Annotated in this window: 44 protein-coding genes, 1 tRNA gene and 4 pseudogenes (1 of these 49 cut by a window edge); 17 read left to right on the forward strand and 32 right to left on the reverse strand. The window is 60.5% G+C overall.

All coding sequences use genetic code 11. The features are described 5' to 3' along the window. Positions 1 to 267: 267 nt before the first annotated feature. From atpE to DDIC_RS00990, 5 genes are all read right to left on the reverse strand, one after another. Positions 268 to 591, reverse strand: a complete 324-nt coding sequence (atpE, locus tag DDIC_RS00970; RefSeq protein WP_136398720.1) for an ATP synthase F0 subunit C — start codon at positions 589 to 591, stop codon at positions 268 to 270. A gap of 121 nt (positions 592 to 712) precedes the next feature. Beyond that, positions 713 to 1417 carry a F0F1 ATP synthase subunit A gene (gene atpB, locus DDIC_RS00975; protein WP_136398721.1) on the reverse strand — a complete coding sequence of 235 codons (705 nt, stop codon included), beginning with the start codon at positions 1415 to 1417 and terminating at the stop codon, positions 713 to 715. 134 nt (positions 1418 to 1551) lie between these two features. Next, on the reverse strand, positions 1552 to 1992 hold the full coding sequence (locus DDIC_RS00980; RefSeq protein WP_247647508.1) for a hypothetical protein: 441 nt from the start codon (positions 1990 to 1992) through the stop codon (positions 1552 to 1554). Beyond that, a complete protein-coding gene (locus DDIC_RS00985; RefSeq protein WP_136398722.1) occupies positions 1958 to 2311 on the reverse strand; it encodes an AtpZ/AtpI family protein in 354 nt (117 codons plus the stop codon). Before DDIC_RS00985 ends, DDIC_RS00980 begins: the two co-directional genes overlap by 35 nt. A gap of 213 nt (positions 2312 to 2524) precedes the next feature. Beyond that, positions 2525 to 4243 carry a class I SAM-dependent RNA methyltransferase gene (locus DDIC_RS00990; protein WP_136398723.1) on the reverse strand — a complete coding sequence of 573 codons (1719 nt, stop codon included), beginning with the start codon at positions 4241 to 4243 and terminating at the stop codon, positions 2525 to 2527. A gap of 209 nt (positions 4244 to 4452) precedes the next feature. On the opposite strand from DDIC_RS00990, the gene rplU reads away from it, so the two are divergent. The 4 genes from rplU to proB all read left to right on the forward strand — a co-directional run bounded on the left by rplU (position 4453) and on the right by proB (position 7768). Beyond that, positions 4453 to 4761 carry a 50S ribosomal protein L21 gene (rplU, locus tag DDIC_RS00995; RefSeq protein WP_136398724.1) on the forward strand — a complete coding sequence of 103 codons (309 nt, stop codon included), beginning with the start codon at positions 4453 to 4455 and terminating at the stop codon, positions 4759 to 4761. Between the two features lie 137 nt (positions 4762 to 4898). Then, the gene (gene rpmA, locus DDIC_RS01000) at positions 4899 to 5168 is read left to right on the forward strand and encodes a 50S ribosomal protein L27 (protein ID WP_136398725.1); all 270 of its coding nucleotides are present in this window, start codon (positions 4899 to 4901) and stop codon (positions 5166 to 5168) included. Between the two features lie 252 nt (positions 5169 to 5420). Next, positions 5421 to 6521, forward strand: coding sequence for a GTPase ObgE (gene obgE, locus DDIC_RS01005; protein WP_136398726.1), 1101 nt, complete (start codon positions 5421 to 5423; stop codon positions 6519 to 6521). 17 nt (positions 6522 to 6538) lie between these two features. Next, on the forward strand, positions 6539 to 7768 hold the full coding sequence (gene proB / locus DDIC_RS01010) for a glutamate 5-kinase (RefSeq protein ID WP_136398727.1): 1230 nt from the start codon (positions 6539 to 6541) through the stop codon (positions 7766 to 7768). 368 nt (positions 7769 to 8136) lie between these two features. On the opposite strand, the gene DDIC_RS01015 is transcribed toward proB, so the two are convergent. After that, the gene (locus DDIC_RS01015; RefSeq protein ID WP_136398728.1) at positions 8137 to 8619 is read right to left on the reverse strand and encodes a GlcG/HbpS family heme-binding protein; all 483 of its coding nucleotides are present in this window, start codon (positions 8617 to 8619) and stop codon (positions 8137 to 8139) included. A 424-nt stretch (positions 8620 to 9043) separates the two neighbouring features. Then, positions 9044 to 10591, reverse strand: coding sequence for a lipopolysaccharide biosynthesis protein (locus tag DDIC_RS01020; RefSeq protein WP_136398729.1), 1548 nt, complete (start codon positions 10589 to 10591; stop codon positions 9044 to 9046). Between the two features lie 196 nt (positions 10592 to 10787). On the opposite strand from DDIC_RS01020, the gene ilvD reads away from it, so the two are divergent. Further along, the gene (gene ilvD, locus DDIC_RS01025) at positions 10788 to 12473 is read left to right on the forward strand and encodes a dihydroxy-acid dehydratase (protein WP_136398730.1); all 1686 of its coding nucleotides are present in this window, start codon (positions 10788 to 10790) and stop codon (positions 12471 to 12473) included. A 97-nt stretch (positions 12474 to 12570) separates the two neighbouring features. Continuing rightward, positions 12571 to 13506: an AEC family transporter gene (locus DDIC_RS01030; protein WP_136398731.1), complete on the forward strand. Its 936-nt coding sequence runs from the start codon at positions 12571 to 12573 to the stop codon at positions 13504 to 13506. Positions 13507 to 13596: 90 nt separating this feature from the next. Here DDIC_RS01030 and DDIC_RS01035 read toward each other — a convergent pair whose 3' ends face one another. The 12 genes and pseudogenes from DDIC_RS01035 to DDIC_RS01090 form a co-directional block, all read right to left on the reverse strand. Then, positions 13597 to 14136, reverse strand: coding sequence for an HdeA/HdeB family chaperone (locus DDIC_RS01035; RefSeq protein WP_136398732.1), 540 nt, complete (start codon positions 14134 to 14136; stop codon positions 13597 to 13599). 254 nt (positions 14137 to 14390) lie between these two features. Beyond that, positions 14391 to 15251 carry an FAD/NAD(P)-binding protein gene (locus DDIC_RS01040; RefSeq protein WP_136400968.1) on the reverse strand — a complete coding sequence of 287 codons (861 nt, stop codon included), beginning with the start codon at positions 15249 to 15251 and terminating at the stop codon, positions 14391 to 14393. A 173-nt stretch (positions 15252 to 15424) separates the two neighbouring features. Further along, positions 15425 to 16510: a 4Fe-4S dicluster domain-containing protein gene (locus DDIC_RS01045; protein ID WP_136398733.1), complete on the reverse strand. Its 1086-nt coding sequence runs from the start codon at positions 16508 to 16510 to the stop codon at positions 15425 to 15427. Further along, on the reverse strand, positions 16507 to 17955 hold the full coding sequence (locus tag DDIC_RS01050) for a hydrogenase iron-sulfur subunit (protein ID WP_136398734.1): 1449 nt from the start codon (positions 17953 to 17955) through the stop codon (positions 16507 to 16509). The genes DDIC_RS01045 and DDIC_RS01050 overlap by 4 nt, the downstream gene beginning before the upstream one ends. Beyond that, complete coding sequence (locus DDIC_RS01055; protein ID WP_136398735.1) at positions 17943 to 19904, reverse strand: CoB--CoM heterodisulfide reductase iron-sulfur subunit A family protein; 1962 nt, start codon at positions 19902 to 19904, stop codon at positions 17943 to 17945. Before DDIC_RS01055 ends, DDIC_RS01050 begins: the two co-directional genes overlap by 13 nt. Beyond that, positions 19904 to 20836 carry a CoB--CoM heterodisulfide reductase iron-sulfur subunit B family protein gene (locus tag DDIC_RS01060; protein ID WP_136398736.1) on the reverse strand — a complete coding sequence of 311 codons (933 nt, stop codon included), beginning with the start codon at positions 20834 to 20836 and terminating at the stop codon, positions 19904 to 19906. Before DDIC_RS01060 ends, DDIC_RS01055 begins: the two co-directional genes overlap by 1 nt. Further along, a pseudogene (locus DDIC_RS01065) lies at positions 20833 to 21456 on the reverse strand (4Fe-4S dicluster domain-containing protein); the annotation flags it as partial. The gene DDIC_RS01060 and the pseudogene DDIC_RS01065, both read right to left, overlap by 4 nt. A 74-nt stretch (positions 21457 to 21530) precedes the next feature. Next, positions 21531 to 21986 (reverse strand): type II 3-dehydroquinate dehydratase, encoded by a 456-nt coding sequence (gene aroQ / locus DDIC_RS01070; RefSeq protein ID WP_136398738.1) that lies wholly within the window; start codon positions 21984 to 21986, stop codon positions 21531 to 21533. Between the two features lie 24 nt (positions 21987 to 22010). Continuing rightward, a complete protein-coding gene (locus DDIC_RS01075; RefSeq protein WP_136398739.1) occupies positions 22011 to 22892 on the reverse strand; it encodes a shikimate dehydrogenase family protein in 882 nt (293 codons plus the stop codon). A gap of 289 nt (positions 22893 to 23181) precedes the next feature. After that, positions 23182 to 24672, reverse strand: a complete 1491-nt coding sequence (locus DDIC_RS01080; protein ID WP_136398740.1) for a flagellar hook protein FlgE — start codon at positions 24670 to 24672, stop codon at positions 23182 to 23184. 227 nt (positions 24673 to 24899) lie between these two features. Beyond that, positions 24900 to 25319 (reverse strand): rhodanese-like domain-containing protein, encoded by a 420-nt coding sequence (locus DDIC_RS01085; protein WP_136398741.1) that lies wholly within the window; start codon positions 25317 to 25319, stop codon positions 24900 to 24902. A 54-nt stretch (positions 25320 to 25373) separates the two neighbouring features. Then, a complete protein-coding gene (locus DDIC_RS01090; RefSeq protein WP_136398742.1) occupies positions 25374 to 26564 on the reverse strand; it encodes a pyridoxal phosphate-dependent aminotransferase in 1191 nt (396 codons plus the stop codon). Positions 26565 to 26652: 88 nt separating this feature from the next. On the opposite strand from DDIC_RS01090, the gene DDIC_RS01095 reads away from it, so the two are divergent. Continuing rightward, positions 26653 to 27090, forward strand: a complete 438-nt coding sequence (locus tag DDIC_RS01095; protein ID WP_136398743.1) for an MbtF — start codon at positions 26653 to 26655, stop codon at positions 27088 to 27090. 352 nt (positions 27091 to 27442) lie between these two features. Here DDIC_RS01095 and DDIC_RS01100 read toward each other — a convergent pair whose 3' ends face one another. Beyond that, entirely contained in the window at positions 27443 to 29233 is a 1791-nt protein-coding gene (locus DDIC_RS01100; RefSeq protein ID WP_136398744.1) for a 3-phosphoshikimate 1-carboxyvinyltransferase, read from the reverse strand. A 489-nt stretch (positions 29234 to 29722) separates the two neighbouring features. Between DDIC_RS01100 and aprB the strand changes: the two genes are divergently transcribed. The 6 genes from aprB to DDIC_RS01130 all read left to right on the forward strand — a co-directional run bounded on the left by aprB (position 29723) and on the right by DDIC_RS01130 (position 38129). Further along, positions 29723 to 30211 (forward strand): adenylyl-sulfate reductase subunit beta, encoded by a 489-nt coding sequence (aprB, locus tag DDIC_RS01105; RefSeq protein WP_136398745.1) that lies wholly within the window; start codon positions 29723 to 29725, stop codon positions 30209 to 30211. A gap of 37 nt (positions 30212 to 30248) precedes the next feature. Beyond that, on the forward strand, positions 30249 to 32237 hold the full coding sequence (gene aprA / locus DDIC_RS01110; protein ID WP_136398746.1) for an adenylyl-sulfate reductase subunit alpha: 1989 nt from the start codon (positions 30249 to 30251) through the stop codon (positions 32235 to 32237). Between the two features lie 369 nt (positions 32238 to 32606). Further along, positions 32607 to 33842 (forward strand): CoB--CoM heterodisulfide reductase iron-sulfur subunit A family protein, encoded by a 1236-nt coding sequence (locus DDIC_RS01115; RefSeq protein ID WP_136398747.1) that lies wholly within the window; start codon positions 32607 to 32609, stop codon positions 33840 to 33842. Positions 33843 to 33847: 5 nt separating this feature from the next. Further along, a complete protein-coding gene (locus DDIC_RS01120) occupies positions 33848 to 36106 on the forward strand; it encodes an FAD-dependent oxidoreductase (protein ID WP_136398748.1) in 2259 nt (752 codons plus the stop codon). 13 nt (positions 36107 to 36119) lie between these two features. Beyond that, positions 36120 to 37301: a quinone-interacting membrane-bound oxidoreductase complex subunit QmoC gene (qmoC, locus tag DDIC_RS01125; protein WP_136398749.1), complete on the forward strand. Its 1182-nt coding sequence runs from the start codon at positions 36120 to 36122 to the stop codon at positions 37299 to 37301. Between the two features lie 102 nt (positions 37302 to 37403). Beyond that, positions 37404 to 38129 carry a hypothetical protein gene (locus tag DDIC_RS01130; protein WP_136398750.1) on the forward strand — a complete coding sequence of 242 codons (726 nt, stop codon included), beginning with the start codon at positions 37404 to 37406 and terminating at the stop codon, positions 38127 to 38129. A 158-nt stretch (positions 38130 to 38287) separates the two neighbouring features. On the opposite strand, the gene DDIC_RS01135 is transcribed toward DDIC_RS01130, so the two are convergent. From DDIC_RS01135 to DDIC_RS01150, 4 genes are all read right to left on the reverse strand, one after another. Beyond that, on the reverse strand, positions 38288 to 38521 hold the full coding sequence (locus DDIC_RS01135; protein ID WP_136398751.1) for a SlyX family protein: 234 nt from the start codon (positions 38519 to 38521) through the stop codon (positions 38288 to 38290). Between the two features lie 32 nt (positions 38522 to 38553). Further along, positions 38554 to 40581 (reverse strand): YgiQ family radical SAM protein, encoded by a 2028-nt coding sequence (locus tag DDIC_RS01140; RefSeq protein WP_136400969.1) that lies wholly within the window; start codon positions 40579 to 40581, stop codon positions 38554 to 38556. A 397-nt stretch (positions 40582 to 40978) separates the two neighbouring features. Continuing rightward, positions 40979 to 41362, reverse strand: coding sequence for an EF-hand domain-containing protein (locus DDIC_RS01145; RefSeq protein ID WP_136398752.1), 384 nt, complete (start codon positions 41360 to 41362; stop codon positions 40979 to 40981). A gap of 109 nt (positions 41363 to 41471) precedes the next feature. After that, entirely contained in the window at positions 41472 to 41873 is a 402-nt protein-coding gene (locus DDIC_RS01150; protein ID WP_136398753.1) for a hypothetical protein, read from the reverse strand. Between the two features lie 195 nt (positions 41874 to 42068). Between DDIC_RS01150 and DDIC_RS01155 the strand changes: the two genes are divergently transcribed. Then, the gene (locus DDIC_RS01155; RefSeq protein ID WP_136398754.1) at positions 42069 to 43847 is read left to right on the forward strand and encodes a methyl-accepting chemotaxis protein; all 1779 of its coding nucleotides are present in this window, start codon (positions 42069 to 42071) and stop codon (positions 43845 to 43847) included. Between the two features lie 178 nt (positions 43848 to 44025). Here the strand turns inward: DDIC_RS01155 and DDIC_RS01160 are convergent, their stop codons facing one another. Together DDIC_RS01160 and DDIC_RS01165 are read right to left on the reverse strand one after the other, a co-directional pair. Further along, positions 44026 to 45291, reverse strand: a complete 1266-nt coding sequence (locus DDIC_RS01160) for a phenylacetate--CoA ligase family protein (protein ID WP_022659670.1) — start codon at positions 45289 to 45291, stop codon at positions 44026 to 44028. 148 nt (positions 45292 to 45439) lie between these two features. Continuing rightward, entirely contained in the window at positions 45440 to 46834 is a 1395-nt protein-coding gene (locus tag DDIC_RS01165) for a chloride channel protein (RefSeq protein ID WP_136398755.1), read from the reverse strand. Between the two features lie 171 nt (positions 46835 to 47005). Between DDIC_RS01165 and DDIC_RS01170 the strand changes: the two genes are divergently transcribed. Next, a tRNA-Phe gene (locus tag DDIC_RS01170) sits at positions 47006 to 47081 on the forward strand. 213 nt (positions 47082 to 47294) lie between these two features. On the opposite strand, the pseudogene DDIC_RS14110 reads toward DDIC_RS01170, so the two are convergent. The 4 genes and pseudogenes from DDIC_RS14110 to DDIC_RS13905 all read right to left on the reverse strand — a co-directional run. Further along, positions 47295 to 47414 (reverse strand): annotated as a pseudogene (locus tag DDIC_RS14110) (transposase); the annotation flags it as partial. Positions 47415 to 47518: 104 nt separating this feature from the next. Next, positions 47519 to 47635: pseudogene (locus tag DDIC_RS01180) on the reverse strand (transposase); the annotation flags it as partial. A gap of 72 nt (positions 47636 to 47707) precedes the next feature. Continuing rightward, a complete protein-coding gene (locus tag DDIC_RS01185; protein ID WP_136398756.1) occupies positions 47708 to 48736 on the reverse strand; it encodes an acyltransferase in 1029 nt (342 codons plus the stop codon). A gap of 197 nt (positions 48737 to 48933) precedes the next feature. Continuing rightward, positions 48934 to 49454: pseudogene (locus DDIC_RS13905) on the reverse strand (integrase core domain-containing protein); the annotation flags it as partial. 409 nt (positions 49455 to 49863) lie between these two features. Between DDIC_RS13905 and DDIC_RS01195 the strand changes: the two are divergent. After that, complete coding sequence (locus DDIC_RS01195; RefSeq protein WP_136398757.1) at positions 49864 to 51435, forward strand: alkaline phosphatase; 1572 nt, start codon at positions 49864 to 49866, stop codon at positions 51433 to 51435. A gap of 172 nt (positions 51436 to 51607) precedes the next feature. Further along, the gene (locus DDIC_RS01200; protein ID WP_247647509.1) at positions 51608 to 52885 is read left to right on the forward strand and encodes a YibE/F family protein; all 1278 of its coding nucleotides are present in this window, start codon (positions 51608 to 51610) and stop codon (positions 52883 to 52885) included. Between the two features lie 20 nt (positions 52886 to 52905). Here the strand turns inward: DDIC_RS01200 and DDIC_RS01205 are convergent, their stop codons facing one another. Beyond that, entirely contained in the window at positions 52906 to 56907 is a 4002-nt protein-coding gene (locus DDIC_RS01205; RefSeq protein ID WP_136398758.1) for a response regulator, read from the reverse strand. Between the two features lie 194 nt (positions 56908 to 57101). Next, on the reverse strand, positions 57102 to 57291 hold the final stretch of the coding sequence (locus DDIC_RS01210) for a methyl-accepting chemotaxis protein (RefSeq protein ID WP_348769732.1). 1937 nt of this gene lie beyond the right edge of the window; only the last 190 of its 2127 coding nucleotides appear in the window; its start codon lies beyond the right edge, outside the window; the stop codon is at positions 57102 to 57104.

Genomic DNA, 57291 nt, shown 5'->3' on the forward strand with positions numbered 1-57291 from the left:
TATCGCGAGGGTGTGGCGTGCGTCTGCAGGCTTTGCCCGTGTTGGTTGTGTATCTTGCGCTGCGCCTGGGGCCGTGCCCGGAGTTGCTTCGAGAGGCAGCGGCGGATTAAGGTTCCCTCTGACTTTGGCGCTTGGGCAGGTTGGGACACGGCTTTGCTGTCTGGCGGAAACCCTGGCGGGCCATGAACAGCCCGCAGTTGCTCCTGCGGAACAAAACAAAAAGGGCGACCCGAGGGCCGCCCTTTTTGCAAATCAGACGATTCGAACTTACGCGTAGGGGTTGGCGTACAGCAGGATGAAGCTGATAACCAGGGCGTAAATGGCCAGCGATTCGATGAAGGCGAAGGCCAGAATCATGGTACCGGTGATCTTGCCGCTCACGTCAGGGTTGCGGGCAACGCCTTCGCAGGCGCCCTTCAGACCAAGACCCATGCCGATGCCGCAACCAAAAGCGGCAATGCCGATGCCAAGGGCGGCGGCCAGGCAGGTGTAACCCAGAGCCGAGGCGTCGAGCTGATTGGCGGCGAAGGCCATGCTGGCCATGCCGAGAAGGGCCACGGTGTTCAGGGCGATCATCAGAAACTTACGCATGAGACACTCCTTGCACTGTTGTATTGTTGGGTCGTTATCGACCATTCCCCACTATGTGTCGTGTGTAACGTCCCGCATTCGCCGCTAGTCGGCCGGCTGCAGGCAGCCCAGGCCTATCGGCCTAATGCTCGGGTGCTTCAAGCGCGCCCTTGATGTAAAACATGGTCAGCATGAAGAACACGAAGGCCTGCATGGTCTTGCCCAAGAGGAACAGGGCGTAGATGGGCAGGGTTCCGAGTATGGGAGCCATCACGAAGAACAGCACCATAACGATTTCTTCACCGCGGATGTTGCCGAAAAGACGGAGCGAGAGAGAAACCGGGCGCGACAGGTGCGAAACCACTTCAAGCGGAAGCATAAGTGGAATAAGCACCTTGGAAGGGCCGGTAAAGTGATGGATGTAGTGCGCCTTCCAGCGGATCAGACCTATGGCGTTGTAGAACACCAGCACGAACAGAGCCATGCACACGGTGGTGTTAAGGTTGGCCGTGGGGGCGTCAAGGCCGGGTACCAGACCCATGAGGTTCATGCCAAAAATGTAGATGAACATGCCAGTCAGCAGGCCGACGAACTTACGCCCGTTTTCGCCCATGGTGGCTAGGATGAAGTTCTCGATGGTATCCACCAAGGCTTCGAAAAAGTTTTGCAGGCCTCCGGGAACCATAGTCAGCCGACGGCGCATAATCAACGCGACGGTGAACAAAATGGCCATACAGACCCAGGAGTAGAACACATGCTTGAATTCCACCATCTGTCCACCGATGGTGATCTCGTCCATGCCCATAAATGTGGAGAGCAATACCGGATGCGGCAAACCACCTGCCATGAGCCATGCCTCCTGGTGAATACGCGCCAAAGCGCTGCGTTGATGTTGGACCCCTGCGGGCCGTTCCCCAAAATTTGCGGCCTTGGACTCACGCCCTGCCGGTGTACGACCGGGTTGTTCCAGCCGGTTCTGCTTTAGTCAGCACGGCGTCGCGGGCTGCGCGCTGCCAGTGCGTAACTTGCCAGAGCGCATGCTCCGGCTGCGGCCATGCCGCCCACTATGGCAAAAACAGGAGCTCTGCAGGTGATCAGCGATACATAAAGAACTGCGCCAACCAAAACAAGCCTGCCTATCCAGCGCACCAGTACGATGCGCAAAAAGGCCGTACTGTAATCGCCCAGGCCCTTGCGCAAAAAAAAGCGCGCCAGCCCCCAAAACGTCCAGGCCATTATGGTCAGGCCCACTCCAAACCAAAAAATCCAGGTCGTGGCCGTAAAGGCCAACCCGCCGACCAGCAAAGTGAATGCGGCGAGCAAAATTTCGTTGCGCAGCAGCACGCGGATAGCCGGGTGGTCTATGCCGCGCCGCCAAAGCCAGGCGTCAAGGCTGTGTATCATCTGTTTCAGTCTGCGCACGGCTGTTTGTCTTGCCTTGCCCCGCTGGGGGCGTTGCGTTTTGCTGTTCCGGCACAAGGCCTTTTCGGCGGGCGTCCTGCGCGGCAATTTTGCGCAGCAGGGCCTGGGTATCGCGGTAGACGTTCAAAAAACCTGCCGCAATGCCGATGAACAGAAAAACCAGCTTGCCCCAAGGTGTGGTGCCAAACCAGTGGTCGATGCCGTAACCAATGGCAAACCCGACTGCGGGGCCGCTAACCAGATGCAATCCGATGACCCCAGTATTGGCCATGGCTTCCATGCCGGTTTGCTGCTGTTTAAGAAAATCCTTGAACGACATGAGGCCTCCGCGCGCATGGCTCTCGGAACCTGTAGCGTCATGGTCCCCTTAACGCTGTTCAAATTATCACAGCCGACCTGACGCGTCAATGACTTTGGGCGGAAACTTGTGATTACGCTGCATTCCTTGCAGCCCACAGAGCCAGAAAGGCGGCTGTTGATACCAAAAGCGGGATCAAAAAAATATGAAAAGCCGTACCACCGACAGGCGGTTTTATGTTTTGAGCCAGAGACTCAGCGTCTCAAGATGCGGCGTGTGCGGAAAAAGATCCACCACTGCGAGCCGCTCCAGCCTGTAACGGCAGCGCAACTGGGCCGCGTCGCGCGCCAGAGTTGACGGGTTGCACGATATATAGAGGATGCGCTCTGGCGCTATGCGCAGCAGTGCGTCAAGAGCGCGCGGCGAAAGCCCCGCCCTCGGGGGGTCAACCAGTGCGTCTGTGACGCTTGGCAGCGTCGTGCCTGCGTGGGTGTTGGGTTTGGCTGCATCTGCCGGCGCGTCAGCTGCCTCGTTATCCCCCTGTGTGGTTTGACTGCGCGTTGCAGCCCACATGTTTTGTGCGCCGCACGCTGCAAGACGTTCCAGCCGCTGGGCCGCGTCGCCTGCCTTGTATTGGCAGTGGTGCTGACCGTTGTTTGCCGCATTGATCGTTGCCAGTTTCACGGCCCTGGCGTCCTGCTCCAGCCCAAGCAGGGCTGCGTAATCCGACGCCAGCAACAGGCCCGGAGCGCCAACGCCGCAGTAGAGATCAAGCAGGCCTCGGCTCTCTGGGGCGGCTTCGGCCTGGGGCGTCAGCATGCTCTGGGCGGTGCGGGCCAGCACCTGCGCCGCAGCGGTGTTGACCTGAAAGAACGAGGTCGCATCCAGGGCAAAATAAGCACCATTTAGTGGCTGAAATAGCCGGGCCGCTGCGGGATTGTCCATTCCCGTTGCATCCAGAGTCTGCACGCGCTTTTCGCCAAAGGCAAAGGCGTCTGCCGTGCTGCGTTCCTCATGGATAAAAGCGTATAGTTGCGGAAAAGCCGCCAGCACTTCGCGCCCAAGGGCGCGCACGGCGGCCCTTTGCTGTGCATCGCCGGGGCTTGTGATGCACAATGCCCACCAGCGCGGCGTACGCAGGTCTGCGGCCAGCCCCCGGCGCAAAACAAAAAAACGCCAGAAGCCAGGATCGGCCGTGTCTTGCTGCACTGTATAATAATGAGTGGGTACTCGGCGGGCCGGTTCATGGCGGTTGCCGCGAGCCGTTTGTTTGCACTGGTTGGTTTTGCGGCGGGAAGCTGTCATTGCGACTGAACGGGAGTCTGGCCGGGAGTCTGGCCGCGCATCTGGCGGAACATAGGCGGCAAGGCCGCTCTTGGCTGCCAGATTGCCAACCATGTCGACCATGCGCAGGGCCTCTGCGGGCATGAGAGCGCACTCTGGCACGGCCACCACATCGCGCCCGTTGCGCCTGCGCAGGCCGAGCATGAGCCCGCATTCGCGCGATGCGTCTGGGCCAAAGGCAAATTCCATCTTGTTGCGAAAGCGGATGGCGGCAGGAGAAGGCGCAACCGGCCCGAGCAGGGTTTCAAGTGTGGAGCGGTTCAGCCCGCCTATGCGGCTGAGCGCGTCCAGCGCTATGGTGCGCTTCCAGAAAAGCTGCTGTTCATACGGCATGGTTTGCAGCGGGCAACCGCCGCAGTCGGCATGGTGCGGGCAGATGGGCCGGGCCGCGTCCGGGGCCTCGCGCAGCAGCTGCAGCGCCTCGGCCTCTATAAAGGAAGACTTGCGGCGCGTGATGCGCGCCAGCACCTTTTGCCCCGGTAGGGCGTTGGTCACAAAGACCACAGCGCCGCGCCCCTGCCCGTCGGCAGACGCAAGGCGAGCGATGCCGCGCCCGTCGTGCGACAGGGCGGTGATGTCAACAGTGATAGCGTCGGTAGGGGCATTCATGGTGCTCCACAGATAGCAGCAGGCAGGCGGGGGCGCAAGGGCGCAGGCCTGGTGGACAAAAGGGATTGCACCCCGACGGCAAGTAATGTATTATCATCGTTCGCGCAAGTCGCGGACTGTTCGGCGGGTTTTGCAAAAAAAAGGGCAAAACGCGCTTGACATTTGTCGACCTGTGGGGCAAATATGCCTTTCTCTTTTTGGAGGTTGATATGTACGCGATTATCGAGACCGGCGGAAAACAGTACCGCGTCGAAGAAGGTTCCAAAGTAGTTGTGGAAAAGCTTGCGGTGCAGACCGGAAGCGAAATTTCCCTGGACAAGGTGCTGATGGTCGGCGGCGCAGAATGCAAAGTCGGCGCTCCCTATCTTGCCGGGGCCGCCGTCACGGCGGAAGTGGTGGATCACGGGCGTGGACCCAAGATCAAGGTGTTCAAGCGCTGGCGTCGTAACGACTCGCGCAAGATGCGCGGTCATCGCCAGGATTACACCACCATTCGCGTTAAGAGCATCAACGCCTAGAACCCGGTTCTGTCGAGGTTCGGGCAAGCTGCGGGCAAGGCTTGCCATAGCGGCTCCGCATTCGTGCAGGGGCGCGTTGAGCGATATTTATATTATGCCCCGCCGGTCCATAGGGTCGGCGCCCCAGGGAGGCTACCATGGCACATAAGAAAGCAGGCGGCTCTTCGCGCAACGGCCGCGATAGTGAAGGCCAACGCCGCGGCGTAAAGCGTTTTGGCGGTCAGAAGGTTCTGGCTGGCAATATTCTGGTGCGTCAGCTCGGCACCACCGTTTACCCTGGTGTAAACGTGGGCATGGGCAGGGATTTTACCCTGTTCGCCAAAGTGGCCGGCGTCGTGCGTTTTGAAAAGTATATCCGCAAGCGCCGCGTTCACACGCGCGTGCATGTGGAAGCGGCCGCCGACTAAGCGCGGCCGCGTGGAATTTGCCGATGAGGGAAGGGGCCGCGAGGCTTCTTCCCTTTCGGTGTTTGTGCTGGGGTATGCGTGGCCAGAATGCGCCACTGCCAAATATGCGGCCAAATCGGAGCGGGCATAAGCCCACGTCGGCCTTTGCCGCGCAGCTGCTTGTGCAAGCGGCTTTTTGGAACGGCAGCCCCATAAAAAAACGGTGAATGCCGCACTGCGGCGCACCGCGCGGACTGACCGCAAGGATACCCCATGCGATTTGTAGATGAAGCTCGAATTCAGGTGCGCGCCGGTAAGGGCGGGCACGGTTGCCTTTCGTTCCGGCGCGAAAAGTTCGTGCCGCGCGGCGGGCCGGACGGCGGCAACGGCGGCGACGGCGGTTCTGTACTGTTAAAGGCCGACGGTCGTCTGCTGTCGTTGTACGACTTTCGCCTCAAGCGTCTGTACGAGGCCCGCAATGGCCGTCCCGGCGAGGGCAGCCAGTGCGACGGCAAGAAGGGCGAAGATATGGTGCTGCACCTGCCGGTGGGCACGCTGGTGTTTGCCGAAGGCCCCGACGGCGAGGAACTGCTGGCCGACCTCAGCGACCCCGATACCGAGGTGCTGGTGGCCCGTGGCGGGCGCGGCGGCAAGGGCAACGAGCACTTCAAGTCTGCGACCATGCGCGCCCCGCGCTTTTGCCAGCCCGGCGAACCCGGCGAGGAAAAGAGTCTGCGCCTCGAGCTGAAAATTTTGGCGGACGCCGGTCTGCTGGGTCTGCCCAATGCGGGCAAATCCACGTTTATTTCGCAGGTGTCGGCGGCGCGCCCAAAAATTGCGGCCTATCCCTTCACCACGCTCACGCCCAACCTCGGCGTCATGATTGACGAGGTGGACCCTGACAGGCGCATGGTCATTGCCGACATCCCCGGTCTCATCGAAGGCGCGCACGAGGGGCAGGGCCTTGGCCTGCGCTTTCTCAAACACGTAGAACGCACGCGGTTTCTGGTGCACATCCTCAGTGTCGAGGATGTGGGCGATGAAGACCCGTGGGCGGGCTTTGACCTTATCAACGAAGAGCTGCGCCGTTTTGACGCAGAACTTGGCGAACGTCACCAGATCGAGGTGGTCAACAAGATCGATCTGCTCACGCCCGAGCGGCTGGCGGACCTCAAGGCCCGCGCCAGGGCAGACGGCCGCGACATCTTCTTTATTTCCGCGCGCGACGGTATTGACCTCGAACCGCTGGTGGAAGAACTGTGGCGTATGCGCGATCAGACCGCCAGCCACGCGCCCATCCTGCACTTTGCGGAAATAGACGGGGACGAAGATGAGGAGTTCCCCGAAATTGAAGTGATCTATACCCGCGAATAGCGGTCTGTGGAGCATATATGGCAGCCCCCAACGAAGACTGGCGGCAGGAACGCGCGCGCGTGCTCACGCAGGCGCGGGTTGTGGTCGTTAAGGTCGGCAGCGCTGTATTGACCGACGCCAACGGACTGTGCGCCCCCGTGCTGGATAATCTGGCCGGGCAGTTGGCGTGGCTGCGCAATCTGTTGCCGGGCGGCGATGCCGTCGATGCGCACCCCCGCAGGCTGGTGCTGGTTTCCTCCGGGGCTGTGGCTGCGGGCAGAGCCGCGCTGACCTCGCGCGGGCATGTGGTTGAAACCGCAGGTCTGGCTGCGCGTCAGGCTGCGGCCGCCGTGGGGCAGGGCCAGCTTATGCAGGCCTGGGACAAGGTTTTTTTTGCCCACCGCATGCCCACCGCCCAGGTGCTGCTGACCCGCGACGACCTGCGCGCGCGTCAGCGCTTTCTCAATGCCCGCAACACCTTTGCCGAGCTGCTGGAATGGGGCGTGCTGCCCATTGTCAATGAAAACGACACGGTCTCCATCAGCGAGCTGAAGTTCGGCGACAACGACTGTCTGGCGAGCCTGCTGGTCAACCTGACCGGGGCCGAGCTGTTCATCAATCTTACCTCTGCCTCGGGCGTTCTGGCCGCCGATCCGCAAAAAAACCCCGGCGCTCCCATTCTGGATCATATCGAGGATGTGGCGGCGCTTGATCTGGGCCTGCTTTGCGGCGGCAAAACCTCTGTGGGCACTGGCGGTATGTATTCCAAGCTTCTGGCTGCCCGTCGTGCCGCGCAGATTGGCGTGCCCACGCTGATTTTGCCAGGGCGCGAGCCAGAAATCATCACGAGGGCCTTTGCTGCCAGCGGCGTCTGCCCTGCGCCGGAAGGGCACGAGCCTTTTACCGGCGGCACATGGGTGTGCCCGGCCATGCATGCCATCCCGCGGCGCAAGTTCTGGCTGGCCTATCAGTCCGACCCGGCAGGCGGGGTGCATGTGGACGCCGGCGCGGCCAAAGCCCTGCTGCACAAGGGCGGCAGTCTGCTGCCCGGCGGGGTGTTTCGCGTCGAGGGCAGCTTTCAGCAGGGTGCGCTTATCCGCGTGTTGCACGAGGGCCAAAGCCTGGGCGTGGGGCTTTCCAACTACAGCGCCGCCGACCTGAAAAAAATTATGGGCCTGAAACGGCACGAAGTGGCCGCGATACTGGGCGACGCGCACTACCCCGAGGTTATCCACAGGGACAACCTGCTGCTGGATGCGGCGGTGTAAGACGTCAGCAGCTTCCGCCTTGCCCCCCGCAGGCAGATAAAAAATATTGCATATTCAGGCGGCCAGCTTTTTCCGAAATTTCAACGGAGAAAGCTGGCCGCCTTTAGTAGTTGCTCAGGGCAGTAAAAGTATGTCGACGTGCTGAACCCCTGTTGTTGCACAGCCCGGCCTGGCTGTTGGCAGTTTGGGCAAACTGGGGGTTTGGCCGGGGAACGCGTGGAATTCACAGCGTAGAGGCGTGAGCGCCTGCCGCTGCCGCCTGCCGGAGCAGACGCTGACGGCAAAAACACCCGCATCGGGCTGCAACGTTCAGCCCCGGCACCAGCTATGCCGTTGCCCGCCCCGGGCGGGTATGCCTTGGCGCGCGGTTACTTGAGCGCAGCTGCGCCAGCCTTTGAAACGGCGGTGTCTTCAGCCACGCTGCCGCCGCTCACGCCTACGGCCCCGACAATGACCCCATTGCGGACCAGCAGCTCGCCGCCGCCAAAGATGACGAGGCCTCGATTGGTGACTTCAATGCCAAAAAGTTCCTTGCCCGGCTGGGCGGCAGCGCCGAGCTGGGCAGTGGACATGTTGAAATACCGGGCGGTTATGGCCTTCTTTTGCGCAATGTCTATGCTGCCAAGGAAGGCCCCGTCCTCGCGGGCAAAGGCTTTGAGGTTGCCCCCGGCATCCACTACGGCGATGTTCATGGGAATGCCCTGCTTGACGGAAAAGGCCAGAGCTGCGTTAACCACAGTCTGCGCTTCGGCCAGGGTAAGATCGCCGGGAAGTTGTTTGGTGGGCGGGGAGGCGTAAACGTTGCAGGCAACCAGTAGTAAAGCAAGAAAAAACGGCAGGATTCGGCGCACGGTGCTACTCCTTAGTTGATGTTAAGGGGATGGGGCGTAAACCGTGGTTGGGCGAACCCGCCTGGGGCGGGCCACCAGTTGTTTTACGGTATTCTTTTGTGCAAAAAAGCACAAGTGGTCTCGGAGTGCTTGTCTGATGCCGCTCCGCGCAGGGGGGAGCCTGCCGCGCGGCTGTCCGCAGGGCATAACAAACAACCCCCAGGCCGTATGTCTTGGGAACAGCGCGGGGCTCTGCCGCGCGGCTGGCGGTGAGGCTGGCGCTCTGTGAGGCTGCCGCTCTATGAGGCTGCCGCACCAGGGGGCTGGCTGGGGAGGTAAGATGCCGACAACTCGCGCCAGGCCCTGGCCGCACGGTTTGCGACCGGGCCTGAAGACTTGCGGCAGGTTTTAAGCAAAGATTATCAAGGCCCACTGGCCCTGCAGGCTAGCCGTGCGAGCGCGACTTTTTGAAGCGGATAAAAACCTCGCGCAGCTCCTGGCGCGAAAAGCCCATGACCGCAGGCATGCTCAGGCACAGCAGGCCCACAGCGATCGTGTAGATGACGCCTGACGTCAGAAAGCGCGGCAGGGAGTCGAGATCCCCAATACCCATAAGCAGCGTCGCCTGACGGCAGCCAAAAGCCAGCAGCAACAGCACGGCGAGGCTCCACACCTGGTGGGCCACGTTGCGCCAGAACTTGAGGGGGATAAAGCGCGAGGCCAGCCAAAGGTACACATTGACGGTGATGATCTGCACGCACACGGTCTTGAGCGCAAGGCCCACCGCGCCCAGACCCAGGCCAAGATATTCCGGCGGGGCAAGCAGAAACCATGCGGTGCTGAACCCGTAGATGCATTCCAGCGCCGCCATGTTGCGCAAAACCTTGGTGCGCCCGGTTGCGTGAAAGACCGATCCCGCCAGCTGCCCGTAGGCCTGGTGCAGGGGGTAGAGCGCCATGATCTGCACGGGCAGAGTGGCTGCGGCAAACTGCGCGCCGCCAAAAAAATTCACCAGGGCGGAGCCCTCCGCCAGCGTAAAGCACGAAAAATAGGCCGCAACCACATACAGCAGGGGCGCAAAGCGCGTGAGCAGCCGCCCCATGGCCTCGCGGTCGTTGTTGCCCCAGGCGATGGAAAGCTCGCGCATGACCAGCGGCGTCATGGCCGAGACAAAAAGAAAGCAGGCCATGCTGACCTTTTGGGACAGGGCAAAAAATCCCTGTTCCACGCTGCCGTCAAACCACTGCAGCAGCCAGCGCTCGGCCGAGAGCAGCAAAAACGAGAGCAGCGCCTGCACAAACAGGGGGTGGCTGTAGTTGAAAAATTCCCGTCCGTAGGCGCGGGTCTGGTCCTGCGTAAGGTGAAAGTGCAGGGGAATGCCCGCCTGCCGCCAATAGGAGCGCGTCACCAGCCAGTAGCCCAGTGCCGTGGCCCCCAGCATAAGATACTGCTGGGCAAACAGGGTGTGTATGTTCAGCCAGTCTGCCCAGAACATGACGCCAAGCAGGCCAACCGTGCACAGCGAAACCGCTGTGCGCACCATCTCGGACGAAACCGTCGCGCCCACGGCGTCGTTCATGGAGCGCAGCACGCGCCCCCACCATGTCAAAAAGGCCCAGACGGCAGCCAGCGGCGCAAGCCACAGCGGCACGTCGGGCATGAGCAGCTCGCCCGCAAATGGAAACTGCAGCAGGGCGGCGGCCAGTAGAATAATGGCAAAAACCGCCGCGGTAACACGCATGTAAAAGCCAATGAGGCCGGTTTCCGACTGCCTGCGGGAGAGCGAATTGTAAAAGCAGGTGGAGGTTCCCATGTCCAGAAAGCCCGAGAGCTGCTGGAACAGGTTGGTGGCAAAGCTGTAGTTGCCGTACATCTGCGGTCCCAGCGCACGCGGCAAAATGGCCTCCATGGCCAGATACAGGGGGACAGAGGCGATATTGGCCACAAGCTTGAAAATATAGCGACGGGCCAGGGTGGGAGTTGAGCTTTGCATGCCGGGAAATTAGCTCACTTCGGCGGCGCGCTCAAGAGCGGAAGCCGTGCGTGCAAAAAATACCTGCACCGGGCAGGATTATCCCCGGCAGGGGGCCGCCGGGGCGTGTTTACGGGCGCAAAAATTTGCCGTAACATCCAACACCCCTTGCGGGCGCAAGGGGAATGTCTGTTGTTCATACCACAAGGATACCGCCATGGATGATGAAGCACGCAGCAAAAAAATGAAATCCGGGCTGGAAAAAGCCCCCCACCGCTCCCTGCTCTATGCCCTGGGCCTCACCCGGGAAGAGATGGATCGTCCTCTGGTAGGTGTTGTGAATGCCGCCAGCGAGGTCGTGCCCGGGCACATGCACCTGAACAGCCTTGCCGATGCGGTCAAGGCCGGTGTGCGCATGTCGGGCGGCACGCCGTTGCAGTTCCCGGCCATTGCCGTATGCGACGGCCTGGCCATGAACCATGAAGGCATGCGCTTTTCGTTGCCCTCGCGTGAATTCATTGCGGACTCCATTGAAATTATGGCCCGTGCCCACGCCTTTGACGCTCTGGTGTTCATACCCAACTGCGACAAGTGCGTACCCGGCATGCTCATGGCCATGATGCGCCTCAATATTCCCTCGGTGCTCGTTTCCGGCGGCCCCATGCTGCCCGGCGACATCGGTCCCGGCAAGCGCGGCGATCTCATCACCGTGTTTGAGGCCGTGGGCAAGGTGCGCAGCGGCGCCATGACCGAGGAAGAGCTGGAATACATGGCCGAACGCGCCTGCCCCGGCTGCGGCGCGTGTGCGGGCATGTTTACGGCCAATTCCATGAACTGCCTGTCCGAAACCATCGGCGTGGCCCTGCCCGGCAACGGCACCATCCCCGCCGTGAGCGGCGCGCGCATCCGTCTGGCCAAAACCGCCGGTATGCGCGTTATGGACCTGCTGCGCAAAAACATCCGCCCGCTGGACATCGTAACGCCCAAGTCTGTGGCCAACGCCGTGGCGGTTGATATGGCCCTTGGCTGCTCCACCAATACTGTGCTGCACCTGCCCGCCGTTTTTGGCGAGGCCGGGTTGAAGCTGGGCCTGGATATTTTTGACGAAGTCAGCAAAAAAAGCCCCAACCTGTGCAAGCTCTCCCCGGCGGGCAAGCATTACATGGTCGACCTTGACAACGCTGGCGGCATCCCGGCGGTCATGACCGAGCTGGACAAGCTTGGCCTGATCAACAAGGACTGCATGACCGCAACGGGCAAGACCGTGGGCGAAAACCTCAAGGACATGAACGCCCGCGTGCTGAACCCCGACGTGATCCACAGCGTTGAAAACCCCTATTCCAAACAGGGCGGCATCGCCATTCTGCGCGGCAGCCTGGCCCCCGGCGGCGCTGTGGTAAAGCAGTCCGCCGTGGCCCCCGAGATGATGTGCCGCGACGTCAAGGCCTGCGTGTTCGAGTCGGAAGAAGACGCCATGAAGGCTATACTTGACGGCAAGATCAAACCCGGCGACGGCGTGGTCATTCGCTACGAAGGCCCGCGCGGCGGACCGGGCATGCGCGAGATGCTGTCGCCCACGGCGGCCATTACGGGCATGGGACTTGGCAAGGATGTTGCCCTGCTGACCGACGGCCGGTTCTCTGGCGGTACCAACGGCGCGGCCATCGGCCACATTTCGCCTGAGGCTGCCGACGGCGGCGTTATCGCCCTGGTGCGCGAGGGCGACATGATCCATATTGATATTCCCAACCGCAAGCTTGATTTGCTGGTAGACGCGGCCGAGCTTGAAAAACGCCGCGCCGCCCTTGACGTGCCCAAAAAAGACTGCCCTTATCCGGTGCTGCGTCGTTACGCGTACCTGGTTAGCTCGGCGGCTAACGGCGGGCGCTACAAGGATATTTAAGGACCTCGGCGCTGAGTGCTGCAAAACCCCCATGGGCCTGGCCTATGGGGGTTTTGTGGCCTTTCGAGAGCCGGGCGATTTGCAAAGGATAAGACACATGGAATTTTTGCATGCGCTGGGCGGGGTTTTTGGGCTGATGCTCATGGGCTTTGTTGGTTTTATGCTGGCCGCGCGGCACTGGTTTGGCTCGGAAACGCGCATCATGCTGCCCCGGCTGATTACGCAGATAGCCCTGCCGCCTTTTCTTATGTACACCATCATGCATTCGTTTCACCGCAACGATCTGCTCATGCTGGCAAAGGGTGCATTGCTGCCGCTGTGTTCCGTGGTGCTGATGTTTGCGCTGGCGGTGATTATTGCCAAGTTTGCCAAGATCAAGCGGCAGCACTTTGGCCTGTTCTGCGCCAGCGTATCCAATTCAAACACCATTTTTGTGGGTATTCCCGTCAATCTGGCCCTGTTCGGCGAAAATTCCGTACCCTATGTGCTGCTGTACTATGCCGCCAGCACCGTGTTTTTCTGGACAGTGGGGCAGTATTCCATCACCTGCGACATTACGGACAGCAAGTGCTGCATCCCCCTGCACACGCGCCTGCTGCAGGTGTTTTCGCCGCCGCTCATGGGCTTTATGACCGGCGTGGGCCTGACCCTGCTGGGCATTGAACTGCCGGAATTTTTGCAGAACGTGGCCCGGTCGCTGGGCAACCTGACAACGCCTCTGGCCATGATATTCATCGGTATTTCCATCTACGACATGGGTCTGCGCAGCATAAGGATAAGCAAGGACATGGCCCTGCTGGTAGTGGGACGCATGGTGCTGGGGCCGCTGGTCATGTCGGGCTTTCTGCTCTTTTTTACCGTGCCGCCGCTCATGGCCAAGGTGTTCATCATCCAGGCCTCGTTGCCGGTGATGGCCCAGGCGGCCATTTTGAGCGCCCATTACCACACGGACCCCGAATTTGGCGCGCAGGCCGTTAGCCTCACGACCCTGCTTTCCATGATCACCATCCCGCTCTACATGGTTATTTTTTAGCCGCCGGGCAACACACGCAAGCGCCGGGCAAAAAAAGAAGGCTGCGGATCAGAAGATCCGCAGCCTTGATATTTTTATTGCTGACTGCAGTTACTTGGCGCTTTGGGCCAGCACGTCGAGCATGAGAGCGTCGGGCTGTTTGCTGCAGGCATCCAGATAGGCCTTGAGGACGTCGTCGTTGACAAGCACGGATGCGGGCTTGCCGCTTTTGCCTCGGTTGTAGCCGTCAAGCCAGATCACAAAGCCGCTGCCGTCGTCGGGGTTGGCGGTGTAGTCCTTGCACTGGGTCTTGTCGGCACGCCAGGTGCTAGCCGTATCCACGGGGAAGGTCTTGCGGGCTTCCTGCCACACTGCGGTCACTTTTTGGGTGGGGTGAACCTGGCAGGCGGCGTAAGCCTGACCAAGCAGGGGGGCAAGGGTTTCGGGGTCGGCTATGGGGTTGCCGGTTTTGGCGCTCACGTAACCGTCGATTTGCAGGGCTTCAAAAACGGGCGCCTGGCCGCCTTCAGTGATGGGCTGGGTGATGAGTTCGGCGCAAATATAGGCGGCAGGGTCGATCTTGTCGTTGCCGGCCTGAACAGCCACAGGCAGTCCAAGCACCAGGCAACAGAGAATGAGCAGCTTGTTCATGAAAACTCCCTTGAAGAAAGTGTTGTTCTTCCTTGACCCACACAGGCGGCCCTGTCAACTGCCGTTTTAACCCGTACGGGACGGGCAACGACAAACGGCGCAAGGCCTGCGCGGGTTGGCCCGCAACGGCCGGACGCGGCCTTGGGGCGGTCAGCGCTGAGCGCAGGGCAAAAAGCAGCGGGAGGCTCCCTGTTGCCGCCAGACAAGCAGCAAGGGAGCCTCCCGCAATCAGCACTTACGCGGGGTCGCGCCGGTTACATCTCCGGCGGCAGATCCTGCAGGTCTTTCCAGGTAAACACGGGGCCGTCCACGCACACGTAGCGCCCGCCGATGTTGCAGCGCCCGCAGATGCCGATGCCGCACTTCATGCGTTTCTCAAGCGTGGTGACGATGTTCTCCGGTGCAAAGTTGAGCTTTTGCAGGGCCTGCACCGTAAACTTGATCATTATGGGCGGGCCGCAGAGCACGGCCACGCAGTTTTTGGGGTCGGGGTTGAGCTCGAGCAGCACGTTGGGGATCAGGCCTACCTTGTGCGGCCAGCCCTCAAAGGGGGCGTCGATGCACAGGGTGCAGTCCAGATCGTCGCGGCGCAGCCAGTCTTCCGTTTCATAGCTGAAGGCCATATCGCGCGGGGAGCGCGCGCCGTAGAGCAGGCCCACCTTGCCGTAGTCGGCCCGGTGCTCCAGCACGTGCAGCATGATGGTGCGGATGGGGGCCATGCCGATGCCGCCACCCACAAAGAAGATATCCTTGCCCTTCCAGTCGGCGTAGGGAAAGTGGTTGCCCAGGGGGGCGCGCACGCCCACTTTGTCGCCAGGCGAGAGCCTGTGGATGGCCGAGGTTACCTCGCCCGCCTGCATGACGGAAAACTGCAGGTAGTTTTTCTGCGACGGCGGCGAGTTGATGACAAAGGTGGACTCGCCAGCGCCAAACACCGAGAGCTGGCCCACCTGGCCGGGCTCGTAGGTAAAGGACTTCATGGCGGCTTCGTCGTCCAGCACCACGCGCAGGGTCTTGATGTTGCCGGTTTCCTGTATGACTTCGGCCACGGTGGCGGGCATGGGCAGGTACGGGTTGCCCTGCATCATGGGCCGGGCGGTTATTTCGCGCAGCATGCCGCCGTCGGGCGCGGGCTTGAGACCCGGCTTGGCGGCGGGCTTGGCTGACGCAGCGGGTTTGGTATCCACAGCGGCTTCCACCTTTGCAGCGGCCTGTTCGGGCGCGGCTTTCTTGGAGGGCGCGGCCTTGGCGGCCTTGCCGGTAGTTTTTTGGGTTGCCATGTCTGCTCCTACTTGTCCGTGGACTTCTTGTCATCGTTGCCGTCGTCGATGGCGGCCAGCACGATGGCGCGGATGTCCAGGCAGACGGGGCAATTGCTGATGCAACGGCCACAGCCGCTGCATGAGAACGCCCCCCAGTTTTCAGGATAGGTGGAGTATTTGTGCGACACGCGGTTGCGCATGCGCAGGGCCTTGAGCATGCGCGGGTTGTGCCCGCTGGCCTCGCGCGTAAACAGCGAGGACATGCAGTTGTCCCAGCTGCGCAGACGGCGTCCGCCCTTTTCGCTCAGTCCTTCACCCTCGTCTGTGATGGTGAAGCAGTAGCAGGTGGGGCAAAAGTAGGTGCAGGCCCCGCAGGAGAGGCAGCGGTCGGTCTGATCCAGCCAGAACTGCGTGTCGGTAAAGCGGGCCGCCACCTTTTCGGGCGCGTCCTTGATGTTGGGAGCAGGCGTAAGGCTGGCCCAGGCCTGCTTGCGCGCGGCCTCGGCCTTGGGGAACAGCTCGGCCCCTTCGGCAAGCGTGGACGCGGCCAGCAGTTCTTCACCCCTGGGGGTGACGGCCTGCAGCACGTAGCCGCCCTCGATCTCGGTCATGAGCACGTCCGAGCCTTCGGGCGAGGTGGGACCGCCGCCAACCCAGTGGCAGAAGCAGGTATTGCAGCCGCTGCCGCAGGTGAGCGTAACCACCGTAAGCTGCTCGCGCCGGGCCTTGTAATAAGGATCGGCGTAGGGGCCCTTGAGGTAGGGGCGGTCAAGCACGACGTAGCCGCGCGCATCGCATGGGCGGCAGGCAAAAACCACGGTGGGCTGGGCCTCGGGCTTGTCGTCCAGGCTCATGGTGACGCGCTCGATGTTGTCAGGATCCTTGGTCTTTTTGTAGCGCACCAAGGTTTCGCACTGGGGCAGCACGGCCTCCTTGGCGGGTACGGTGGCTTTTTCCATGGTGAAGGGCTTGCCCTCCTGCCATGGCTCAAAGACGACCGAGCGCTTGTTGGCGGGCTTTTCTACCGGCACCAGCACGCGGCGGCCATTCTGCGAGAGATAGGCAAGAAACGCGGGCAAGCCGTCGGGGGTAACAAAGCGGATGGTGCTCATTTCCAGTCCCTCTCATGAATATTCTTTTCAACCACTTCATAGCCCAGCAGGGGCGGCACCTCGTCCGGGTTGAGGCCGGGTTGGTAGCCGTCAAAAAGCTGGGCCACCGCGCGGGCGATCTGCTGGCGCAGGGCCATGATGGGAATGCCCACGGGGCAGGCGCGCTGGCACTCGCCGCAGCCTGTGCAGCGGCCGGCCAGATGCATGGCGTGGATGGTCTGGAAGAAGAGTTTTTCCTTGGGGCTGTCCTCCTGCGTCATCCAGTGCGGATCGCGGCTGTCGGATACGCAGTAGTCGCGGCACACGCACATGGGGCAGGCGTTGCGGCAGGCGTAGCAGCGCAGGCAGCGGTCCATCTGGCCGTGCCAGAAGGCGAGCCGTTCGTCCAGGGTCATGGAGTCGAGCAGGGCCAGCTCCGGCGGGGTGCCCGCCGCGCCGTCCACCTTGACGGGTTGCCCCAGCAGGGTGTCGGCCAGCACAGCCGAAGGCGTGGTGCAGCCGTAGCACTTGCCCTGGGCGTAGTCTGTCATGCAGAAACGGTGATCCTTGCCGTCGGCGGTGATGGTCACACCGGCCTCGTCATAGGTCACGCCGTCGATTTTGGTGTAGCGGCCCAGGTCCTGGTTGACGCGGGCCATGTCCAGCGTGCCCTCGCAGGGCAGGGCAAAGATGGTCACGTCCTCGCGGCGGATCAGGTTTTCCTGCAGCAATTCAACCACCGAGCGCGAATCGCAGCCCTTGACCACAATGCCCACCTTTTTGCCCTTGAACGTGGGCAGGTACACGGCGGGATTGTTGACGTTAAAGGGTCCCCACACCAGCTTGTCCACGTCCTCGGGGGTTTTCATGAACAGGGGCACGGTGTGCGCGGCGTCGTAGCCCTGCTGCCAGCCGATAACGCAGTCGAGCTCGGGCAGCTTGGCCTTGATGGCTTCCTTCAGTTCGTCCAGGGCGGCCTTTTGGCCAGTGCCCAGCGAGCGCAGCGAGGTCAGCGCCATGTCGGCGATTTTGAGCAGCGGTTCGGGGTCGTCAAGTTTGGGCGCGGGGCCGAGCTTGTGGATGCGGTCGGTAAAGACCGTCACCACCTGCTGCCAGCGCTGGCCTTCGGAGGCCGAAACCCAGGTGTATTCAAAGCGGCGTTCGTCAATGCCCAGCACGGGCAAAAACTGCTTGAGCACCTCAAGGCGGCGGCGGGCGTAAAAGTTGCCAGCGGCGTAGTGGCAGTCGCGCGGGTGGCAGCCGGAAACCAGCACGCCGTCCGCGCCGTTGAGCAGCGCCTTGACAATAAACAGCGGGTCAATGCGGCCCGAGCAGGGCACGCGGATGACGCGCAGGTCTGTGGGCTGGGTGGCACGGGCCACGCCAGCCGTATCCGCACCGCCGTACGAACACCAGTTGCAGAGAAAACCAACAATTCTCAGTTCTTTGCCGTTTAGCACTGGCATAAGGCGTTTACCTCCGCAAGGATCTGGTTGTCAGTAGCGTGTGAAAGCTGGATAGCCCCCTGCGGACAGGTGGACGTGCACAGACCGCAGCCCTGGCAGACGGTTTCGATAACCTGAGCCTTGCCTTCGCCCCGGATTTCCACTTCCTTGATGGCGCCAAAGGGGCAACAGCGTATGCACTTGCCGCAGTTGACGCAGCGGCGGATGTCCACCTGGGCGATCTGCGGGTCGCTTTCAAGCTTGTCCTTGGAGAAGAGCGCCAGCACCTTTGCGGCAGCGGCGGAACCCTGCGCCACGGAGGCCGGGATGTCCTTGACCCCCTGACACACGCCCGCCAGATACACGCCTGCGGTATTGGTCTCCACAGGCTTGAGCTTGACGTGACTTTCCATAAAAAAGCCGTAGCTGTCGTAAGAGATGCGCAGCTTTTCCGCCAGCTGGGGCGAGCCCTTGCTGGCCTCTACGCCAACGGCCAGCACCACCAGGTCGGCCTTGATCTCCACCGGCTGGCCCAGCAGGGTGTCCACGCCCATGACCGTCATCTGGCCGTTGGCGTCGGGGTAGATCTGCGACACGCGGCCCCGGATGTATTCCGTGCCGTATTCTTCCATGGCGCGGCGGGTAAACTCGTCGTACAGCTTGCCGGGCGCGCGTATGTCCATGTAAAAAACAAAGGACTTGGAATCGGGGATGTGGTCCTTGGTCAGGATGGCCTGCTTGGCCGTGTACATGCAGCAGAAGCCCGAGCAGTAGGGACGGCCCACGGATTTGTCGCGCGAGCCCACGCACTGCACAAAGACGATGTTCTTGGGCTCCCTGCCGTCCGAGGGGCGCTTGACGTGCCCGCCCGTGGGGCCGGATGCGGAGAGCAGACGCTCGTACTGCAGGGAGGTGATCACGTCGGGGTATGTGCCGCCGCCGTATTCCTTGTATACGGTCCAGTCCATGAGGTCGTAACCGGTGGCGGCAACAATGCTGCCCACCTCTTCGGTGATGATCTCATCTTCCATGTCGTACTTGATGGCGCCGGTGGGACACACCTTGGCGCACACGCCGCACTTGCCCTTGAGGAGCTGGCGGCAGAATTGCGGATTGATGACGGCCTTCTTGGGGATGGCCTGCGGAAAGGCGATGGTGATGGCCGTGGTGGTGCCCGTCAGTTCGTTAAAGGCGTCGGGCGTCTTTTTGGCCGGGCATTTTTCGGTGCATGCGCCGCAGCCGGTGCACAGGCTCCAGTCCACATAGGTGGAGCGTTTGCGGATTTTTACCGTAAAGTTGCCCACATAGCCCGAAACATCTTCCACTTCGGAGTAGGCGTAGAGCGTAATGTTGGAGTGCTGGGCCACGTCCACCATCTTGGGGCCGAGAATGCAGGCCGAGCAGTCCACGGTGGGGAAGGTCTTGTCCAGCTTGGCCATCTTGCCGCCAATGGTCGCCTCGCGCTCCACCAGCACCACGGGCACGCCGCCATCGGCGCAGTCAAGCGCCGCCTGAATGCCCGCCACGCCGCCGCCGATGACCAGCACGCGCTTGTTGACGTCAAAGCTTTTGGCCATGAGGGGCCTGTCGTTGCGCAGCTTTTCCACCGCAAGCTGCACCAGCTCGGCAGCCTTGTTGGTGTTGGCTTCCATATCCTTGCCGATCCACGAGACATGCTCGCGGATATTGGCCATTTCAAGCATGTAACGGTTGAGCCCGGCGCGTTCCACCGTACGGCGGAAGGTTGGCTCGTGCATGCGGGGCGAGCACGAGGCAACAACCACGCCGTCGAGCTTGTACTCGTGGATGGCCGCCTCAATGGCCGCCTGACCCGGCTCGGCGCAGGTGTACATGGGGTCGTCGGCATAGACCACGTCGGGATAGGTGCGGGCTATGGCCGCCACCTTGGCGCAGTCCACGGTTCCGGCGATGTTGCTGCCGCAGTGGCAGATAAAGACGCCTATTCTCATTACCTGCCTCCTTCAGCGGCCTTGGCCTTCTGCTCGGCGGGTTTGGCCGCTTCTTCGCGGCGCAGCTCGCCCAATTTGCGGATAAGACCGTCGGCGCTGACGCACAGCTTGTTCAGGCCCAGCTCTTTTTCCGGCAGGTCAAAGGCAATGCCCATCATCTGGGTAAAATAGAGCACCGGCATGCGGAATTTGGTATCCATGGCCGCGCTGGCCTGATCCTGACGCAGGTCAAGGTTCATCTGGCAGAGCGGGCAGGCCACCACAATGGCGTCAGCGCCAAGGCGGGTGGCCAGCTCAAGGATGCGGCCCGAATTTTTGGCCGTCATGGGGCGCTCGGGAATGCCAAAGGATGCGCCGCAGCATGCGGTCTTGAGCGGAAAGTCGAGCATCTCCGCGCCGCAGGCCGACATCATTTCTTCCATGAGCGTGGGGTTTTCGGGGTCGCCGAAGTTCATGACTTCCGCCGGGCGGCTCATGAGGCAGCCGTAGTAGGCCACGAGCTTGAGCCCCTTGAGGCTCTGACGCACGCGGGCTGCGATGGCGTCCATTTCCATCTGCGCGGCAATGCCCTGCATGACGGAGGTGACAGGCGGAAATTCCTTGGCCGAGGGGCCGTCGAGCAGCTCGTCCACCCGGCTGCGAAAGGCGGGGTTTTCCATGCGCTTGGAGGCCATGCGCAGGTTGGAAAGGCAGCTGGGGCAAGGCGTCAGCAGCACTTCGGCCTTTTGCTGGGCGGCGATATCAAGGTTGCGCACGCACAGGGCGGCGGAAAGTTCGGTATCAACCGCGTGGGCCGGGGTGGAGCCGCAGCAGTTCCAGTCGGGAATGTCCACAAGGCGCATGTCCAGAGCTTTGCAGACGGCCTGGGTGGACATTTCGTAATCTTTTGAAGACCCCCTGGCCGAGCAGCCGGGGTAGTAGGCAAAATTCATGGGCGCACCCCCTCTCGCTTGGCGCGTTCCTTGTAGCGCGTAAAGATGCGCGTGACCGGTCCGGCCCCGCCGGGCAGAATGTGGGGCTTGAGGCCCAGCTTGCCCTTTTTGAGGGCTTCGGGTGCTAGATCCACATCGGTAAATACGCGGAGCGAGCGCATCATGTAGAGTGCCATGGTGCCGATTTCGTGGGTGCGGCCAAAGGCGCGCACCGTGTCCAGAAAGGAAAACCAGAATTTTTCCACCTTGGGAACGGCCACCCGGCCTTCCTTGCGCGCCATGTGGCGCAGGGTCTCCATGACTCCGGCCACGTCGATGTTGTTGGGACACCGCTGGCTGCAGGTGGAACAGGACAGGCACATCCAGATGGAACGCGAATCGAGAACCGCGTCTTTCAAACCCAATTGTACCGCCCGCATGATCTGGTTGACCTGCATGTCATAAACGAATCCTGCGGGACAGCCGGCAGTACAATTGCCGCACTGATAGCAGGTAGACACTTTTTGTCCGCTGTGCGCTTCCACTTCCTCCGTAAAGGCGGGATCGCGCAGTCGGTTCAGGTTAATGGCTTCGTTCATGGGAACTCTCTGGTTAGAAGCTGATGGGGTGCCGCTGTGACAAGTCTGTCTACAACGCTACAGCAGAAAAAGTCAAAAATCTAGGCTCGCACCCATGCAAATCATTTACTGTGAATTTACTCTGGTTTGTTTGCGGCCCTCTTTGCCAGCGACTGGGCCGCACGCAGGCCAAGAAGGTAGCTCTCCACGCCAAAGCCGCAGACGCTCCCCGCGCAGACAGGCGACAGCACCGAATGGTGGCGAAACTCCTCGCGCGCGTGAACATTGGACATGTGCACCTCAACCACCGGCACAGGCAGGATGGCCAGCGCGTCGGCCAGGGCGTAGCTGTAGTGCGTCCAGGCTCCGGCGTTGATGACCACAGCCTGCACTCCCTCGTCCAGCGCCTGATGGATGCGCTCAACCATGACGCCCTCGTGGTTGGTCTGAAAGCTCTCTACCGTTACGTTCAGTTCCCCGGCCAGCGTCTGCAGGGCCGCGTCAATATCCGCCAGGGTGGCCGTTCCGTACTGTGAAGGATCGCGCTTGCCGAACATGTTCAGGTTGACGCCGTGCAGTACAAGAATTCGCATGGAAGCCTCGCTTTTCATGTCGGGTTATCGGGGTTGCTGCCCAAGAGCCGTCTCAAGGGCCCGCCGTGATTCGGCAGGCAGCCCCTGCCCGGTCCACAGGCAAAACTGCGCATCCCCCTGACCAAAAAACATCTCCAGCCCTGATATGCAGCGACGGCCAGCCGCGCGCGCCTCTCGCAAAAAGCGCGTTTCAAGCGGGTTGTACACAATATCGTAGGCAAGGGGTGTTGCGTTGGCATCACTTTGGGGCGCAAGTTGCGCTGCCAGCGAAAAGTCGTAGGGGGTGTCGTCTTCGGCCTTGCCGCGCATGCCAAGAGGCGTGGTGTTGACAACCAGCAGGGCGGGCGGCTCGTGCCGGTCTTTCCACAGCAGGGGGGCGAGGCCAAATTCATCGGCCAGCGGCAAATGGGATTTGTCGGAGGGCGTGGCTACAAAAACATGGGCCGGTCGGCCTTCGAGGCTCGGCGCGGTAAGGCCCGCCGCCACGGCGCGCGCCGCGCCGCCCGCGCCCAGCAGCAGCACGTCTGTCCCGGCTAGCGGCACGCCCGCAAGGGGAGCCATAAAGCCGGCCACATCGGTATTTTCACCGCAAAGGCGGTCGCCCTGCCAGTAAATGGTATTGGCTGCGCCCACGCGCCGCGCAAGGGGGCTCACCTCGTCCAGCAGGGGCAGAAGGCCCACCTTGTGGGGAATAGTTACGGAACAGCCGCGAATGTTGAGCAGCCGCACGCTTTCCACAAAGGCGGGCAGCCTGTCGGGCGGCACTTCCCACTTCAGGTACAGGGCGTCGATGCCAAGCGCTGCAAACCCAGTATTGTGCAGCAGCGGCGAAAGACTCTGGGCCAACGGCCAGCCCGTGACGCCATAAAGGGCTGTGCCCGTAGCAGGGGATGCGGCTGCGCTCATGGGCGTGCTCCTGAAAAAAGGACGGCAAAAAACATGCGTTGTTGGGCCGACTGCCGCAACACGGTGGACTACCATACCCTATGGGATTGCCTGGGGCAATGCCGCGCGGTCGGGATTGCCCGGCTAATCCGAGTAGTTGGGTGATAAATGGCGGTTGCCAGCCGAGCAGGCGTTAACCTGCGGGCTTTGCTGCGGATACGGCAAAGCCCGGCGAACCGGGGCATAAAATATGGGGGGGGGCAGGCAAGCGGGCCTTGCGGGGACTGCGAAATGCAGTTGGGGCCAGCGGCTACGAGCGCTTGAGCTCCATGGCCTTTTGCAGCATCTGGTCGGCGGTGGTCACCACCTTGCTGTTGGACTGAAAACCGCGTTGCGTAACAATCATGTTGACCATTTCATTGGCCATGTCCACGTTGGAATTTTCAATGTTGTAGGCATTGATTTTTCCGTAATTTTCTGTACCTGCAACGCCCATATCCATCTGGCCGGAGTCTGGCGAGGCGGAAAAAAGGTTGTTGCCCTCGCGGCGCAGTCCGTCCTCGCTGGTGAACCTGCACAGGGGTATCTGCCACAGGTTCATGCTCTCGTTGTTGGAGTACTTGCCCACAACGGTTCCGTCCGCGCTGATGCTGATGTTGTTCAGCGAGCCTTCGGGGTAGCCGTCCTGGGTCTTGGTGCGGGTGACCGCCGACTGCGTCGTGTAGTTGGTCGTGGCGTCGGCGGCGCGGGTATAGGCATTGCCCATGCTGGCCAGAGCCGTGGGGTCCGTGCCCACGCTTGCGGCGTTGCCCGGTGTGTTTTGCCAGCCGCTCTTGGCGGAGATGCCCATATTTACCGTAACGGGCGAGCCGTTGACGGACATTTGCGGCAGACCGTCCTTGGTAAGGGTGGCCGCATTCCAGTCGGCAAGACTGGTGCTGCCCGCAGTGGCGGGCGTGTAGGCCGACATGCCCGTGATCTGCCCGCTGGCGTTGAAGCTCATGGTGCCGGACATGAGCGCCTGCGCCGTGCCGCCTTTGCTGTCGGCACTGGACGCGATAAGGTACTCGGCGGTGGTGCCGGAGCTGCCCGAGGGCGCGCCGTCAAAATATATGGTGGCCGAGTGGGCCGTGCCGTCGGCGCCGTACAGGGTAATGTCCTGGCTGTAGCCGTAGGCGGAGCTGCTCAGGGGCGGCGTGTTGGCCGAATTGTACTGCCCGAGCAGGCTGAAATACGGGTTGGCGGCGTCCGACGAGTGGTCGGTGCTCTGCGCCACGTTAAAGCGCAGATCAACGGAGGTTGTGGCCTTGGGCGACATCTTGGCAAACTTGTCGATGGTTACCTGGTTCAGTCCGCCCTTGGTGCCGTCTGCATTGTACTTGTAGCCCATCAGGGCCATGCCCGCGGGAGTGCGCAGCACCCCGGTGTCGTCCGGTCTGAAGTCGCCAGCGCGGGTGTAGTACTGGTTGCCGGTTTTGTCGGTAACCTGAAAGAACCCCTTGCCGCTGATGGCCATGTCGGTGACGGTATTGGAAGACTCAAACGCTCCCTGCCCGTACATGGTGCGCACGGCGTCCACCTGAACGCCCTGGCCCACCTGGCCCAGAGCCACCCGTGAATTGGTCTGCGAACTCCACCCCTCGCCAATATTGCCCTGCTGCGCGTAAAAGACGTCAGAAAACAGAATGCCTTGCTGCTTGTAGCCGATGGTGCTCACATTGGCGATGTTGTTCGAGATGACGTTCATGCCGTCGCCCAAACTTTTCATGCCTGTGGCCCCGATGTACAAAGACGAGTTCATGTTCTGCCTCCTGCCGGGAGGGAAATTTTTTCCCATATCCGGTAACGACGCCAAGCCTCCGCCGGGGAGCCCCGCTGTCGTTCTGCCGCATTTGCGCGCGGTACGCCTGACCTGCCGTCATTTGCGGCAGGCAAATAAAAAAGGCGAAGGGGAAAATTATTCCTCTCCGCCCTGTATAGAAGCAGAATCTGTGCCAGCCCGCGCGGCAAAACACCGGGGCGCAGCGCTTATTTTTGCAAAGGCAGGCCTGCCTGCTGCCAGGCCGTGACGCCCTGGTTCATGTGCAGGATGTTGGTGATGCCCTCTTTTTCCATGGCATCGTACGCGCCTGCCGAGCGGTTGCCCGTACGGCAGTACAGCAGGATGGGCTTGTCCTTGGGCAGGGCGAGTATCTGCGAGTCAAAGGACGCGCCAAAAAAGTCCATGTTCACCGCGCCGGCAAGGTGTCCCTCGCGGAACTCCGCCGGGGTGCGCACGTCCACAATGGTCAGGCCCTGCGGCGGGTTTTGCAGTAGCCCGGCGGCTTCATTGACGCTGATATCCTTGGCGGCCGCCTGAACGGCCACCAGCAGGATGAGGCATGCAAGCGCCGACGCAAGGCCGTGCAGCCGCGCGCGCGTTGTCGTTGCGGACCGGTATCGGGTCATGTGCGTATCCTGTGCTGTTTGCGGGGCGGCGCACCGCCCCCGTGCACTGCTGAGCTACACGATGGCGGCGCGGGCCTTGGCAAAACCATCGGCGGCATTGCGGATGACTTTTTCATCCACGCAGAAGGCCAGACGGAAGTAGCCGGGGCAGCCAAAGCCCGAACCCGGCACCGCCAGAACGCGCTCGTCAACAAGCCTGTTCACAAAGGCCACGTCGTCCCCTCCGGGCGCCTTGGGGAAGAAGTAGAAGGCCCCTGCGGGCATCTGAAATTCGTAACCGGCGTTTTTGAGCACCTCGGCCATGGCCTTGCGGCGGGTGGCGTAGATGTTCAGGTCAACCTGGCTGCCCAGGGCGGCGGCCATGATATGCTGGCCCACGACCGGCGGGTTTACAAAGCCGAGGATGCGGTTGGTAAGGGTAAGGCCCGCCATGAGCTCGGCCTTTTCGTGGAGCAGGGGCGACACGGCCGCAAAGCCCACGCGCTCGCCCGGCAGCGAAAGGCTTTTGGAAAACGAGCTGATGACCACGGCATAGGGGTAGAGCGGCAGCACCGAGGGTACTTCAGCTCCGTCGTACGCCAGAAAGCGGTAGGGCTCGTCGGCCAGGAGCCAGATGGGCTTGCCGTATTCCTGGCTCTTGTTTTCCAGCAGTTCTGTCAGAGCCTTGAGATCCTTGCGGCTGTAAATCACGCCCGTGGGGTTGTTGGGCGAGTTGATGAGCACCACGCGGGTTTTGGGGCTGATGGTCTCTTCAAGCGCCGCCAGATCGGGAGCAAAGGTATCGGGCTTGCTCATGACGGCGCGGAACGTGCCGCCGTGATTGGCCACATAGAAGCCGTACTCCACAAAATAGGGAGCAAATCCCAGCATTTCTTCACCGGGGTTGATAACGGCGCGCAAAAAGGCGTTGAGCACGCCCGCAGCGCCGCAGCCCAGCAGCACGTCGTTGGCGGTCAGGGCTACGCCCTGCTCTTGGCTCAGGTGGGCTGCCAGTTTTTCCCGCGCCCAGGTAAAGCCGCCATTGGGCATGTAGCCAAAGGCAAAGGGTTCGGAGGCGTGTTCGGCAAAGGCCCGCAGGCCGGACACGACTGCAGGGGGGGCTGGCAGGTCGGGGTTGCCCAGGCTGAAGTCATAAACATTGTCCGCGCCGTAACGGGCCTTGAGCTGTCCTCCGGCCTCGAACATGCGCCTGATCCACGAGGCGTTTTCCAGATACCCCGAAACACTGTCTGCAAGAATGGACATATACTGCTCCCACTGGTTGTTGTATTCGACCTGACTATTGGTTATGCTTCCAAAAGCCGCATAAAGCAATTGTCATTTGGAGGCTCTGATGCGTTTTGAATTTTTAGGCAAAGCCCGGCGCGTGCTCATTCCTGCGCTGTGCGCGGTGGCCCTGCTGCCCGCTTGCGCCTCCAAGGAGACGCAGGAAGTTACTGACGGCATGGCCGTTACCGTTACCCTGCGTGATGTTCATCGTTGTTCTCGTATCTCGCCCGAAATCCAGGTTGCCCAGGTTCCTGCCAGTACGGAGTATTACGACGTTCGCCTGGTGGAGTTTACCGGCGATTCACAGGAGCTGTACCTTGGCGGCGGCTCGTGGAACAACGACGGCACTGGCGTTATCCCCGAGGGCGGTCTGACCCGTCACTATCGCGGTCCCTGCCCGCCCAGCGGACAATCCAGGGAATACGCCTTTGTGGTGTCGGCCATGACCCGCCAGAGCATGCAGCCCCTTTCTGTACGGCTGTACCGTTTTACACAGGAATAAACCCCGGCGGTTTGCACCGCTCCAGGCCGCCATGGCGGCCTGGAGCGGCAAGGCAAAACGGCAATTCCGTCCCGTTGCGGTGGTACCGCGCGGGGCGGTTTTTTGTTGCCCTGCGTCGTGCGCGGCGTCTGGCCTCACGCTTTGTATCCTGCCCGACAATGCGGGCCATGGCGTCGGCCTGCAACCCCGTGCTGTCGTTGCCGCCAGCTGTCGGAGCAAATTTTATCCGTTTTTCAGCCCTCTGGGCGGGCCCTGCAATACGGATTTTGCGGTGCGCAACCGCCCAGTCCATAAAACAGCAACAGGCGCTGGGGGCGTTGTTACGCCGCCAGCGCCTGTTGCGCGTAGTTGCCTAGTCGTCTTCGTCTTTCAGTTCCGGCGGCACGGCCACCGCGCCGGTGATGATGCGGCGGCGCGGGGCGGGCGTCTGGGCTTCAGGCGCTGCCGCACGGCGCACTGCCGGTTCGGGCAAAGTATTGTACAGCGCCCAGAAGGGCGGGTAGAGACCGGTCATGATGCCGGGGTTGCCCAGTTTCTGGTGTGGGCTTGCGCAGGCGGTCAGGGCAAGGGCCATCGCCCATACCGGATCGGGGGCGTTCCAGCCCGTACGAGCGCCGGTTTGTTCTTTTTTGCACAATCTGCCGTTTTCATCCAATTCGAGTCCCACTGCAGAAAGAAAACTTTCCGCCGTCGTTTTGTCCGTTCCGCAGGGCAGGGCGGGCAGAACGGCCTTGTCGCCGCGCAGGGCTGCGCAAGCAGCCAGCGCCAGCGGCAGAGGGGCCCACGCGGCGGGAAAACCGGCGGGCAGATCGCCCTTGGCGTACTGCTTGAGAGGGGTGGCGGCGCTGGCGAACACCTCGGCGCCTTCCTTGCTGGTTTCGCACCGCAGGTCGAGGCCAAGCTGTTTCAGCAGGTCCCAGCCCGCTTCCGCCGCAGGCAGGGCGGGCCACTGACCGCCCAGGCGGGCTTCGCCGCCGAGGGCCAGCGGCAGGGCCAGCAAAAAGATCGCCAGTTCCGGCTCCATGGCCGCTTCGGGCTGCGCGGGCAGACTGAGCGGACCAGGATTGACGCGCACCTTGGCGCCCTCGATCTGCACGTCGGCGCCCGCTGCGCGCAGGATGGGCAACACACGGGCCACAATGAGCCTGTGGTCGGGGTGCGCGGACAGGTCAAGGGCAATGGCTCGTTCGTAGCAGGGGGCGGCCAGCAGTATGCCTTCGGCCAGCTCTGCCGGAACGTCGGCCGGAAGCATGACGGAGTCGGGCAAAATGCCGGAGCACTCAAGCCGCGCGGGCAGCCCGTCGCTCTTGGGCACAACGTGCACGAGCCGCGCGCCCAGGGCTGGCAGAAAGTGCCGCACAGCGGAAAAATCGGCCAGCTTGAGGCTGGAATCGCCGGTAAACTTGGCCCGCGAGGGGCGGCCAAGGTAATGGCCCAGCAGCATAAAGAAGTTCCAGGCGCTGTCGCCCGTGTGGATAACCTTGTCAGGCGCGGCCAGCGGGGCTGCGGGGCGTGCGATGACGCCCTCGTCCTCGCGTGTGAGCGAAGCGCCCGCCTGGTTGAGCATCTTGACGCAATCCACAATGGGGTCGTTCATGAGGCAGGGCGACAGGTGCAGCGGCTGGCCCGTGGCTGCGGCCAGCATAAGCCAGGCGCGGGTGGCGCGGCAGGCAAGGGGCGCGGGCATGCGCAGACGCACATGCTTTGCGGGCGGCGCAAGGTTGAAGGCCGTGCGCGGCGTTTCGTGGGCGGTTGCGCCAGCTTCGCCCACCTCGTCAGCGCCGTCGCGCGCAGAGGCGGGGCGGGGCTGAAATTCCACTTCCTGCATGAGCGAAAAAAAGTGGCCGGAAAGACGCGCATCGCGGCTGATGCGGGAGACGGAGGCCTCCCACGATTCGCGGATGGTTTTTTCTTCCGTCGAGTCGAGCCGGGGCTTGTCGCCGCGCATACGGACAAGAATATTGTTGCGGCGCAGCAGCAGTCGCAGAATGTCGCGGTCTATCTCGCAGACTACCTCCCGCAGGGGTTTGCGGGCGCGCGTATCGCCGGTTTCGTGCCCATTGTGTTGGCCGCGCGGGGCGCGTGGGCCCCGTCCTTCGCGCATATCACGTGGTGCGCGGGAATCGTTGGAGTTGTCGGTCATGCCTTGTCCTGTACTGATAATGAACTTTGGATAGGAGGGGTTCGCCCGTGGCGCAGCGCTGGAAAAACAACAGGTTGCCGACTCATGGTTCGATTTGCCCCAGGGGCTTCCCTTATCTGCCCAAGCGTGTTAGCTTGAAATGAGCTCTCTGGCAAGGGTTGCGCACGGTGCGTTCCCGTAAGGGCAGAGCTGCTGGCATTTGAAATGCTTGTGACACGCGAGGGCCAAAAATGCCAAAGGGTTTTTTTTTCACAAGACTCTCAATGCGTTGAAATTGTTGCGAATCTGCACAATGCCCCTGTGACGTTTCCACGAAATTTTGCAGAGGGGGGTTGACTCAAAGGCTAAGTGCTTGTTACTAATTGCGCAAGCCATACGCCCAACCTTCGTTGTGGAGGCGCTCGGCTAACCCCGGCGTGACGGATTTGCCGCGCGCCTCGCCGAACCCGGCGGGTTTTTCTGAAACACTTAAAGAGTTGGAGGATACGTATGCCGACGTTTGTCGATCCGTCCAAGTGCGACGGCTGCAAGGGTGGCGAAAAGACGGCCTGCATGTACATTTGCCCCAATGATCTCATGATTCTTGATCCTGAGGAAATGCGGGCTTACAATCAGGAACCCGATGCCTGCTGGGAATGCTATTCCTGCGTGAAGATCTGCCCCCAGGGCGCCATTACGGCCCGCCCCTATGCAGACTTTGCCCCCATGGGCGGGACCTGTATCCCCATGCGTTCGGCCGACTCCATCATGTGGACTGTTAAGTTCCGCAATGGCAACGTGAAACGCTTCAAGTTCCCCATCCGCACTACCCCTGAAGGTTCCATCAAGCCTTTCGAAGGCAAGCCCGAAGGCGCTAACATTGACGACGAACTGCTGTTCACCGAATCCGCTCTCGCCGCCCCCAAGGCAGTGCTGGGCAAGAAGTTCGACGTCGCTGAAGCCGACAAGTCCTTCACCTGCATGGAACACGGCCATTAGGCTATTGCAACCGCTAGTGCGATAAGGAGAAACAATTATGCCAATGATTCCCGTCAAGGAAGCGACGAAGGGTGTGGCCATTGCCGAGCCTGAAGTGAAAGAACATGCTGTTGACCTGCTGATCGTGGGCGGCGGCATGGGTTCCTGCGGCACCGCTTATGAAGCGGTGCGCTGGGGCGACAAGCACGGCCTGAAGATCATGCTGTGCGACAAGGCCACCCTCGAGCGCTCCGGCGCCGTGGCCCAGGGTCTTTCCGCCATCAACACCTACCTGGGTCAAAACGACGCTGACGATTACGTCCGCATGGTCCGCACCGACCTTATGGGCCTGGTTCGCGAAGACCTTATCTTCGACGTGGGCCGTCACGTTGACGACTCCGTGCATCTGTTTGAAGAATGGGGCCTGCCCTGCTGGATCAAGGGCGAAGACGGCCACAACCTGAACGGCGCCGCCGCCAAGGCCGCCGGCAAGAGCCTGCGCAATGGCGACGCCCCCGTGCGTTCCGGCCGCTGGCAGATCATGATCAACGGTGAATCCTACAAGTGCATCGTGGCCGAAGCCGCCAAGAATGCCCTGGGTGAAGACCGCATCATGGAACGTATCTTCATCGTGAAGCTGCTTCTCGATAAGAACACCCCCAACCGCATCGCCGGCGCCGTGGGCTTCAACCTGCGCGCTAACGAAGTGCACATCTTCAAAGCCAACGCCATCATGGTGGCCGCTGGCGGTGCCGTTAACGTGTACCGTCCCCGCTCCACCGGTGAAGGCATGGGCCGCGCCTGGTATCCCGTGTGGAACGCCGGTTCGACCTACACCATGTGCGCTCAGGTTGGCGCCGAAATGACCATGATGGAAAACCGCTTCGTGCCCGCCCGCTTCAAGGACGGTTACGGCCCCGTGGGCGCGTGGTTCCTCCTGTTCAAGGCCAAAGCCACCAACTCCAAGGGTGAAGATTACTGCGCCACCAACCGCGCCATGCTGAAGCCCTACGAAGATCGCGGCTACGCCAAGGGTAATGTCATTCCGACCTGCCTGCGTAACCACATGATGCTTCGTGAAATGCGCGAAGGCCGCGGCCCCATCTACATGGACACCAAGACCGCCCTGCTGAACACCTTCGCCACCCTGAACGAAGAACAGCAGAAGGATCTTGAATCCGAAGCTTGGGAAGACTTCCTCGACATGTGCGTGGGCCAGGCCAACCTGTGGGCCTCCACCAACACCGCGCCTGAAGAACGCGGCTCGGAAATCATGCCCACCGAACCTTACCTGCTCGGCTCCCACTCCGGCTGCTGCGGCATCTGGGTTTCCGGTCCCGACGAAGCTTGGGTGCCCGAAGACTACAAAGTGCACGCCAGCAACGGCAAGGTCTACAACCGCATGACCACCGTTGAAGGCCTCTTCACCTGCGCCGACGGCGTGGGCGCTTCCGGCCACAAGTTCTCCTCCGGTTCGCATGCTGAAGGCCGTATGGCCGGCAAGCAGATGGTTCGTTGGTGCCTTGATCACAAGGACTTCAAGCCTGAGTTCGCTGAAACCGCCGATGAACTGAAGAAGCTGGTTTACCGTCCCTTCTACAACTTCGAGCAGGGCAAGGCCGCTTCTACCGACCCCGTGGTGAACCCCAACTACATCACGCCCAAGAACTTCATGATGCGCCTTGTCAAGTGCACCGACGAATACGGCGGCGGCGTAGGTACCTACTACACCACCTCCAAGGCGCTGCTTGACACCGGCTTCAACCTGCTGGGCATGATGGAAGAAGACTCCTTCAAGCTGGCCGCTCGTGACCTTCACGAACTGCTGCGCTGCTGGGAAAACTACCATCGTCTGTGGACGGTGCGTCTGCACATGCAGCACATCTCCTTCCGTGAAGAATCCCGCTACCCCGGCTTCTACTACCGTGCGGACTTCATGGGCCTGGACGACGGCAAGTGGAAGTGCTTCGTGAACTCGAGGTACAACCCCGCTACCGGCGAAACCAAGATCTTCAAGAAGCCCTACTACCAGATCATCCCCGACTAGTCGGCGGCACTGATGCCATATGGGGGCGGCCGCAAGGCCGCCCCCTCTGCTGCAAGCCCTGGCCCGGCCAGAGCCTGCAGCGGCGAAAAACGCGTGCCGGCGGCGGCCCAGGCCCTGTCGGAAAAAGAGCGGTTTTCGTGCCAGCCTGTTGGCGCGGCGTGTGTTTTGGCATACGGTGCGCAGCACGAGGCAAATGTTCGGCAAGGGGATGACCGGCAGCAGGCCCCCCCATTGCTGGCGGGCGTGGTGCGGGCAGTTTTGTGCGCTGACGCTCGCAGAGGTCGGCCACGGGGCCGCTCCTTTTTTTTTCGCGGCGGGAGTCCTTTTCCTTCTTCAGCCGCTATGCAACAACGCAGGAGGATATCCAGGATGTCCAATGCCATTCTCGTCGTGGGCGGCGGCTTTGCAGGCCTCACAGCCGCCATCGAAGCGGCGGAACTGGGCCACGACGTCTTTATCGTCGAAAAGTCGCCCTGGCTTGGTGGGCGCGTGGCTCAGCTCAATAAATATTTCCCCAAACTCTGTCCTCCCTCCTGCGGCTTGGAAATCCAGTTCCAGCGCATCAGGAAGAACCCGCGAATCAAATTTTTTACGCAGGCCGAAGTGGTCGGGTTCATGGGCGTCAAGGGTGATTACAAGGTGAAGGTGCGCATCAGCCCCCGTCACACCGCCCCCCACAACATCGATTTCAGCCTGCTTGCCTCCAGCCTGACCGGCGAGGTGGAAAGCGAATTCGAGCTTGGTCTTGCCACGCGCAAGGCCCTGCACAAGGATATGCCTTTCGCTTTCCCCAGCCGCTACACCCTTGATCTCGACGCGCTCTCCAAGTCTGACAGCGCTCGGGTTGCCGGGGCCAAGTTTCTGGACGTCAACGAACCGCAGCGCGAGCTCGACCTCAACGTCGGCGCAGTGGTTGTTGCCACCGGCTGGAAGCCCTACGACGTTACCCGGTTGACCAACCTCGGCGCGGGCAGCGTCAAAAACTGCGTGTCCAACATGCAGCTTGAGCGCCTCGCTTCACCCTTTGGCCCCACCGGCGGCCGCATTGTACGCCCCTCTGACGGCAGGGCCCCCAACCAGGTAGCCTTTGTGCAGTGCGCGGGCTCGCGCGACCAGAACCACCTGAACTACTGCTCGTACATCTGCTGTATGGCCACCCTCAAGCAGTGCCTGTACATCGCAGAGCAGAGCCCCGAAACGCAGATCACCGTGTACTACATTGATCTGCGCGCTCCGGGCCGCTACGTTAAGGTGCTCGAAAAGGTCAAGGCGCTGCCCAATGTGAAGTTTGTCAAGGGCAAGGTTGCCGACGCCGTGCAGGCCGAGGGCAACCGCGTGCGCATCACGGCTGAAGACGCCGTGCGCGGCGAAAAGATGACTCTTGATTATGACCTTGTTGTGCTGGCCACTGGCATGCAGCCCTCGCTGGCTGGTGAAGATGCGCCCCTGCCCCTGCCGCTTGATGAAGACGGCTTTATTGCGGGCGGAGAAGAGGCTGGCATTTTCGCCGCTGGTTGCGCGCGCATGCCCCTTGATGTGATGCGCTCGGCGCAGTCTGGCACAGCCGCCGCCCTTAAGGCGGTTCAAACGGTGAAAGGGAGGTAGGCGGCATGTCGGGTAAAATTGGCGTCTATTTTGACCAGCAGAACATTGGCGGCGGGCTTGATCTGACCGCTCTGGCCGAGCAGACGAGCCAGAAGTGGGGCGGTCTTGTGCCCGTGGTCAAGGTTGTTCCTGTGCTGGCCCTGGCCGTGAGCGAAATCAAGGCCGACATCGAAGCGCAGGGGCTGGACGGCGTACTGCTGTGCGGCGCTTCGCCGCGCATCGATGCGGATATCTACCGCCTGCCCGTGCAGGTGGAACACGTAAACCTGCGCGAACAGTGCGTGCAGGCCTATAAAAATCCAGACAAAACCCCCGTGGACACGGCCAATGGCGCGCCTGAACTGTTGGCGCTCATGGCCCGCGACTATGTGAACATGGGCGTGGTCAAGCTGCAGAAGAGCGAAGTGCCCGACTCTGCCGCCGTTACCGGCGTGCAGCGTGTGCTGGTTATCGGCGGCGGCTGGACCGGTCTTACCGCAGCTGCCGAAGCTGCCGAAACCGGCTACGAAGTGGTGCTGGTCGAAAAGGCCGACAAGCTCGGCGGCGCGGCCAACAACATTCCCATGGGTTCGCCCCTTGCTTCGCCCTGGACCGACAAGCAGCCCACCAACGTGGCCGACAAGATCAGCAAGGTGCTTGGCAACAGCAAAATCGCCGTGCACATGAACACCCGCATGGAAAAGCTGGAAGGCCAACCCGGCGAGTTCAAGGCGACCTTTGTCACCCCCGCTGGCTCGCAGACCATCGAAGTGGGCGCAGTGGTGCTGGCCACCGGTTGGGTGCCGCTTGACCAGAAGTACCTTGCCGCCATGGGCCTTGGGCAGAGCACCAAGGTTGTGGATGCCGCCACCTTTGGCAAGATGCTGGTCGCCGACCAGGTGAGCGCCCGTCGCATCGCCTTTGTGCTCGACACCACCATCGCCGAAGAAGCCGTCAAAAAAGCTGCGGAAGAAGCCGAAGCCGCCCCTGCGGCAGAAGCCAAACCCGCCGAGGGCGAAGAAAAGGGCTTTGTGAAGGCAAACCTTGAAAGCTTTCGCCATCTTGCCTATTCCAACGCGGTCAACAGCGTGGGCATGCTGCGGCTTGCCAACACGGTCTGCGAAAAGACCAACGACACCTGTCAGACCTTCATTTTGTACAAGGACATGACTGTTCCCGGCATCCTCGAGCGCTTCTACAAGAAGATGCAGGACCGCCTGGGCGTCATGATGACCAAGGCCGACGTGACCGACATCCGCGAAGCTGGCGACCACATGGTCGTGAGCTGCAAAAATACCCTGCTGGGTATGGACTTTGACCTGGATGTGGATCTGGTTGTCGTGCCCACCGGCCTTGTGCCGACCACGGCCAAGGACGTGACCGTCTGCTTTAACTACCGTCAGGGCCCGGACTTCCCGGATCTGAACCTCTTTGACGGGTTTGCGGATTCCAATTACATCTGCTTCCCCTACGAAACGCGCCGTACCGGCGTGTACGCCGCGGGCTGCGTGCGTCAGCCCCTGACCATGGACGCCTGCGAAGAAGACGCCAGGGGCGCGGTGCTCAAGGCCATGCAGTGCATCGAGGCCGCCAGCCACGGCGTGGCTGTGCATCCCCGTTCGGGCGATCTTTCCTACCCCGTGTTCAACTTTGTGCGTTGCACCCAGTGCAAGCGCTGCACGGAGGAATGCCCCTTCGGCGCTCTGGACGACGACGAAAAGGGAACGCCCAAGCCCAACCCGGCGCGCTGCCGTCGTTGCGGCACCTGTTTCGGCGCTTGCCCGGAACGCGTTATCTCCTTTGCCAACTACAATATCGACCAGATCGGCTCCATGATCCGCGAAGTTCAGGTTCCCAAGGACTTCAAGGCCGACGGCCCCCGCGTGCTGATTCTGGCCTGCGAAAACGACGCATATCCTGCCCTTGACATGGCAGGCGCCCGCAACAAGCCCTGGAGCCCCTACTGCCGCATCATCCCGGTGCGCTGCCTTGGTTCGGTCAACGCCATCTGGGTGTCCGACGCCATGAGCAAGGGCTTTGACGGCGTCATGCTGCTGGGCTGCAAATATGGCGACGACTACCAGTGCCACTTTGTGAAGGGCTCTGAAATCTGCTCACGCCGCAAGGAAAACATTGCCGAGACGCTCAACCGCCTTGGCGTGCAGCCCGAACGCGTGGAACAGCTTGAAGTGGCCATTGACGAATACGACAAGGTTCCCGACCTGATCGACGGCTTTGTTGACCGCATCATGGCCATGGGCCCCAACCCGTTCAAGGGCATGTAGGAGGAAGGCAGCAATGGCACAATGTTCAATCAAACCTGATATGGAGTTTGTCAGGGCACTGGAAGAATCTGGGGGCGAATCCCTCAAGAAATGCTACCAGTGCGCCACCTGCTCCGTGGCCTGCCCTCTCGCTCCGGCCAATGCGCCTTACCCGCGCAAGGAAATGGTCTGGGCTTCCTGGGGCCTCAAAGACAAGCTGCGCGCCGACGTTGACCTGTGGCTCTGCCACAACTGCGGCAACTGCTCTGACCTTTGCCCGCGCGGCGCCAAGCCTGCCGACCTCATGGGCGCGGCACGCAACGTCATTTACCGTGAACTGACCGAACCCACCGTGGTGGGCAAGCTCATGAGCAAGCCCGCTGGCCTGCCCGTGCTGTTCGCCATCCCCGCGGTGCTGTGGCTCTTTGTGTGGTGGATCCGCGCCGGGTTTAACGGCGGACAGTGGTTCCCCCGCGCCGCGGACGGCCGCATTGTTTTCGGCCAGGTGTTTTACGGCGACTACACCATCGACCCCATCTTCATGATCACCTTCTTCGGCGCGGCCATCATCCTTGCCCGGGGGGTCATGAAGCTGTGGGCCCTGTTCAAGCCTGAAGGTTCGCTGGCCGTCATCGGCAAGCAAAAGTGCTGGGTCTGGCATCTGTGGGACGTGCTGTGGGACGAAGTCATCACCCACCGCAAGTTCAACGATTGCGAGGACGGCCCCGCCACCGGCAAGGACACCCCCAACCGCAAGTTTGGCCACATGCTGCTGGTGTACAGCTTTGCCATCCTGGCCTTTGTTACGGCCGTGGTGGCTGGCGGTCACTGGGTCGGCAAGGTCATTCCGCTGGTGCACATTGAAACGCCCATGGCGCTGACCTTCCCCGTGAAGATCCTGGCCAACCTGGGCGCGCTTATGCTGCTGGGCGGTCTTGCCATCCTTACGGCCCGCCGTATGTCGCTCAACCCCAAGTTCCAGGGTTCCAGCTGGTACGACTGGTATTTGCTGGGCATCATCTGGCTGGTGGCCGTCACCGGCGTGCTGTCGCAGTGCTTCCGCCTGGCGGACGCCATTGTGCCCGCCTTCCTGGTGTACTACATGCACCTGGTATTTGTGTGGATGCTTTTTGCTTATCTGCCCTGGTCTAAGCTTGGCCACTTCGTGTATCGCACGGCGGCCCTTGTTTACGCCCGCATGTACGGCAGAAGCTAACGGCGTTGGCCCCCGGCCATGCGCCGGGGGCCGCCCTTGAGGTTGCGCACAGTTCCCCGTGAGCTTTTTGAAAAAATTACGATCTCCGAGGAGGAGGCCGCCATGTCTGATACATCTCGTAAAGTTTTTCCCGTGGAGTCCGTGCTTGCCCTGGTTGTGGGCAAGGAGGGCGTAGACGTCAAGGAAATCGCCGGTTTTGTGGCCGGTCGTTCCGTTGCCTGTGATACCTGCGCCAAGGCCGTTGGCCCCTTTGCCGCCGCGTGGCTGGCCCGCTGGTACCCCAAGTTTGCCGACCTGAACTGGGTTGAAGGCCAGTCGTGGGACGCCTTTGTCAACACGGGCCGTAGCGCCCTTGGCGACAATGTTTCCCTGACCTGCATGGACGGTCTGACCAAGACCCTGTGCGACAAGGTGCTGACCTACCTTGGCGAAACCTACGCCAGCATGGCCGCCCAGACTGCCGCCGCCGCCGCTCTTGAAGAACGCGTGCGCGCGCTGGAGCCCGCCGAGTCCCGCGCCGCCGCTCTTTCCAAGAAGGTTGACGAGCTCGAAGCCAAGATCAAGACCATGAACACCGATATGGGCGGCCTGCGCAAGCAGGTGGCCGAATTCCAGGGCAAGGTCGCCATCAACCATGACGAACTGATGATGAACATCAAGGACGCCATCAAGGACGGCCTCAAGGGCATGGTCGTGGGCGGCGTTGCCGCTGGCGCCGCCGGTGCCGCCGCTGGCGAAGAAGCCGCTCCCGCAGCTGAAGAAAACGCCGTGCCGGACGATTTCGGTTTTGGTGCTTCCGGCTCCAACAACGACGGTTTCGGTTTCTAAGAGTTTATGCGTTTATACGGGCGGCTGGGCTTACCCCGCCGCCCGGGCAAATAAAAAACCCGCCATTGGCGGGTTTTTTATTTGCTGCAGCACTACGGCACAGTTGCGGGCAGATGCCTGCAAAACGGCAGCTGCCCTGCAAGGCCGCAAAATTGCCGTTACCAGCGCTCGGGCATGGAGTGTGGCGGCAGCGCATTTTCCGGCTGGTCGCCCAGCTTTTCGCGCAGCAACCTGATCACCGACGTGGCGTCGGCAAAATCCTGCTCGAGCTTGTCCAGCTGAAGCTGTTGGGCCGTCAGGGCAGCATCCAGAGCCTTGAGGCGCTCCTCCTGAAAAAACGTCAGTTCTTCCAGCCTGGTCAGCCTGTCTTCGTCATTGACGTGGCGGGACATGGATTCCTCTCCGTTGCAAGCAGTTGGAAATATCAAGCACGCCGTACACCTTTGCGCCCGCTTTCTCTTTCAGTCTGGCGGCTGCGTCCGTCGTCTCCGGCAGTTCGGTTGTTGCGCCTGTCGGGGCCGCGCCCGTCGGCATCGGGACGGTAGCCCCGCGAGTGTTGCCCGCCCTCAGGCGTGGCCTGCCGGTGCTGACGCGAGGGTCGGTTGGCCTCCTCCCGTCCTGTCGAGTCGTCGCGGCGTCCCTGCCCAATGCGGGTGGGGTGCTCCTGCGGGTTGTTGCCTGCACGGGAGTCTTGCCGGGCGCGGGGGCGTCCGGGGGTTTCGTTCTCCGCCGTAGCGGGCATAAGGATGTAGTGCTGCCGCATGCGTTGGGCATCGGTGCGCGCCACATAGATGGGCTCGCCCATTTCGTCGCGGCCGCAGTAAAACATGGCCGTGGCAATGGTGCCGGGCGTGGGGATAAAGCACTGGGTCTGCTGCGGGTTCCAGTGCCGCTGCCGCAGCCAGCGCGACAGGGTGCGCATGTCCTCGTCCGTGCAGCCGGGAAAGCCGCTCATGAGGTACGGCACCACATACTGTTCGCGACCCGCAGCGCGGCTTTGCCGTACAAAACTGTCCAGAAAAACCTCAAAGACATCCAGTGGGGGCTTGCGCATGAGTTCCAGCACGGAGGGCGCGCAGTGCTCGGGCGCGACCTTGAGCTGTCCGCCCGTAAACTCGCCCGTATAGGCCGCCAGCGCATCCGCATCGCGCAGGGCCAGGTCGGCGCGCACGCCGCTGGCCACGCGGGCCTGCTTGACCTCGGGCAGCGCCGCAACCTTGCGCAGCAGCTCAACATGCCTGTGCTGCGGCGTGATAAACGACTTGCACACGGATGGAAAACAGCAGCTGGCGCGTCGGCACACGCTCTTGACTGGCGAAGTGTTGCCCTGGGCGTGACGGCTGTCAAGGGCGCAGTGCCCCTGCCACATGTTGGCCGTGGGGCCGCCCACATCCGAGATGGCCACCGGCCCCTTGCCTCGGGCCATGTTTTGCTGGCCCAACAGGCGGGCCTCTGAAAGTATGGACTGTTCGGAGCGCGAGCTGATGCGTCTGCCCTGATGCAGGGCCAGCGAGCAGAACGAGCAGCCGCCGCCGCAGCCCCGGTGGCTGGTGATGCTGGTGCGCATCATTTCCGCAGCCGGGATCGCCTCTTTGTAGCGCGGGTGCGCCAGCCGGGTGAAGGGCAGGGTGTACAGGTCGTCCATTTCTTCCGTGCTCAGGGGCTGCGCGGGGCGGGCAAGCACCACGGCGCGGTCGCCCACGGGCTCGTAAGCCCAGGCGTCGAGCCGGTGCACCTGCCGTTCCAGCTCCTGCGTCAGTTTGAGCAGCTGAAAGGAGTCGGACAAAATTTCCTCGTGCGCGGGCAGGGCAACCCACGGCTCGTCCTCAAGCGCGGGGGGCAGGTTGGCCGGGTGACCGGAGGCGTCCAGTTTGTCCATCCAGGCTGTACCGGAGATGCCGCGAATACCCTCTCCCCTGTCCAGGCGTTGCGCGCATTCGATAATCGCCTTTTCGCCCATGCCCCAGATGAGCAGGTCGGCCTTGGCGTCCATGAGAATGGGCCTGCGCAGCGCGTCTGTCCAAAAATCGTAGTGTGAAACCCGGCGCAGGCTGGCCTCGATGCCGCCAAGCACGATGGGCAGACCGGGAAAAGCCCGGCGGGCCAGATTGGCGTATACGAGACAGGCGCGGTTGGGCCGCGCGCCCGCCTTGCCGCCGGGGGTGTAGGCATCGTCATGGCGCTTTTTGCGAAAGGCCGTGTAGTGAGCCAGCAGCGAATCGAGCGCACCTGCGCTGACCCCGGCAAAAAGGCGGGGACGCCCCATAACAAGCAGATCGTCGGTGTTTTCCCAGCCGGGCTGGGCAACAATGCCGGTGCGGAAGCCGTGCCGGATAAGCCAGCGGGCAAGCAGCACGTTGCCAAACGAGGGGTGGTCAACATAGGCGTCGCCGTTGATCAACAGAACGTCAAGCTGGTCCCAGCCAAGGGCGCGCATTTCTTCCGCGCTCATGGGCACAAAGCGCGGCTGGCGCAACGCGCCTCGCGGGGCGTCGCCGGGCGCGGCCTCGTCTGCCCAGAGGGAACTGACGGTTTTGCCCTTTGCCTGTCGCGCCTGCGGCGAGGGCGCACTGTCGCGCAAAAGATCGGGGAAGGGCGGCCTGCGGGCGGCAACGGGGTTGCCGTCGGCCTTGCCTGAGGCTTTACCTCCAGTATCGGGGGCAGACGCACCGTGCGTGTTGCCGACGTTTCTGGAGGCCTTGCGCCGCGCGGCACCTCTTGACGCATCAGCGGGCGCACCCGCGGACAGGGGAGCGGCAGCCTTTGGGGAACTGTCGGGCTGCCGCTCGAAAGCAGGGTCGCCCTGGCTGTCGTGCTGACGCCAGGGCTGCGGAAATGACGGGGAACGTTTATTTGCCATTGGGGGGGGTCACCAGGGGCATGTCGGCGTTGCCGGGCATGGGCATTGTGGAATTGCCGGGCATACCGCCCTGGCCGCCCATCATGTTGCCCATGCTGCCGCCCATGTGCCCGGACGAATGGTTGGCGACAAATTCGTCCCACTCGGCGCGCTCAATGGCTTTGTCGCCGTTTTTGTCAATAACGGTAAAGGCTTCTTCGCGCATGTTGGGAAAACATGTCTTGAATTCCTCGTAGGTTACCTTGCCGTCCTTGTCGGTGTCCATCAGCTCAAATTTATCAACCTTGCCAGCCTCGGCAGCGGCGGGGTTGGCCTGGGCGGACGCAGCCCAAAGGCAGAGCACTGCGGCAAAAGCTATGTGCAAAAGCTTCATGGGGGGTCTCCTTGTGGTGTTGGCAGCCCGACAGGGCAAAGCGCCTGCCTGCTGCAAAGCAAACATAAAGCCTTGCGCGTGATCGGCAAGGCCGTTGCCCCTGACCGGGCTAATCTTTTCTGAATTCGAGGCCCATCTTTTCCATGAGCTCAATACACAGGGTCAGGTTGTCGGGCTGTCCCGGCTTGTGGTCATCGGGGTAGAGCAGGGCAGACATATAAAAAACCGAGTTCAGACGCAAAGACATTCTCGCACTTGCCGAAAAGCCTTCTAGGGCAAGCGCGTAGTTAAAGCGTGTTTCGCCGGGCAGGGGTTCAAGCAGGGGTTTGGCGTCTTCCGCCATGCTGGCGAGCAGCTCGGCCTTGCGGCGCATGAGTTCATTATGGCCGGGGGTATCTCCGGCGTCAAGGCGGGCAAGGGCCTGCGTCTCCGCCGTCATCACTTCCGCATGGCGGTTGCGCAGCCAGAGGAAAAGACTTGCCAGGGGCTGTTCGTTGGTGTTTGCGCTCACGGGATCCTCCTGCAGGGTTCGGCACGTCCATGTGTTTGGCGTGCGTGATGCTTAAAATGATACAGTTCAGAAAAGAAGGCAACGCCGGGCAGGCAATTTGCTGCGCGGCTGCGGGCGGTCATTGACAGACGCGCCCGTTTTGAAGAAATATTATACTAGATCCCCCCCCTCATTTATCTGAGCCGCGAGGACAACATGGGCATTTCTCTTCGGGCCAAACTTGCCTGCGGGTTTGGCGTCATCCTGCTGATTTTTGTCGTGACGGGCACTTTTGCCATGCTGGCCATGCGCGCCCAGCGCGCTACCCTGAGCATGCTGGGCAGGCACGAGTTGCCTACCATCAGCCTGCTGCAAGAGGCATCGCTTGGCATGCAGCTGTACCGCAAGGCTGAAAAGGATATCCTGCTTAACCTGGGCGACGCCAAAGCGCTTAACGGCTATATGGGCAAGCTCAACGAACTTGCAGGCGTGCAGGGCAATAATTTGCGCCAGTTGCAAAACGTCCTGCGGGGCAATCCGCAGGACGGGCCCAGCGCCGAGGCCCTGGCGCAGGAGGCCGCACAGGCCTTTGCCAACTATGATGCAATTGTGCGGCCTACCTCTGCTGAGCTGGCAGCCGGTACAGGTTCCATGGACGCAACCCAGGCCAACACCTTTTACACCACTTACAAAAACCATGTGCACGCCACAGAAAAAAATCTGGCGGCCCTTGAAGCGCAGTTTATGGCGCGAGTTGTGTCAAGCCAGCAGGAGTTGGCGGAGCAGACGCGCAGCACGGAGACGCTGTTGATGGCATCCATAATCGGCAGCGTGCTGTGCGGGGCCGGCATAGGGCTGTTGGTGCTGCTGTCTGTCACCCGGCCCCTTGGGCGCGTGGTCAACCTTGCGCGGACCGTGGCCGCAGGCGACCTTGAGGCCAGGGCCAGCGGCGCATACAGCGCGGAGATGGCTGTGCTGCGCGATAGCATTGAAGCCATGGTGGGCACGCTCAAGGCCAAGATAGCAGAGGCCGAAGGCAGAAGCGCCGAGGCGGCGGAAGAAGGTCAAAGGGCCCGGCAGGCGGCGCAAGAGGCTCAGGCCGCCAAGGCCGCCGCAGAGCGCGCCAGGGCCGAGGGCATGATGGAAGCCGCAGGCCAGCTGGAACGCTCGGTGGAGGGCATCTCTGCGGTCACGGCAGCCATATCTTCGCAGGTGCGGCAGGCCAGTACTGGCGCAGAGCGGCAATCGTCCCGCGTGGGGGAGACCGCGACCGCCATTGAGCAGATGAACGCCACCGTGCTTGAGGTGGCGCAAAATGCCGCCAGCACCGCCCAGAGCACTGACGCCGCGCACAGCCGGGCCAGCGAGGGTTCTGGAGTTATGCGTCAGGTGGTTGACGGCATGGACGAAGTGCGCCGTGTGTCAGCCGAACTCAAGGATTCCATGGATTCGCTGGGCGGCATGGTGGGCAACATCGGGCAGATCATGTCTGTTATCTCCGACATTGCCGACCAGACAAACCTGCTGGCGCTCAACGCCGCCATTGAAGCGGCCCGGGCGGGCGATGCGGGGCGCGGCTTTGCCGTGGTGGCCGACGAGGTGCGCAAACTGGCGGAGAAAACCATGGGCGCAACCCGCGAGGTGGGCGAAGCCGTAACCGGCATCCAGAACGGCACGCGCGCCAATGCGGAAAATATGGATCGGGCCCTTGCCTCGGTGCAACGCACCACAGAGCTGGCCGCCCGCTGCGGCCAGGTGCTGCAGGAGATTGTGACCATGGTGGACAGCGCCAGCGATCAGGTGCGGTCCATCGCCACTGCCAGCGAGCAACAGTCGGCAACGTCTGAGGAGATTGCCCGCAGCGTGGACGAAATTAACGGTATTTCGCATGATACGGCGCAGGTTATGGCCAGCTCTGCCCAGGCTGTGGAACAGCTGGTAGGCGAAGCCAACGCCCTGAAGGCCCTGGTGCACAAGATGAAGTCTGGCACGTAGCGGGGCGGGCGTAAGCCCGTCTCGTCAGGTCAAAATAGCTGAAGCCTGTTTGCGGCTTTGAGCGGCCTCTGCATCAGGCAAAATCCGGCTCTGGCGGATGCCCTGAAAAAGGCATCACCTTTATTGCATGTAAAAAAACAAGCCCGGCTTTTGGCCGGGCTTGTTGCATATCTGCGGGTTAGTCCCAGTGACGTTTGTCTTCGATGGGCCGGATCTGCGGGGGCAGGCTGCCGGGAGCCAGCACGCGCAGTTCGGGGCGCAGTTTGATCTTTTCGCGGAACTGGTGCAGCAGCTCTTCTTCGCGCTTGAAGCCGCTGGTTTCCACAAACAGGGTCATTTCGTCGATGCCGCCGGGGTTGGTTACTTCGATCTGCCAACGCTTGATTTCTTCAAAGCGGCTCATGACCTGTTCAACCTGGTGCGGGTAGACAAACATGCCCATGATGCGGGCGGTGGTATCCACGCGGCCCACAATGCTGCCAAGGCGCGGGCTGGTACGGCCGCAGGCGCAGGGGCTGCGGTCGATGTACGAAAGGTCGCCCGTGGCAAGGCGTATCAGCGGGTAGGTCTTGTTGAAGGCCGTAACCACGATTTCGCCCACTTCGCCGTCCTTCAGCGGAATGCCCGTGTCGGGATGGCAGATTTCCACGTAGCAGCGGTTGGCAATGTGCAGGCCGGTTTTGTGGAAGCATTCGTAACCGATGCAGCCCACGTCGGCCGTACCGTAGCCCTGACGCATGACGAGGTCGTACTTCTTTTCCATCTGCGAGCGCATCTTTTCAGACAGGCGTTCGCCGGTGACAAAGGCCACTTCGAGAAAAAGGTCCTTGCGCAGGTTAAGGCCTTTTTCTTCGGCCTTTTGGGCAAGGTGCATGAGAAAGCTGGGCGTGCCCACATAACCGGAGACGCGCAGCTTCTGCATGATGTCGAGCTGGGTGGCGGCGTCGGTGGGGCCAGCGGGAATGACCGCGCAGCCCAGGTTGCGCAACGGCTCTTCAAACATGAGGCCAGCGGGCGTCAACTGGTAGTTGAACGTGTTCTGCACGGCGTCGCCGGGGCGGAAGCCAACGGAATAGAAGGCCTCGGTGTAGCCCCAGTAGTCTTCTCCACGGTCTTCGGGATCAAAGATGGGCCCAGGCGACAAAAAGATGCGCTTGAGCTCGCCGATATCCTTGGTGAGCAGACCGCCCAGGCGCGGCCCCATGGACTGAAGGAAGATAAGTTCTTTCTTCTTCAGGATGGGAATGTGCTTTATATCGGTAAGTGTTTTGAATTTCTCCACATTAAACTGCGCACGGTCGAAGCGCTTTTTAACGTCTTCTGAATAGCGGTAGGCGTAGGAGAGCAAATCTTTGAGCTGAATAAGGCAGTACTGGCGGCGCTCACTCTCATCCAGTACTTCACGGCGGCTGTATATGCCTTCTGTGCGGTCTTTACGGGTCATACCTACTCCATGGGGCGCGGTTGGTTTTGCAATTGGTGAACATAGACACTCCATTTGCAAAACGCAAGCATTTTTTTAAAAATTCAAATATATCAGATAGTTATTTATATAAAATTTTTATGGTCAGTTGCACCATTTGTGGGGGTTTTCATTTTTGCAGTGGCGTTGCGCTGCCTGACGTATCGGGATCATTGCCATTATCGTCATTTTGGGCAGCGGCGCTGGACAAAGCCAGGCAACGGGCGCGCAGGCTGTCGTACACCGGTTCCACATGCAGGGCGTTGGCCGTAAAGGCGGCAATGTAGGCCGTAAGCACCACTACGGGCATGTTGTGAAACGAGCCGGTCATTTCCAGCAGCAAAAACGCACCGGTAAGGGGCGCGCGCACAGAACCGGCAAAAAGTCCCGTCATGCCGAGGGTAAGTACGGTGGCGGCCTGGTCAGGGCTGATCAGCCCTGCGGATTGCAGCCCCGAGGCCATGCACGCGCCGCCTATGGAGCCCATGAGCAGCACGGGCATGAGCAGCCCGCCGGATACGCCGGAGGCAAAGCTTGCCCACGAAAAGGCCATTTTAACCGCCAGCAGGGCAGACAGGCCAAGCAGCGGCAGGGGCAAACCCGCGAGCTGCAGGGTGCTGACGCCAAAGCCCACAAGCACCTGCGGGTAGAGGTACAGCAGCCCACCCGCCAGTATAAACGGCAGCAAGACGCGCAGAGGCCGGGGCATCAGGGGGCTGTGGTCGGCCCAGCGCGTGAGGCGCAGCAGCACGAGGTTATAAAAAGCCCCCAGTACGCCCATAAGCACCCCGGCAACGGGAATCACCCACCACTGCGTCCAGTGGATAAAAGGCTGGCTCGCAAAAGGGAACACCAGCCCAAAGCCAAAGAGCACCTGCACCACAAACCAGGCGGAAAGCGCGCTCACGCCCGTAAACAGCAGCATGGGCGCACTGATGATGGTCTTCATCTCTTCAAAGGCAAAAAACATGCCCGCCATGGGTGCGCCAAAAGCCGCGGCAAGCCCGGCTACGCTGCCGCCCACAAGGTAGCGCGGCAGGCTCTGTCCGCCGCGCTCGCCCCACAGGCGCCCCACGCCGGCGCCCACAGCCGCGCCCATCATAATGGACGGCCCCTCGCGGCCAACCGAAAGACCACCGCTGAGCGAAACAAGGGTGCCCGCAAACTTGCACAGCAAAACGCGCAGCCAGTTCATGCGCATCTGGCCGCGCACCATAAGCTCGACCTGCGGTATGCCGCTGCCGCTCACAAGGGGTTCAACGCGCAAGGCCAGCAGGGCCAGCAGGGCCAGCGCGGCCAGTCCGCCAAACAGGCACGCCGCCACTGCAGGAGAGTATATATTGTGCTGGTGCACCGCCTGCACCAGGGCCGCATTGATGTGGTCGTAGGCAAAACGGAACAGGCCGATGACCCCGCCGGTAACCCCGCCGGTAGCCATGGCCTGCAGTATGACGCGTTTGACGCCGATGTTGCGCAGGGCATCAAGGTCGCGCAACGTCGGGGGGATGGGACTGAAAAAAGGCACGCTGAATCCTTGGTTTGGCTGTTGACGGGGGGAAGTATGGCCGGAAGAAACGCGTATTTCAACCCATTGCGCGGAATTCTCAAAAAAAAGCTTGCCAAATCCAGCGCAAGTGGATAGAAGACTTCTCCAGCCGCTGTGAAAGAGCAAACGCTCTGGCGGCAGGCCCTATGGGCCGAGGTAGCTCAGTTGGTAGAGCAGGGGACTGAAAATCCCCGTGTCGGCAGTTCAATTCTGTCCCTCGGCACCATTTATATTTCAAGGACTTATGCAGAATATGCATGAGTCCTTTTTTGTTACGGCTTTAGCCCGTTGAGCGCACCTGCGCGCGAAACAGAGAACCCCCCGCTATTGGTCTAGGGTTTGCCAGCCTGGACAAACTTGGCTCTACACCAAAGACGGGGGCAAGCCCCTTCAGCGAGCAGTTTTTCCGACAGGTTTCTGATCTATTCCCCCAGCCATTTCAGCAGCACAAAACACGCACACGCAGGCGGTAGTTTTCGAAGTTACGAAAGCCATACGCACGCCGCTGAATCAACTTCATTTTTCGGTGAAAACCTTCTGTGATGCCGTTATTCCGGCTCTACACCAAAGACGGGGAGTAGACCATACAACTGTCAGCCCTGGTGGCCTTTATATCGCTGTCTACTCCGACGGGGGGCATATCACAACTTGCCGCCCACATTAGTAAAAAAGTCGATCCGAGATGCCATTCTGGCGGCACAGATCGACAATACGAACGCCAGCCGCAGCTTGCCGCAATATCCCAATAATCTGCTCTTCGGTGAATCTACTATGTTTTATTCTTGTGTTACTATGCCCGGATTTTTATTTTTCAATATACTATTTGGGGACAAGTGCAGACCATTGAAAATTCTAGCGCTCCACCCAAGCCGACTTTATATTTTTTATAATGAAGTGCAAAGCGACACTAATGGCAGTCGTTAAAAAGCATACATAAAAGACTCGAGTAAGCTGTTCAAAGGCAGAGAGACTAGATAGTTCTCCAAAAAATTTTGTCATCAGCGCAATTACTGCTGGGTGTAATATGTAAATGTATAAACTAAGGGGGCGCATAATAGAAAACAGGCTATTTTGAAAAGTTGAATACTGTAATATTAAAAGAAATAGACTAGAACACAAAATAGGCGTTGCCAAGTAGTAATCGCTCAACGGGCAGCCTGGGGTATTTGACAAAAAGAATTCAGCTATGGTCCCCAGCCATCCAGTAATAGCCAACACCAGTAAACCCCAAAAAGGCATTTTAGTTTTTAAAAAATTCAACATATAACCAAGCGACATGTATGGAAAAGCGAAAAATAGAGCATTCCTTGTTTGAGTAGGCAAAGGCAATGAAAATATTCTCGAATAAAAATCATGGTGCTGCCCAAGGCTTCCAATAGCAAGTAATGCCACCAAAATAACGACACTGATTGATCGTTTTGCAAATTTAATTTGTAAAAATAAGAACAAATAGCCTTGTGCCATTGCAGACAAAAACCAGAGATGCGTTGGATATTCTCGAAATTCAAACGTAGCTATTGCATAATATACACCAGAAACCATTTTTCTAGTAGCATATAATAAATTTCCTGTCTCTAAAAACTCATAAAAGAAAATGTAAAATGCACACGAAAAAACAAAAATGAACAGTAAGTTCAAAATTCGTAAAAAAGTCAACTTTATGAGTCCACGCGATTCTTGAAAACCAAAGAAATATCCAGACGCAATAAAAAAAAATGGGACTGCCCATCGCGTTGTAACATTAATTACGTTTCCAATAGATCGCATATCAGTGATGCTTGTCAATGGGGATGAATGCAATACAATAACACTCAGTGCAGCCATAAGTCGCAATATATCAATTCCACAATTTCGAGTACAAGTATTTTTAGAAGAAAGCATTTCTAAGAATTCTCCATCTTATCAGCATTGCGGGACTGTGACCCTAGCCCACTACGCATAGGCCTGCAAGCAGAGGTGATAGAAGTGGGTTCACTTCTTCGGAGCAGTCAACGGAAAAACTAATGTGGACAGTTTCATGTTTACTAGTTTCGACTTGATCTAACAGTAACTCCGTTTTGACGGTGTTTCCTGTCCGATCAATTAAGCTGTCCGAGCTTCTTTTGCCATAGAGTTTTCCCCTCAAGGAGTGTTTGCATGGGCGTTCTGCCGCAGCACCTTTTTCCTTGACGGGTTCGTTCTGTATTGTAGTGGCCTATCCAGTCATCTAGGTCGGTCTGTGATCCTGCCCAAAATGATACAGCGTGCACCGAAACGCAACCAGGTAAAACTCATTCAGTGTTGTTTTATGAAATCTTTCGCAGATGATGCCGTTTGTCTGCGGGTGTCGGGCCTTGGTTTTGGTGTGTTCTATGTCATTGAGGCCAAGGTAGCTCAAAATCGTGTGCGTTGACCCTTCCTAAATATTCAGTGCCTCTGTCTGTCAGGATGTGAATGAGGTTCATTGCCATTGAAGAAAAAAATGGCAAAATTCGATCCAGCAGCTCTGCGCCTGTGGTGAGGGTCTTGGTCGTAAGGGCTTGGCGGCTGCCCACTTGGAATAAGTGCCCACATATGTCTGTTGGTAAATACGGCCTACGCCCTTGATCGTGCTCAAATATTCCTGTGTCTTGAGACGCTTTTCCCTTAGTGTGATTTCGCCCGCCCTGGGGCTGCTGGTGCCCTGCGTCGCGCGGCATTGCCGCAGCGTCTAAGGATGCCCTCCTGACCGCAACGGGCCTCGGTTTACCCTATAATGGTTAACGGTGAAAAGTGCTGACGGCCGATGCCACCAAATGCAAACGGTCTGTCCTCCATTGCGGGCAGTCTGTTTACATTTGGCGTTTGGGCGTTGGGATTTTTGCAGGCGTGGCGTAACCCAACATGCGTCTGCCCGTAACGCGCCTGTCACAGCAATGGGCGAGCGTTTACGCATTGTAAAGCCCACAGGCTGCCTCGCATGGTTTTGGGGAAGGCTGGCCAAAATCCGGGGCTTTTTATCATGTGCTTTCATGCAGGAGGTTCGGATCATGGCCCGTTTTCGTTGGCGCAATGCCGTTCGTTTTATGTTTGCTCTTTGCCTCATGCTGCTTTGCCTTGCTGGCGCTGCCCAGGCAGGGCAGGCAAAATACGTTATCCTGCTCATAGGCGACGGCATGGGCATGGCCCAGCGCAATGCCGCCGAGCTGTATCTGGCCGCGCAGAAGGGCGATACCACGCCCGGCATAGTCAAACTCAATATGAGCCAGCTGCCCGTGCAGGGCGCAACCACCACGTATTCCATTGATTCGCTCATCACCGACTCTGCCGCAGCGGGCACAGCCATGGCCTGTGGCGTCAAGACCACCAACCGGGGCCTTGGAGTGGACGGCAAAAACGTGCCTGTGGTTTCCATTGCCGAGATGGCGCGCGACAGCGGCATGAAGGTGGGCATCGTCACCAGCGTGTCGCTCGACCATGCCACCCCCGGGGCCTTTTATGCCCATCAGCCCAGCCGTAAAAATTATTATGAAATCGGCCTCGAACTGGCCGCAAGCCGTATGGATTACTTTGCTGGCGGCGGCTTTCTTGATCCCACGGGCAAAAAGTCCAAGATGGAAGGCGACAAGCGCAATGTGGTCGACGCCATCCGCTCCAACGGATTTCGCTATGTGAACAGCGCCCAGGATTTTCGCGCGCTCAAGCCCGGCAAGGACCGCGTGGTCTTTGTCAATCCGCGCCTGCAGGATGAAGAATCCATGACCTACGCCATGGATGCGGCGGCGGGCGACGTATCGCTGGCCGAGATGACGCGCAAGGGTTTTGAACTGCTGGATAACCCCAAGGGCTTTTTTATGATGATCGAGGGCGGCAAGGTTGACTGGGCCTGCCACGCCAACGACGCCGTGAGCTCCATCACCGACGTGCTGGCCTTTGACGCCGCCGTGGCCGAGGCCATGCACTTTATGGCCAGCCACCCCAACGATACGCTGGTCATCGTGACGGGCGACCACGAAACCGGCGGCATGTCCCTGGGTTTTGCGGGCACCAAGTACGATTCATACCACACCCGGCTGAAAAACCAGAAGATCTCCTATGTTGCCTTTAACGAAAAGTTCAACGCGTTCCGCAAGTCCCATCCGCAGGCAAAACTGGAAGACGTGTTGCCCCTGGTAAAAGAAAACTTTGGCCTCACGGTGCTTTCTGAAGCGGAAGCCGCCGCCCTGCCCAAGGATGGCGAAGCCGCTGGCATGGTGTTGAAGCCCTACGAGGTGGACGAACTGCGCGCCGCTTTTGAGCGCAGCATGAAGGGCGGCGACGCCAAAAAACAGTCGGATCAGGATTACCTGCTGTACGGCGAGTACGAGCCTTTTACCATTACCCTTACCCATCTGCTCAACCAGAAGTCGGGGATTGCCTGGACCACCTATTCGCACACCGGCGTGCCGGTGCTGACCTCCGCTGGCGGCGTTGGAGCGGAGCGTTTTGGCGGTTTTTATGACAACACCGACATCTTTACCCGCATGGCCGAAATCATGGGCGTAAAAAAAGCCGCCGCTGCGGTCAGCCCTGCGGCCCACCCTGTGTACAGCCCTGCGGCTGTAGCTCAGGCTGCCAATTAGGCTGCACTGGCTGAAATGGTCTGCGGGCCGGGCGGCGGGGTTGTGCCTGCTGCCCGGCCCGCTCGCGTACGCGGGCAGAAAGCAAACAGTAACGTCGAGGCGAAAAATTATGCCGCTACAGGGTTCGGATACTGAAAGGGCCGCCGTGTCAGGCAAGTCGGCACCCATGACTATGGCAGATCATACAGGCGCGATCGCCGGGGCGGGGCAATCGCAGCCGCTGCAACCAGGAGCGGGCCAGAACGGCACGTGCTGCTGCCTGCACGGCAACCTGCGCTCAACCCGGCGCGATTCCCTGCTGTGCGTTGTTCTGGCGCTGGCCTGTCTTGCACTCTACCTGCTGCCTACGGGTTTTGAAAACCGCCTGCCAGACAATGCCGTGCGCTGCCGGGCAACCGTGCTGAGCGTGGACAATGAACGCGTGCACCAGTACGGCATTGTGCGCATGGGTACGCAGTACGTGACCATGCGTGCGCTGGACGGCCCCTATGCCGGGCAGACGTGGCAGGCAGGCAACGACCTCGTGGGCAAGATGGAGCTGGATAAAGTATTCGCCCCCGGCGATACGGCCCTGCTGGTGCTTACCTTGCGCGACGGCAAGGTGGCCGACGCCGTGGCCCAGGATCATTACCGGTTGCACACGCAGGCCGTTGCCTTTGGCATATTTGCCCTGCTGCTGCTGGTTTTTGCCGGGGCGACCGGGTTAAAGGCGCTGCTTTCGTTCGTTTTTTCAGCCCTGATGATCTGGAAGGCGCTGATACCTGCATTGCTGCGTGATGTGGATCCTATCCTGCTTGGGCTAGGGATTACCACTGCCATCACGGGGGCCACCATCCTGCTGGTGGGCGGCATGAACCGGCGTGGTCTGGCCGCGTGGCTGGGTTCGCTGCTGGGCATTGCCGCCACCTGTGCGCTGGCGCTGATTTTTGCCGGGCCGTTCCAATTGCACGGCGCTGTGCGCCCCTATGCGGAAACCGTGCTCTATTCCGGCTATCCGCACCTCAACATGACGCGCATCTTTCTTGCCAGCATTTTTATGGCTTCTTCTGGCGCGCTGATGGATCTGGCCATGGATGTGGCCGCCAGCATGACCGAGCTGGCCGCGCAAAACCCCGGCATTTCGCGCCGCGCGGCGCTGGCGTCTGGCCTGCGGGTGGGGCGGGCCGTGGTGGGCACCATGACCACAACCCTGTTGCTGGCTTATTCCGGAGGCTACATAGCCACCCTGATGCTGTTTATGGCGCAGGGCATACCGCTTGAAAACGCCCTTAACCTGCCCTTTGTCGCGGCTGAAATCATGAATACCCTGGTAGGCAGCATCGGGCTTGTGACGGTTGCGCCTTTTACCGCGCTTACGGGCACATGGCTGCTGATACGGCCTCAGACGGCTGCGCTGGCGCGCACGGGTGTTGCGGGTGCGGGTGATGATAACGCGCCGCAGGGGGCGTAGCGGGCTGCGCTGGGATTATCTTACATCCGCGTGGCCGAACCGCCCTTGCGGCACCAGCGGGAGACCATGTCGGCAAGATCCTGCGGATCGATGGGCTTTGAAATGTGGTCGTTCATACCGGCCTCAAGGCATTTTTCCCTGTCGCCCACCATGCCGTGGGCGGTCAGGGCGATAATGGGCAGCTGACGCCGCAGGGGGGTGGCGCGCAGCCTGCGGGTGGTCTCGTAGCCGTCCATTTCGGGCATCTGTATGTCCATGAATACCGCCGCATATTCTGTACGGGAGATCATATCCAGGGCAATACGGCCATTGTCGGCGATATCCACGGCAAGGCCCATGCTTTCAAGCAGTTCCTTGGCCACAAGCTGGTTTATTTCATTATCCTCGGCCAGCAGCACGCGCTGGTTTTCTATGCCGCTGATGGGGAGAAATGGCAGGTTTTCGTGCTGCTGGCGGCCGCCAGGCTGCAGCCTGCTGTGCACAGCATCCTGAATGGTGCGCAGCAGTGTTGTTCTGCAGACGGGTTTGCCGAGCACATGCCGGAGGCCCGCAGCATGGGCCTGCTGGGTAAAGCTGTCGAGGTCGCGCACGGTGGTCATGATAACAACGGGTATGCCGTCCGTCCCATCAAGGTGCTGCAGCTGGTTGGCCCGCTGCAGGCTGTCTGCTTTGGGTTGTATCCAGTCGATGAGTATCACCTCGTAGGGCTCGTTATCTTTTACTGCGGCCAAGGCCATGTCGGCGGCTTTTGTCGCGTCCTCCGCCTCGCCGTACCGCAGGCCCAGACCCTCGAGCATTTGCCCCAGCCGCGCACGGGCGGAAGGTGAGCGGCTGAGCACCAGCGCCCGCACATTGGAAAGCTCGAACGCCTCGGGCAGAATGGCGCAGTCGCTTTGCGGCAGGCCAAACGTAACGGTAAAGAAGAAAGTGCTGCCCTGGCCGGGCGTGCTTTCAACGTAAATAGTGCCGCCCATGATCTCGACAAGTTTTTTGGAGATGGAAAGCCCAAGCCCCGTGCCGCCGAAACGCCTGGTGGTGGACATGTCGGCCTGCGAAAAGGCTTGAAACAGCTTGTCCCGCTGTTCTTCCGTCATGCCCACGCCGGTATCGCGAACACTGAAAAGCAGTGTAATATTGTCGCCCTTGGCTGCCTGCCGCCGCACCGTGACGACCACTTCACCCTGGTCGGTAAACTTGATGGCATTGCCCACAAGGTTGATGAGTACCTGCCCCAGCCGCAAGGGGTCGCCCCGCAAGGTAAACGGAACCTCCGGCTCCACATCCAGCTGCAGTTCAACCTTGTTTTCAGCCAGCTTTACGGTGTCCAGGCTGGTCAGGCCCTGCAGCACCTCATCCAGCTCAAAATCTACCTCTTCAATATCCATGCGGCCCGCTTCGATTTTTGAAAAGTCCAGGATATCGTTGATGATGTGCAGCAACGACTTGGCGGAATTTTTGATGCTGTTCAGGTAGCCGTGCTGTTTTTTGGTCAGATCTGTCTGCAGGGCAAGGTAGGACATGCCAATGATGGCGTTCATGGGCGTGCGGATTTCGTGACTCATGTTGGCCAGAAATTCGCTTTTGGCCCGGCTGGCTTCTTCCGCTGCAAGCGCCGCCCGCTGCATGACTTTTTGGCTTTCGACCAGATCCGTCACGTCGCGGCAGTCTTCAATAACGCCGAGCAGCTCGCCCTCTGGCGAAAGAAAGGGCGTCGCCACAATGTCGCAGTACCGCTCCTCGCCGTTTTTGCGGCGGTACATGGTTGTTTCCGCCGCTTTTGGCGAACCGGTGAGTACGCGTGTGATCGCGTTCGAACGGCATTTGCTCTCATCGCCGGTAACGTCCTCGCACCGCGCGCCAATGAGTTCATCGCGGGTAAGGCCGTGCAGTTTAAGAAAAGCGTCGTTGGCCTGCAGTATAACCCGGTCTGTGTCCAGCACCCGCATGGCGCTGCCAGCGGCGTTAAATATCTGCGCCATCTCCGTCTGGGTACTCAGGGCCTGCCGCTCGGCCTTGCGGCGCTCGGTGATGTCGGTGGCCGTAATGACAATGCCCATGACGTTGCCGTCGTCGTCCTTGAGCGGAACTTTGCAGATGTCGAGATCGCGCAGGCTGCCGGTCATATCACGGTAGGCCGTCTGCTCCGTAAGGGACTCGCCGGTATTCATGACCATGGCGTCGGAGCGCGAGGCTTCCCAGGCTATTTCAGGCGCGAGAATATCCTCGTTGCGCTTGCCAATGATTGCCTCGGTCGTGCGGCCAACAAACTGCTCAAATTGCCTGTTTACAAGAATAAACAGGCCGTTGGCATCAATAAGCATCACCATGCTGGGCTGGTTGTCCATAACGGCCTTGAGCTGCCGCTCGCGCTGGCGCAGGGCCGTCAGGGCTTTTTGCGTGGCCTGGCTCTGGCGTGAAAGCCTGCGGTTGGCAATGAGTATCACGGTCAGCAGGGTGCCGGCGAGCAGGACAAAAAAAACGCCGACCTGTTTGATGCGCGCCCAGTCTATGTTGGTCTCTATGCGCAGCGTGGACCAGCGCTGGGCCATTTCAATCAGATTTATGTAGGGGATGCTTTCGTAGGCTTTTTCAAAAATCTGGGGCAGCTCCGGCCAGTCGGAGCGAAAGGCAATCTGCGCGGCATACCGCAGGTTGGACAGGCGCGAATGGCGCAGGTCGCCGTAGCTGCCGTTGGTTATGGCGTATCCCACGGAGACGGAAAGCCCCACGACCGCGTCGTACCGGCCAAGACGCAGACCGTTCAGCGCCTCGGCCATGTTTTGCATGGGCACGACCACAGCATCGGGAACCTGCTTTTCCAGCTGGGATATCAGGTCGGGATAGGCCAGAACCGCCACGGTTCGTTGGGCCAGATCGCGTGGCCGACTAACGGAAAATCCGGCATTGGACTTTGTTGCCACATCCAGCGGCAGATAAAACATAAGCCGGGTCAGCGGCTGGCTGTCGTGGATCGGAGGCAGATTTTCGCTGAAAGGCACCACGTCCACCGTCTGTGCCGCCAGGGCCGCGCCGATATCCCGCGCGCTGCCAGTGCGCTGCGGCAGAATATCCACGCCGAGTATGGCGCTGATCGCCCGCAAAATGTCCGCGCTGATGCCGTCAAAGCGCCCCTGGCTGTTGATGAAGGCAAGGGGCGCGGTATCCTTGATAGTGCCGACCCGCCACTGCGGATGCGCCTCCAGCCACAGCCTTTCTTGTCGGGCAAGGTGCAGCGGGCGGCGCATCTTGTCGAGCTCACGTAGCGAAGGCACGCGGATCCAGTATTCCTCAAGGGCTACAAGCTCTGCGCGTGAAATCTGCGACAGGCCCTTTTCCACCAGTTCCAGCATCGCTGTATCGCCCTTGGAAACAGCAGGACGCACGTCGTCTTCAAAAAGACGCACCGGCTCTGGAGAAAACTTGTCGTGCAGTCCAAGCCGGTCGATGGCGTTGATCACGGCCTGCGGCGGGCCTACCAGGCCTTGGGCCAGACCGCCTGCCACAGCCAGAACCATATCCTTGAACGAGGTAAAGGACAGCAGGCGCAGATTGGGGAAGTGCGTGCGCAGATGCGTATCGATTTGCGACCCCTTGAGCACGGCCAGTGTGGCCGTAGGCATATGCTCCAGATCCGTGCTGATGCCGGCGGCGGTGATCAGAACTATGCGCGAGTGGTAGAGCGGTGGGCCAAAGTCGAGCAGGTGGGCGCGGTGGGCCGTGCTAAAAAGGCCGCTGTGGATGTTTGCCTGACCGGATCGAATGTCGGCCACGGTATCTGACCATTCGCCCATGCGAAATTTGATGGTGCGGCCTGTTTTTTCGCCCCACAGCCGCCAGATATCCACCAGCAGGCCAGAGGGCTCGCCAAACATGGAGGCGAATGAATAAGGCTCGTTGTCGTGGGAGAGGGTGATGATGATAGGGGGGAGGGTGTCGGTGTTTGCGTCAGGGGCGGCAGGCGTAGCCGTTGCGGAAGCCGCAAAAGCCATAAAAAAGAGAATTCCTGCGATAATACCGCGCATAGAGTTCCTGCAGCCGTTGGAGTTCTGCCAGTCTGACCCGTCAAGCCGTGGTTAAAGACGGTTGTTCTCACCAATCAAGCATGCGCTGGAAAATGTACCTCGTAGTTTAATGCAGTGAAAGTGGAGCAGTGTCAATGGCTTGCCCGGTCACAACGTGCGCTCTGGCCGGGCAAGCCATTAATCTTCGCGCTGCATTATCCCTGTGTTTTCATTTCATTAATAAGATTATGCAGTATATTTGATTGCTGGGCGAGCTCAGCAACAGCGCTGGAGGCCTGTTCCATGGCTTGCGCTGTTTCGGACGAAATTGTGGAAACCTGTTCGACAGAGCGGTTGATCTCTTCGCTGGCGGCGGACTGCTGTTCGCTTGCCGTGGCAATAGAC

Source organism: Desulfovibrio desulfuricans (genome assembly GCF_004801255.1).
Classification (GTDB): Bacteria; Desulfobacterota; Desulfovibrionia; order Desulfovibrionales; family Desulfovibrionaceae; genus Desulfovibrio; species Desulfovibrio desulfuricans_C.

What these genes read in the sequence shown, in the direction of transcription:
- aroQ (WP_136398738.1), bottom strand. Translation starts at nt 21,986, where the DNA reads ATGCGAATTCTTGTACTGCACGGCGTCAACCTGAACATGTTCGGCAAG.
- DDIC_RS01045 (WP_136398733.1), bottom strand. Translation starts at nt 16,510, where the DNA reads ATGAGCACCATCCGCTTTGTTACCCCCGACGGCTTGCCCGCGTTTCTT.
- DDIC_RS01095 (WP_136398743.1), top strand. Translation starts at nt 26,653, where the DNA reads ATGCGTTTTGAATTTTTAGGCAAAGCCCGGCGCGTGCTCATTCCTGCG.
- ilvD (WP_136398730.1), top strand. Translation starts at nt 10,788, where the DNA reads ATGGATGATGAAGCACGCAGCAAAAAAATGAAATCCGGGCTGGAAAAA.
- DDIC_RS01160 (WP_022659670.1), bottom strand. Translation starts at nt 45,291, where the DNA reads ATGACCCGTAAAGACCGCACAGAAGGCATATACAGCCGCCGTGAAGTA.
- DDIC_RS01050 (WP_136398734.1), bottom strand. Translation starts at nt 17,955, where the DNA reads ATGCCAGTGCTAAACGGCAAAGAACTGAGAATTGTTGGTTTTCTCTGC.
- DDIC_RS01085 (WP_136398741.1), bottom strand. Translation starts at nt 25,319, where the DNA reads ATGACCCGATACCGGTCCGCAACGACAACGCGCGCGCGGCTGCACGGC.
- aprA (WP_136398746.1), top strand. Translation starts at nt 30,249, where the DNA reads ATGCCAATGATTCCCGTCAAGGAAGCGACGAAGGGTGTGGCCATTGCC.
- DDIC_RS01030 (WP_136398731.1), top strand. Translation starts at nt 12,571, where the DNA reads ATGGAATTTTTGCATGCGCTGGGCGGGGTTTTTGGGCTGATGCTCATG.
- atpE (WP_136398720.1), bottom strand. Translation starts at nt 591, where the DNA reads ATGCGTAAGTTTCTGATGATCGCCCTGAACACCGTGGCCCTTCTCGGC.
- DDIC_RS01060 (WP_136398736.1), bottom strand. Translation starts at nt 20,836, where the DNA reads ATGAATTTTGCCTACTACCCCGGCTGCTCGGCCAGGGGGTCTTCAAAA.
- DDIC_RS01205 (WP_136398758.1), bottom strand. Translation starts at nt 56,907, where the DNA reads ATGCGCGGTATTATCGCAGGAATTCTCTTTTTTATGGCTTTTGCGGCT.
- qmoC (WP_136398749.1), top strand. Translation starts at nt 36,120, where the DNA reads ATGGCACAATGTTCAATCAAACCTGATATGGAGTTTGTCAGGGCACTG.
- DDIC_RS01080 (WP_136398740.1), bottom strand. Translation starts at nt 24,672, where the DNA reads ATGAACTCGTCTTTGTACATCGGGGCCACAGGCATGAAAAGTTTGGGC.
- DDIC_RS01155 (WP_136398754.1), top strand. Translation starts at nt 42,069, where the DNA reads ATGGGCATTTCTCTTCGGGCCAAACTTGCCTGCGGGTTTGGCGTCATC.
- DDIC_RS01040 (WP_136400968.1), bottom strand. Translation starts at nt 15,251, where the DNA reads ATGCTGCGCGAAATAACCGCCCGGCCCATGATGCAGGGCAACCCGTAC.
- DDIC_RS01090 (WP_136398742.1), bottom strand. Translation starts at nt 26,564, where the DNA reads ATGTCCATTCTTGCAGACAGTGTTTCGGGGTATCTGGAAAACGCCTCG.
- DDIC_RS01130 (WP_136398750.1), top strand. Translation starts at nt 37,404, where the DNA reads ATGTCTGATACATCTCGTAAAGTTTTTCCCGTGGAGTCCGTGCTTGCC.
- rpmA (WP_136398725.1), top strand. Translation starts at nt 4,899, where the DNA reads ATGGCACATAAGAAAGCAGGCGGCTCTTCGCGCAACGGCCGCGATAGT.
- rplU (WP_136398724.1), top strand. Translation starts at nt 4,453, where the DNA reads ATGTACGCGATTATCGAGACCGGCGGAAAACAGTACCGCGTCGAAGAA.
- DDIC_RS01100 (WP_136398744.1), bottom strand. Translation starts at nt 29,233, where the DNA reads ATGACCGACAACTCCAACGATTCCCGCGCACCACGTGATATGCGCGAA.
- DDIC_RS01195 (WP_136398757.1), top strand. Translation starts at nt 49,864, where the DNA reads ATGGCCCGTTTTCGTTGGCGCAATGCCGTTCGTTTTATGTTTGCTCTT.
- obgE (WP_136398726.1), top strand. Translation starts at nt 5,421, where the DNA reads ATGCGATTTGTAGATGAAGCTCGAATTCAGGTGCGCGCCGGTAAGGGC.
- DDIC_RS01035 (WP_136398732.1), bottom strand. Translation starts at nt 14,136, where the DNA reads ATGAACAAGCTGCTCATTCTCTGTTGCCTGGTGCTTGGACTGCCTGTG.
- DDIC_RS01185 (WP_136398756.1), bottom strand. Translation starts at nt 48,736, where the DNA reads ATGCTTTCTTCTAAAAATACTTGTACTCGAAATTGTGGAATTGATATA.
- DDIC_RS01020 (WP_136398729.1), bottom strand. Translation starts at nt 10,591, where the DNA reads ATGCAAAGCTCAACTCCCACCCTGGCCCGTCGCTATATTTTCAAGCTT.
- DDIC_RS01075 (WP_136398739.1), bottom strand. Translation starts at nt 22,892, where the DNA reads ATGAGCGCAGCCGCATCCCCTGCTACGGGCACAGCCCTTTATGGCGTC.
- DDIC_RS01145 (WP_136398752.1), bottom strand. Translation starts at nt 41,362, where the DNA reads ATGAAGCTTTTGCACATAGCTTTTGCCGCAGTGCTCTGCCTTTGGGCT.
- DDIC_RS01115 (WP_136398747.1), top strand. Translation starts at nt 32,607, where the DNA reads ATGTCCAATGCCATTCTCGTCGTGGGCGGCGGCTTTGCAGGCCTCACA.
- atpB (WP_136398721.1), bottom strand. Translation starts at nt 1,417, where the DNA reads ATGGCAGGTGGTTTGCCGCATCCGGTATTGCTCTCCACATTTATGGGC.
- aprB (WP_136398745.1), top strand. Translation starts at nt 29,723, where the DNA reads ATGCCGACGTTTGTCGATCCGTCCAAGTGCGACGGCTGCAAGGGTGGC.
- DDIC_RS01055 (WP_136398735.1), bottom strand. Translation starts at nt 19,904, where the DNA reads ATGAGAATAGGCGTCTTTATCTGCCACTGCGGCAGCAACATCGCCGGA.
- DDIC_RS00990 (WP_136398723.1), bottom strand. Translation starts at nt 4,243, where the DNA reads ATGAATGCCCCTACCGACGCTATCACTGTTGACATCACCGCCCTGTCG.
- proB (WP_136398727.1), top strand. Translation starts at nt 6,539, where the DNA reads ATGGCAGCCCCCAACGAAGACTGGCGGCAGGAACGCGCGCGCGTGCTC.
- DDIC_RS01120 (WP_136398748.1), top strand. Translation starts at nt 33,848, where the DNA reads ATGTCGGGTAAAATTGGCGTCTATTTTGACCAGCAGAACATTGGCGGC.
- DDIC_RS01135 (WP_136398751.1), bottom strand. Translation starts at nt 38,521, where the DNA reads ATGTCCCGCCACGTCAATGACGAAGACAGGCTGACCAGGCTGGAAGAA.
- DDIC_RS00985 (WP_136398722.1), bottom strand. Translation starts at nt 2,311, where the DNA reads ATGTCGTTCAAGGATTTTCTTAAACAGCAGCAAACCGGCATGGAAGCC.
- DDIC_RS01200 (WP_247647509.1), top strand. Translation starts at nt 51,608, where the DNA reads ATGGCAGATCATACAGGCGCGATCGCCGGGGCGGGGCAATCGCAGCCG.
- DDIC_RS01140 (WP_136400969.1), bottom strand. Translation starts at nt 40,581, where the DNA reads ATGAGCGCGGAAGAAATGCGCGCCCTTGGCTGGGACCAGCTTGACGTT.